Genomic DNA, 56,290 nt, shown 5'->3' with positions numbered 1-56,290 from the left:
TGACGCCATCACCGAGGTCGACGCCTCGGACATCGGCGACCACCTGCAGGCCGTCGCGGAGGGCGACCGTCTCGTCACCCACTATTTCGAGTGCCGGCTCGCCGGCTACCGGGGCTGGCGGTGGGCCGTCACCGTCACCCGGGTGCCCCGCAGCCGGCACGTCACCGTCTGCGAGACGGTGCTGCTTCCCGGCGCGGACGCGATGCTCGCGCCCGGCTGGCTGCCCTGGCAGGAGCGGCTCAAGCCGGGTGACCTCGGTCCCGGTGACCTGCTGCCCACCCCGGCGGACGACGAGCGGCTCCAGCCCGGCTACGTGCTCTCCGACGACCCGGCGGTCGAGGAGACCGCCTGGGAGCTGGGGCTCGGCCGGGCCCGGGTGCTCTCCCGGGAGGGGCGCAGCGAGGCCGCCCAGCGCTGGTACGACGGCGACCACGGCCCCTCCGCCGCGATCTCGGTCGCCGCTCCCGCCGCCGCCCGCTGCGGGACCTGCGGCTTCTACCTGCCGCTCGCCGGCGCCCTGCGGCAGTCCTTCGGCGCCTGCGGCAACTTCTACGCCCCCGACGACGGCCGGGTGGTCAGCGCCGACCACGGCTGCGGCGCGCACTCGGAGACCCTGATCGAGGCCGCCGACACCCCGGTCGACGAGATGCCGACGGTCTACGACGACAGCGCGGTGGAGCCCGTGTCGGTCAGCCGGGCGCCGGGCTCGGTGGAGGCCGCGGAGCCGGCGGAGCCGTACGGCCACCCCTGACGGGCCGGCTGCGGCGTCGGGCCGGCGGATCGACGTCGGCGCAGGTCAGTGGCCGGCGCGGCGGCGGCGTCGGTTGGCGTCGTGTCGCATCATCACGGCGAGACCGGGGAAACCCCACAGGAAACCGGCCAGGCAGATCCACAACCAGTCCTGGTGACCGTGCGCGGTCAGCCAGTCGCGAAAGACGAGTAACGCCAACCCGGCGAGCGCCCAGGCCGCTATCCCGGCGAGGGCGAACGGCACCATCGGCGGGTCGAGCGGCTCGGGTCGCGGCGGCTGCTCCTTCGGCACGCGGCAAGCGTACGCGATCAACTTTCGCTGCTGGCCCGTGATCTGCGACGATGCGGCGCGACAACGGAAGATCACCTGCGAGGACCTGATGGCAGTAGCCCCACCCGACAACGGCACACCACCCGATCCGGCTCATCCGCGTAACGGTTTCGACCGGTTCTTCGAGATCTCCGCCCGTGGCTCGACGATGAGCCGCGAGGTACGCGGTGGCCTGGCGACCTTCTTCACGATGGCGTACATCGTGGTGCTCAACCCGCTCATCATCGGTGGTGCCGTCGACGGCGACGGCCAGAAGCTCCCCATTCCCGCCCTCGCGGCGGCCACCGCCCTGGTCGCCGGCCTGATGACGATCCTGATGGGCGTCGTCGGCCGGTTCCCGATCGCGCTCGCCGCCGGTCTCGGCGTCAACGCGCTGGTCGCGTACGAGATCGCCCCGGAGATGACCTGGGCGGACGCGATGGGCCTCGTGGTGATCGAGGGTGTGATCATCGCGGTGCTGGTGCTGACCGGCCTGCGCACGGCGGTGTTCCGCTCGGTGCCGACGCAGATGAAGACGGCGATCGGCGTCGGCATCGGCCTCTTCCTGACCATCATCGGGCTGGTCGACGCCGGCTTCGTCCGCCGCGTGCCGGACTCGGCGAACACCACCGTCCCCGTCGGCCTGGGCTTCGACGGCACCCTCGGCAGCTGGCCGATGCTGGTCTTCGTGGTGGGCCTGCTGTTGACCGTGGTGCTGCTGGTGCGCCGGGTCAAGGGCGCGATCCTGATCGGCATCCTCGGCTCCACCGTGCTGGCGGTCGTCGTCGAGGCGGTGGCGAACATCGGGCCGTCCTTCGTCGACGGCAAGCCGAACCCGAAGGGCTGGGCGCTGAACGTCCCCGAGCTGCCGAAGACCTGGCTGGACGTGCCGGACCTGTCGCTGCTCGGCAACTTCAACGTGTTCGACTCGTGGAGCCGGGCCGGCTGGCTCGTCGTCCTCATGTTCGTGTTCACCCTGCTGATCACGGACTTCTTCGACACGATGGGCACGATGGTCGCGGTCGGGCAGGAGGGGAGCATGCTCGACGAGCGGGGCACCCCGCCGCGGGCCAAGGAGATCCTGCTGGTCGACTCGATCGCGGCGGCGGCCGGCGGTGCGGCGAGCACGTCGAGCAACACGTCGTACATCGAGAGCGCCGCCGGTGTGGCGGAGGGCGCCCGCACCGGCGTGGCCAACCTGGTCACCGGCGGCCTGTTCCTGCTGGCGATGTTCCTGGCGCCGCTGGTCGTGGTGGTGCCGTTCGAGGCGGCCTCCACCGCGCTGGTGGTGGTCGGCTTCCTGATGATGACCGCGGTGCGGACGATCGACTGGTCCGACTACGAGATCGCCATCCCGGCGTTCCTCACGATCGTCCTGATGCCCTTCACGTACTCGATCTCCAACGGCATCGGCGCCGGCCTGATCACGTACGTGGTGGTGAAGCTCGCCAAGGGCAAGGCCCGGGAGATCCATCCCCTGCTGTACGGGGTGGCCGCCCTCTTCGTGCTGTACTTCCTGCGCGGGCCGATCGAGTCCCTGGTGCTCTGACCACCCTCCGCTCCGGGCCGGTGACCGAATCGGGTAGCCGGCCCGGAGCAGGGCAAACTTCTCGTGAGCATGGTCATATCGCAGCTCATTAGCCAGGCTCATTAGTTAAGCTAACTATCGTGACGGAGCGGACGGTGACGGCGAAACGCGTGCCACCGGCGCAGCTCGCACCACAGCTGCGTGATGCGATCACCCGACTCAACCGACGGGTCCGCCAGGCCCGGCCGGTCGGCGACCTCACGGTCACCCAGCTCTCCGCGCTCACCAGCCTTCAGCTGGCGGGCGCGCTGACGCCCCGGGAACTGGCCGACGTCGAACGGGTGCAGCCGCCGACGATGACCAAGATCGTCGCGAAGTTGGAGGAGCGCGGCCTCGTGCAGCGCACCCCCCACCCGACCGACGGCCGGCAGGTCATCCTCGCGGCGACAGAGGGGGGACGGGCGGTGCTCGACCAGTTCGAGCGCGTCCGCGACGAGTGGCTGGCCCGCCGGCTGGCCGAGCTGACCGAAGCAGAACGGGACACCCTGCGGCAAGCCGCCGAGATCCTTCAGCAGCTCGCCCGCGCCTGACCCGCGCGCCTCGCACCACCGCGCCGTCCGCCGTCGATGACGCGTACGACCGCGAGGAGGCGCACAAAGAGTGCAGGCGAAGCTGAGCACGATGTTCCAGTCCCTACAGGTCCGCAACTACCGGCTCTTCGCATCCGGGCAACTGATCAAGCTGATCGGTGTCTGGATGATGTTCATCGCCCAGGACTGGCTGGTCCTCGAGCTCTCCGACAACTCCGCCACCGCGCTCGGCGTGGTCACCGCCCTCCAGTTCGCTCCCGTCCTGCTGCTCACCCTGCTCTCCGGGCGGCTCGCCGACCGCTACGACAAGCGGATGCTGCTCTTCGTCGCCAACGCGTTCTGGACCGTGCTGGCGCTCGCGATGAGCCTGCTGGTGATCACCGGTCTCGTGCAGCTCTGGCACGTCTTCGCGTTCGCGGCCCTGCTCGGCGTCGCCAACGCCGTGGAGACCCCCGTCCGGCAGGCGTTCGTCTCGGAGCTGGTCGGCACGTCGCTGCTGCCGAACGCGCTCTCGCTGAACGCGGCCGTGTTCAACTCCGCCCGGATCGTCGGGCCGGCCGTCGCCGGCCTGGCCATCGCCGCGTTCGACGTGGGGCCGGTCTTCCTGTTCACCGCGCTCAGCTCGATCGCCCCGCTGGTCAACGTCGTCCGGATGCGCGCGGCCGAGCTGCACCGTGAGGCGCTGCCGCCGCGCGACGAGCGGGCGTCGGCCAAGGTCGTCGACGGCCTGCGCTACGTCTGGCGCCGCCCCGACCTGCTGCTGCCGATGGCGGTGATGTCGGTGATCGGCATGTCGCTGTTCAACTTCCAGCTCACCCTGGCCGCGCTCGCCAAGACCGTGTTCCAGACCGGGGCGGCCTCGTTCGGGCTGTTCAGCACCGCGCTGGCGGTCGGCGCGCTGGTCGGGGCGCTGGCCGGCACCGGGCGGCGCAGCCGCCCGTCGGTCTGGCTGGTGCTCGGCGCCGCGGTCGGCTGCGCCAGCTTCGGCACCCTGGTCGGGCTCGCCTCGGCGTACTGGATGGTGGTGGCGCTGCTGCTGCCCACCGGGTTCTTCATGGTTTTCTTCGCCCAGGCCGCCAACCAGCGGGTCCAGCTCGGCACGGACGCCGCCTTCCGGGGCCGGGTGATGGCCCTGTGGGTGCTGGTGTTCCTCGGCACCAACCCGGTCGGCGCGCCGCTGATCGGCTGGGTGGCGGAGACCTACGGCGCGGGCGCCAGCATCTGGATCGGCGGGCTCATCTCGCTGGCCACCGCCCTGATCGCGCTCACCTGGCAGCTCCGCCGCGCCGGCGCCCGGCTGCGCTTCCGCATCCTGCCGATGCCGCGCTTCTACGTCACCTCCACCGACTGCTGACCGCCCTCGCCGCCCGGGGTGGGACGATCCGTCCCATCCGGCGGATGGCGTGGATGCGGCCAATCCGGTGGCGGACCGCCGGGCTGGGGCTTAGCGTCGATGCGTGGAGGTCGGACGCGGGTTGCTGCTGGTCCTTGCCTTCGTGGGCGTGGCCAGCCTGCCGGCGGTGATCGCCCTGTTCTTCTGCGCCGACGAGATCATCGACCGGGTCGCCTGCGGCTGGGCCGAGTGGCGTGAGCGCCAGCGGGAGCGGCGCACCATCGCCCGGCTGGACCGGGCCGTCGAGGCCGACGCGCTGACCCGCGACATCGACCTCACCGACTTCGACCGGCCCGACCGGCGCCCGCTGGAGCGGCTCGCCGCCGACCTGCGGCGCCTGCGCGGCCAGGGTGCCAGCACCGACGGCCGGCAGCCGGTCTGGCACCGCACGGTGCTCCGGGCGTACGACGACCGGCTCCGGCTGGCCTGCCGGGCGCTCGGCATCACCGAGCACCTGACCGAGCTGGAGGGCGTCGACCTGGAGCTGGAGCGGGTCCGGGTGGAGGGCGTCCTGCACGCCGCCGGGCTGACCCTGCCCGCTGCCCGGGCCGGTCACCGGCAGCGCCACCACTGAGCGGCGGGCCGACGTGAGGCTCTTCGTCGCGGTCTACCCGCCGCCGGAGGCGATCGCGCACCTCGGCGCACAGGTCGCCCGGTTGCGGGTCGGCGCGGCGGCCGCCTCCGGGATCAACGTCCGGCTCGCCGACCCGGCCACCGCCCACGTCACCCTCGCCTTCCTCGGCGATGTCGAGGCGGACCGGCTGGTCGACGTGGCGAGCGCACTGGGGCTGGCCGCCGAGTGGTCCCGGGAGGGCCGTTCCGCCGCGCCCCGGCTCCGGTTCGCCGGCGGCGGGCGCTTCGGGCAGGGCCGGTTCACGGTGCTCTGGGCCGACCTGCGGGGCGAGGTGGAGCAGCTCCAGATGCTGGCCCGGCTGATCCGCTCCCGGCTGTGGCACGCCCGCCTGCCGCACGACGAGAAGCCGTTCCGCCCGCACCTGACGGTCGCCCGACCCGGTGACCGGGTGCCCGACGTCGACGTGGCGGCGGACGTGGCGACCCTGGACGGCTACGAGGGCCCGGCGTGGCCGGCCGCCGAGATGGTGCTGATGCGCAGCCACCCCGGCCCCCGCCCCACCTACGACCGCCTGGCCGCCTGGCCCATCTGACCGCCCGGCGACGCCAGCCAATGGCCGGTGCGTGGCCCATCTGACCCCGGCCACGCCAGCCATTGGCCGCCGGTGCTTAGGTGACCGCCCGGCCAAGCCAGCCCGGGTGGACGTCGCCGCCGGCCGCGGCGGCGGCGCCCACCCGTGGAGCCGGCGGTCGCCTGCCGCCGGTTCCGCCGTGGGCGTGGCTACCAGGCCCAGGCCTCCGGGCCGGGGCCGCCGTTGCCGACGGGCGGGAAGAGCTGGTCGAGCCGGGCGAGGGTGTCCTCGTCGAGGGTGACCGTCAGGGCGCCCAGGGAGCGGTCGAGCTGGTCGGCGGTGCGCGGCCCGATGATCGGGGCGGTCACCCCCGGCCGGGACAGCAGCCAGCCGAGCGCCACGTCCGCCGGGTCGTGCCCCAGCTCGCCGCAGAGCTTCTCGTACGCCTCGATGGTCGGCCGGTGCTCGGCGAGCGCGTCGGCCGAGCGGCCGCTGGCGCCGCGCGCGGCCCCGCCCTCGGCCATCTTGCGCAGCACCCCGGCGAGCAGCCCGCCGTGCAGCGGCGACCACGGGATGATGCCGAGCCCGTGGTGCTGCGCGGCGGGCACCACCTCCAGCTCGACGTGCCGGGTGAGCAGGTTGTAGATGCACTGCTCCGAGACGAGGCCGAGGAAGTGACGCTTCGTCGCCGCCTCCTGCGCCACCGAGATGTGCCACCCGGCGAAGTTGGACGACCCGACGTAGAGCACCTTGCCCTGGGCGACCAGGGTCTCCATGGCCTGCCAGATCTCCTCCCACGGCGTGGCCCGGGAGACGTGGTGCATCTGGTAGAGGTCGATGGTGTCGGTCTGCAACCGGCGCAGCGAGTCCTCGCAGGCCCGGACGATGTGCCGGGCGGACAGGCCCTGCTCGTTGGGCCACTCGCCCATCTTGCCGTAGACCTTGGTGGCCAGGACGACCTTGTCCCGCCGGCCGCCGCCCTGGGCGAGCCAGCGGCCGATGATCTGCTCGGTGATCCCCTCGCCGGTCTGCCAGCCGTAGACGTTGGCGGTGTCGAAGAAGTTGATGCCCTGTTCGAGGGCCCGATCCATGATCGCGAAGCTGTCCGGCTCGGTCGTCTGCGGCCCGAAGTTCATCGTGCCGAGGCAGAGACGGCTGACCGACAGGCCGGTGCGGCCCAGGTTCGTGTACTCCATACGGCCACCCTGCCACGGCGGCACTTCGAGTGCCTCGCGTCGACTCCGGCGAATGCTCGCCGCGGGAGTCGACGCGTCAGGAGGACTCGCGGGCCGCGGGCCCGCTGCCGAAGAGGACGTCGTCCCAGCTCGGCAGGCGCTTGCGGGGCTTACCCCCGGCCTCGGCCGACTCGGCGGCAGCGGCCGCCGGCGCGCCCGTGCGGCGGGGCCGGAGCACCGCCAGGGACGGCACGGCCGGCACCTCCTTGGGCGCGTCCGAGTCGTCGTCGAACGCGGAACCCTGCCCGCCGCCGAGCAGCGCCGCCGCGCCGCCGCCGACCGGCCGCTGCCGGGGCGCGTCCTGCCCCGCCAGGGCGGCCGGGGAGCGTGGGTCGAGCCCGCGGCCCGAGGTCGAGCCGAGCGGACGGTCGAGGGAGGCGAGCAGGGCGTCCCGCCCGGCCCGGATCGGGTCGCGGCCAGGCCGGCTGTGCTCGGCCGGCGCCGGCAGGCCGTGCCCGCCCCGGCTCGGCTCGGCCCGCGACGGGCCGGGCAGCGCGTGACCGCCCCGCTCCGGCGCCGGCTCCTGACCGAGGATCGGGGTGGGCCGCTCGGCGCACAGGTATTGCGCCATGTCGTCGTGCGGGGTGACCGCCTGCCGGGTCTTGTCGAGATCCCAGACCGCCTGCGCGGTCGCCTTGCCCGACGGCCAGGTCGCGACGATCCGCCAGGTGCCGTCGTCGCGGCGCCACGCGTCCCAGGAGATCTTCTCGGTGTCGATCCCGTGCTGGGCCAGCCGGCCGTTGACGACCTCGGCGAGCGGGGTCGGCTTCTCCGCGCCCTTGAGCCGGGTGCGCCGGGCGTGCTGGGCGAGCATGGCCCGCTCCTGGAGCACCGGGCCGGCGTAGCGCAGCACCCGGTCGACCGGCACGCCGGCGATCCGGGCGACGTCCTCGGCGGACTCGCCGGAGCGGATCCGGGCCTGGATGTCGCGTGGGGACAGTGAGGGCACCGGGTCGGCGGCGGTCGGGGCCACCGCGAGCGGCGGGGCGCCGGGCTCGGCGTGCAGCGCGCCGGCGATGCGCTCGTCGATGGGCAGGGCGAGCAGTCGCCCGACCTCGTCGGCGAGCACCAGGGCCTGGCCGTCCTCGGAGAGGGCGACGAAGCGTACTGGGCGCATAGCGTTGCCTCCGTCCCGCTTCGCTGGCCGTCACGCCACGAGCCGGCCACCCGGGCGTCTCGCACCACCGTACGCGCATCTTCCCCGAGGTGGGGGATGCGACACCCGCATGTCGCGACTGAGCTGCGGCGATGATCACGTTCGGTGGCCGCCGTACGGGCTGGCGGCCACCGAACGTGATGGCGACCTAGAGTCGCTCGACCACGTAGTCGATGGACGCGGTCAGCGCCTCGACGTCGGCCGGCTCGACGGCCGGGAAGAGCGCGACCCGCAGCTGGTTGCGGCCCAGCTTCCGGTAGGGCTCGGTGTCCACGATGCCGTTGGCGCGCAGCGCCTTGGCGATCGCGGTGGCGTCGACCCCGTCGGCGAAGTCGATGGTGGCGACCACGTTGGACCGCAGCGCCGGGTCGGCGACGAACGGCGTCGCCACGTCGGAGCGCTCCGCCCAGCCGTAGACGATCGCGGCGCTCTCGGCCGTGCGCTTGGCCGCCCAGGCCAGCCCGCCCTGCGCGTTCATCCAGTCGGTCTGCTCGGCGGCCAGGAAGATGGTGGCCAGGGCCGGGGTGTTGTAGGTCTGCTCCAGCCGCGAGTTGTCGATCGCGGTGACCAGGTCGAGGAAGGCCGGGACGTAGCGGCCGGACGCCTTGATCTCACCGGCCCGCTCCAGGGCGGCCGGGGACATCAGGGCCAGCCAGAGACCCCCGTCGGAGCCGAAGCACTTCTGCGGGGCGAAGTAGTAGACGTCGGTCTCGCCGACGTTGACGTCGAGCCCACCGGCGCCGGAGGTGGCGTCGACCAGCAGCAGCGAGCCCGGGTCGGCGCCGGCCACCCGGCTGATCGGCACCGCGACGCCGGTCGAGGTCTCGTTGTGCGGGGTGGCGTAGACGTCGACCCCCGCCTCGGCCACCAGGCTCGGGGCGGTGCCGGCCTCCGACTTGCGGATGGTGGGCTCGCCGAGGAAGGGGGCGTCCTTGACGGACTTGGCGAACTTCGCGCCGAACTCGCCGAAGCTGGCGAACTGCGCCCGGTCCCGGACCAGGCCGAACGTCGCGACCTCCCAGAACGCGGTGGTGCCGCCGTTGCCGAGCACCACCTCGTAGCCCTCGGGCAGGGAGAAGAACTCGGCGATGCCCCGGCGCAGCCGGGCGACCTGGTCGCGGACGGTCTTCTGCCGGTGGGAGGTGCCCAGGTAGCTGGTCGCCACGTCGGCGAGGGCGGAGACCGCCGCCGGACGGACCTTGGACGGCCCGCAGCCGAACCTTCCGTCGGCGGGCTTGAGGTCGTCGGGAATCCGGATGGTCGGTGCGTCAGCCACGGTTGTCGAGATCCTTCCGAATGGGCGAGGCGGGCCCGGTCTGCAAGCGGGCGCGGATCGACGGCGGACGCGCGCGGGCGCGCGGGGCGGCCGGGATCCGGGCCCGGTCCGGCGACACTGCCGGCCTTCATCCTCCCATCCGATCCGGCCGATCCGGCTGCTGGTCCCATACCCGGGCGTGAGTCATCCGCCACAAATGTGCGGGGCATGCGCGAGGGGCCCCGTCCGCGGACGGGGCCCCTCGGAGGTACGCGGTCAGACGCCGTGCGGGATGGCGTCCCAGCCCTCGACGTCGCTGGGCTTGCGGCTGCCCGGGCCGACGTAGCGGGCCGACGGGCGGACCAGCCGCTGGAGCTTCTTCTGCTCCAGGATGTGCGCGCTCCAGCCGCCCATCCGGGCGCAGGTGAACATCGAGGTGAACATGTGCGCCGGCACCTCGGCGAAGTCGAGCACCACGGCCGACCAGAACTCGACGTTGGTGGCGAGCACCCGGTCCGGGCGGCGGGCCTGCAGCTCGGCCAGCGCGGCCTTCTCCAGCGCCTCGGCGATCTCGAAGCGCGGCGCGCCCAGCTCCTTGGCGGTGCGGCGGAGCACCCGGGCGCGCGGGTCCTCGGCCCGGTAGACCCGGTGGCCGAAGCCCATCAGCCGCTCGCCCCGGTCGAGGACGCCCTTCACGTAGCCCTCGGCGTCGCCGCTGCGCTCGACTGCCTCCAGCATGCTGAGCACGCGGGAGGGGGCGCCGCCGTGCAGCGGGCCGGAGAGGGCGCCGATGCCGGAGGAGATGCAGGCCGCGGCGTCGGCGCCGGTGGAGGCGACGATCCGGGCGGTGAAGGTGGAGGCGTTCAGGCCGTGCTCGGCGGCCGAGATGAAGTAGGCGTCGACCGCCTTGACGTGCCGCGGGTCCGGCTCGCCGCGCCAGCGCTTCATGAACCGCTCGACGATGGTGGACGCCTTGTCGATCTCCTTCTGCGGCACCGCCGGCAGGCCGAGGCCGCGGGCGGACTGGGCGACGAAGGACAGCGCGGTGACCGACACCCGGGCGAGGTCCTCGCGGGCCTGCTCGTCGGAGATGTCGAGGAGCTGGTCGAGGCCCCAGTAGGGGGCGAGCATCGCGACCGCGGACTGCACGTCCACCCGGATGTCGCCGGAGTGCACCGGCACCGGGAACGGCTCCGCCGGCGGCAGGCCCGGGCCGAACCGCCCGTCGACCAGCAGCGCCCACACGTTGCCGAAGGAGACCTGGCCGATCAGATCCTCGATGTCGACCCCGCGATAGCGCAGCGCGCCGCCTTCGCGGTCGGGTTCGGCGATCTCGGTCTCGAAGGCTACGACGCCCTCCAGCCCGGGTTTGAAATCGGCCATGTCATCTCTCCTGGGTCTGCTCGGTGCGCCCGGCCAGCCCTCACCGGCCAGCCGGCCGAGCGCCCCAGGCGACCCTCATCAGGGATGTGTTCGTGACATCTTGCCTGCTGGGTACCGGATCCGCGACCCGCTGCGACTGTGCTGCACGCGACATCCCCCGCCCCGGGCTCGCCCGGCCGCGTCGGCGACACTGGGCGGTACCGCTTGGCCTGCGGGCCGGGTCGACGGGAGGAGCAAAGACGTGACGGGCGACACACCGCCCCCGGCTGGCATGCGTAACGAGTACGCCGCGGACCTGGGCCTTTCCGAGGTGGACCTGGCCGCCGACTGGCACACCCAGTTCGACCGCTGGTTCGCCGACGCGGTCGCCGCCGGGCTGCCCGAACCGAACGCGATGGTGGTCGGCACCGCCGACGCCGCCGGCCGGCCGAGCGCGCGGACGGTGCTGCTCAAGGGGTACGACCCGGAGGGCTTCGTCTTCTTCACCAACTACGGCTCCCGCAAGGGCGCAGAGGCGGCCGCCAACCCGTACGCGAGTCTGGTGTTCCCGTGGTTCCCGATGCAGCGGCAGGTGGTGGTCGCCGGCCGGGTGGAGCGGGTCGACCGGGCGGAGACCGAGGCGTACTTCGCCAGCCGGCCGCGCGGCTCCCAGCTCGGTGCCTGGGCCAGCACGCAGTCCCGCGTGGTCCCCGACCGGGCGGCGCTGGACGCGGCGTACCGGGCGGCGGCGGAGCGGTTCGCCGAGGTCGAGCCGATCCCGGCGCCGCCGCACTGGGGCGGGCTGCGGGTGCGGCCGGAGTCCGTGGAGTTCTGGCAGGGCCGGGCCAGCCGGCTGCACGACCGGCTGCGGTTCCGGCGTGCCGAGGCCGGGGAGTGGGCCGTCGAGCGGCTGGCTCCGTGACCCAGCTCAAGGAACCCCGGCCGCGCGGGCTGCGCCGGCTCGCGATCGACCTGCGCCCGCTGGCCGTGCCGGCGTACCGGCGGATGTGGCTCGGCAACGGCATCGCGATGTTCGGCATGCAGTTCACCGCGGTGGCCGTGCCGGTGGAGATGTACGCGCTGACCGAGGACTCGCTCTGGGTCGGGCTGATCGGCATCGCGGCGTTCGTACCGCTGCTGGTCTTCGGGCTCTGGGGCGGCGCGGTGGCCGACGCCCGCGACCGGCGCGCGGTGCTGCTGGCCACCTCGGCGGTGCTGTGGGCGTCGACGCTCGGCCTGCTGGCACAGGCGCTGCTCGGGGTCGGCAGCCCGCCGCTGCTGCTGGCGCTGGTGGCGGTGCAGTCGATCGCCTTCGCGATCAGCTCGCCCACCCGCAACGCGATCCTGCCCCGGCTGGTGCCGCTGGACCTGGTGCCGGCGGCGAGCACGCTGAACTTCACCACCTACACCGCGGCGGCGGTCTTCGGGCCGCTGGCCGCGGGCCTGATCTTCGCCCGCTGGGACACCGAGGTCGGCCTGCCGATCGCGTACGCGCTCGACGCCGTGCTGTTCACCGTCGCCGTCTGGGCCACCTTCCGGCTGCCGGCGATGCCGCCGGAGCCGGACCCGGACGGGGGCGACGCCCCCCGGCGGGCCGGGCTGGCCAGCATCGTCGACGGGCTGCGCTACCTGTCCACCACGCCGGTGCTGCTGCTCTCCTTCGCCATCGACCTGATCGCGATGGTGCTGGCCATGCCCCGCGCGCTCTTCCCCGAGGTCGCCGAGGAGCGGTTCGGCGGCGGGGCGGCCGTCGGCTGGCTCTACAGCGCGATCGCGCTCGGCGCGATGCTCGGCGGGCTCAGCTCCGGCTGGATCGGCCGGCTGCGCCGGCAGGGCCTGGCGCTGGTGGCGGCCGTGGTCGCCTGGGGCCTCGCCGTGGCGGCGGCCGGGCTCGCCGGCCAGCTCTGGCTGATGGTGCTGCTGCTCGCGGTGGCCGGGGCGGCCGACCTGGTCAGCGCGGTGCTGCGGCAGTCGATGCTGCTGGTCTACGCGCCGGACCGGATGCGCGGCCGGCTCATGGGCGTCAACACGGTGGTCATCGCGGGCGGTCCGCGCCTGGGCGACCTGCGGGCCGGGGCGGTCGCGGCCGGGTTCGGCGGTGGGGTCGCCTGGGTCAGCGGCGGGCTGATCTCGGCGGCGCTGGCGGTGCTGCTCGCGGTGGCGTTCCCGGCGTTGCTGCGCTACCGGGCGGCCTCCGCCTCCGGTGCCGGGCGGGGCTGACCGGCCGGGTCGGGGCGAGCGACCGCACGGCGCGAACCGCTAGGGTCGCCGGCATGGGCATCCCCGACCAGCGGTCGCCTTCGGGCGCACAGTGGGCCATTTCCGCCGCCGGCCACGAGGCCGTCATCGTGGAGGTGGGCGGCGGGGTGCGGACATACCGGCACGACGGGGTCGACCACCTCGACGGGTACGACGCCGACGAGATGTGCCCCGGCTGCGCCGGGCAGGTGCTGGCCCCGTGGCCGAACCGGATCCGCGACGGTCGCTACACCTTCGGCGACCGGCTGTTGCAGCTCACGCTCAGCGAGCCGGACCGGGGTGTGGCCATCCACGGGCTGGTCAGTTGGGTGCCGTGGCGGCTGCTGGACCGGTCGCCCGACGCGGTGACCGTCGGCTACGACCTGCCGCCGCAGCCCGGCTACCCGTGGCCGCTGCGGCTGCGCACCCGGTGGAGCGTCGGCCCGGACGGGCTGCGCGCGGAGCACGAGGCGAACAACCTCGGTGCCGAGCCCGCGCCGTTCGGCTTCGCCGTGCACCCGTACCTGCGCGTGCCCGGGGTGGCGGTGGACGACCTGTCGATGCGGCTGCCCGCCCGGCGGCGGTTGCAGGTGGACTCCCGGCTGCTGCCGATCGGCGCCAGCGAGGTCGCCGGCACCGAGTACGACTGGACCAGCCCCCGACGGATCGGCCGCGCCCGGCTGGACCTCACCTTCGGCGACCTGATCCGCGACGACGACGGCGGCTCGGCGGTCAGCCTGTCCGCCCCGGACGGCTCGGCGGGCGTGCGGATCTGGGCGGACCGGGAGTTCGGCTGGTGGCAGGTGTTCACCGGCGACGCGCTTCCCGGGCAGCGGTGCCGCCGTTCCGTCGCGGTGGAGCCGATGACCTGCCCGCCGGACGCGTTCCGCTCCGGCCGGGACGTGATCACCCTGAAGCCGGGCGCGACGTGGCGGGGTGTCTGGGGCGTACGGCCCGGGGTCTGAGCGGGGGAACGCATGGAGTTCAGCGATGTGGTCCGGCGGCGCCGGATGGTCCGCAACTACGACCCGGACCGTCCCGTGCCGCCCGACGTGGTGGAGCGGCTGCTCGACCACGCGGTCCACGCGCCGTCGGCCGGCTTCGCCCAGGGGTGGGGGTTCCTGGTGCTGGAGGAGCCGGCGGACCGGGACCGGTTCTGGGCGGCGGCCACCCCCGGCGGGGGCGGCCGGGAGCGCTGGCTGGCCGGCATGCGCCGGGCCCCGCTGGTCGTCGTGCCGCACGCGAGCCGCTCGGCCTATTTGGAGCGGTACGCGGAGCCGGACAAGGGCTGGGCGGACCGCTCGGCGGAGCGCTGGCCGGTGCCCTACTGGTACGTCGACACCGGCTTCGCCGCCCTGCTGATGCTGCTGACCGCCGTGGACGAGGGGTTGGGGGCGTGCTTCTTCGGTATCCCGCCGCAGCGCCTCGGCGCCTACCGCGAGGCGTTCGGCGTGCCGGACGAGTACGAGCCGATCGGGGCGGTCACCGTGGGTTACCGGGCGCCGGACCACCGGTCACCGTCGCTGCGCCGGGGGCGGCGTCCGGTGGACGAGGTGATCCGTCGCGGGCGGTGGAGCTGACCGGCTCCGGGCGTTTCGCCCGGTTGGGAACCGGACGGTGGGTAGTGAAACTGACATCAGGGAGCAGAACGCGGGGTGCCGCAGCCCGCTACGCTGGCACGGTCATCGGCACCGCAGGTCGCGGTGCCACGCCGCGATCCGGCCCCCGCGTCGTGGGGCGGCCGGGCCTAGGGGGAGGGGAGCGTGCCGTCGTGATCTTCAGAGCGGTCCGGGACGGGCGTCCCTACCCGGAGCACAACCTGACGCTCAAGCAGTGGGCGGAGATCCCGCCGCGGCCCCTGCGCCTGGACCAGTTGATCACCACCAAGCGCGAGCTGGCGCTGGACAAGCTCCTCGCCGAGGACTCGACCTTCTACGGCGACCTCTTTCCGCACGTGGTGCAGTGGAACGGCGGGCTCTACCTGGAGGACGGGCTGCACCGCGCGCTGCGGGCGGCGCTCCAGCAGCGCAACCAGATCCACGCCCGGGTGCTCGTCCTCTCCGAGCCGATCGAATGACGGGGGCTCGCGTCGCGGGCGCCGGGTCCGACGCCCACGCCTCGTGACGTCCGCGCCTCGTCCGACGCCCGGGCCTGAGGTTTCGTTAAGGTGGCTGCCATGAGCCGTACCGACCTGCTCGACCTGGACTCCTCGCTCACCGAGGAGGAGCGGCAGATCCGCGCCGTCGTTCGCCAGCTCGTCGACGACCGGGTCCGCCCGCACGTCGCCGGCTGGTACGAGGAGGGCCGGGCGCCCGCCCGGGAGCTGGCCGTCGAGTTCGGCAAGCTCGGCCTGCTCGGCATGCACCTGACGGGCTACGGCTGCGCCGGCGCGTCGGCCGTCGCGTACGGGCTGGCCTGCCTGGAGCTGGAGGCCGGTGACTCCGGCGTCCGCTCCCTGGTCTCGGTGCAGGGCTCGCTGGCCATGTACGCCATCTGGCGCTACGGCAGCGAGGAGCAGAAGCAGCGCTGGCTGCCGTCGATGGCGACCGGCGAGGCGATCGGCTGCTTCGGCCTGACCGAGCCCGACCACGGCTCCGACCCGGCGTCGATGACCACCCGGGCCCGCCGCGACGGCGACGACTGGGTGCTGACCGGCGCCAAGATGTGGATCACCAACGCGCCGATCGCCGACGTCGCGGTGATCTGGGCGCGCACCGACGACGGCGTGCGCGGCTTTGCCGTACCGATGGACACGCCCGGGGTGACGGCGCGGGAGATCCGGCACAAGATGTCGCTGCGCGCCTCCGTCACCGGGGAGGTCGTGCTCGACGACGTGCGGCTCCCGGCGGACGCCCGGCTGCCCGAGGCGGTCGGGCTCAAGGCGCCGCTGAGCTGCCTGACCGAGGCCCGGCACGGCATCGTCTGGGGCGCCCTCGGCGCGGCCCGCGACTGCCTGGAGACCGCCCTGGGGTACGCCACCACGCGCACCCAGTTCGGTCGGCCGCTGGCCGGCTTCCAGCTCACCCAGGCCAAGCTCGCCGACATGGCCGTCGAGCTGAACAAGGGCGCGCTGCTGGCGCTGCACCTGGGTCGGCTCGCCGACGCCGGGCGGCTGCGCCCCGAGCAGGTGAGCGTGGGCAAGCTCAACAACGTCCGGGAGGCGCTGGCCATCGCCCGGCAGTGCCGCACCATCCTCGGCGCGAACGGCGTCTCGGGGGAGTACCCGGTCATGCGGCACGCCAACAACCTGGAGAGCGTGCTCACCTACGAGGGCACGTCGGAGATCCACCAACTGGTCATCGGGCAGCGGCTGACCGGGCTGTCGGCCTTCGCCTGACCTGCGGTTTCCGCCCGCCCGACCGGTGTCCACGCCGGCTGCCGCGAGGCGCAGGCACCCGGTCGCGCCGCTCGGCGAGCGCCTGTCGTACCAGGGCCTTACCGTCATGACAGACGACGTGTCTGACGAGGACGGTGAGGGCCATGGCCCGCGACGGTGACATCAACGAGCCCACCAGGGAGTTCCCGGGCTACCCGACCGGCGAGGAGCTCAAGGCCCGGACGGACGTCGCACCCGAGCCCGCGCCGGGCGCGCCGACGCCGGCCGGCGGGCCGGCCCGCGGCCTGCTCTGGGTGCTCGGCGCGGCGGCCCTGGCGGTGGTGGTGCTGCTCGGCGTGCAGGCCACGGGCATCCTGCCGGACTTCCGCAACCCGTTCGCCAAGGAGCAGACCGACCGCAGTCAGCCGCCGCTGCTCAAGTCGATCCAGGATCTCAGCCGCTACGTCGCCGCCGAGGGCAACTTCCAGGTGGTCGTGGACCTCCAGAACGACCGGCGCAACGTGCCCGACTGGCTGCTCAACCAGCGCACCCTCTTCGTGGGCGCGGGCAGCGTCGAGGCGTATGTGGACTTTGCCAAGATCTCCGAGGGCGCGGTGGTCGAGTCGGCCGACGGCAAGTCGGTGGAGATCAAGCTGCCGGCGCCGCAGCTCGGCAAGACCAACCTCGACCTGGAGAAGAGCTACGTCTTCGCCGAGGAGCGCGGGCTGCTCAACCGGATCGGCGAGCTGGTGGACGGCGATCCCAACCGCCAGCAGCAGGTCTACCAGCTCGCCGAGGAGCGGATCACCACCGCCGCCCGGGACAGTGGCCTCACCCAGCGGGCCGAGGAGAACACCCGCAAGATGCTGGAGGGTCTGCTCCGTTCCCTCGGCTACGCGAAGGTGACGGTCACCTACACCGCCCCGTGACCGTCAGTGGAGTCTTTCCCGTCCGAGTCGCGGGAGCGGGGCCTGGCGCGTACGTGCATGCGTTCCCCCTGGCGGCCGAACAGGTTGAGGACCTCCACCGGTGACTCGCCCGTGGTGCCGAACCAGTGCGGCAGGCGGGTGTCGAATTCGGCCGCCTCACCCGGCCCCATGACCAGGTCGTGGTTGGCGACGATGAGCCGCAGGCGCCCGGACAGGACGTACAGCCACTCGTAGCCGTCGTGCGTGCACAGCTCGGGCCGGTTCTGCTCCGCCGGAATGACCGACTTCCAGGCTTGCAGGGGCCCCGGCTGGGTGGTCAGGGGGACCACCGTGCGGCCGTTGCGGACGCGGGGCGTGTGACGGATCCGTGGGTCGCCGACCTCCGGCGCTCCGACCAGCTCGTCCAGTGGCACCTGATGGGCCTGCGAGATGGGCAGTAGCAGCTCCAGGCTCGGGCGGCGCTGGCCCGACTCGAGCCGCGACAGAGTGCTCTTGGAGATGCCGGTGGCCTCGGCCAGCGCGGACAGGGTCACGTTGCGGTGGGTGCGGATGCGTTTGAGGCGAGAGCCGACCTGGGCCAGCGCCGCGGCGACCGGGGAGTCCTTGTCCATGCCCCCATTCCATCTCGCGCGTTCCAGAAATGGCAACAGAAGTTGTCAGTTCCGGGCCGGATGCGCACCATCGAGCCCGGAGGTGATCATCATGATCAAGGTAAGGAACGAGCAGTTCAGCGAGCAGCATGCCGCCGCCGACGGGGTCTATGACGTGGTGGTTGTCGGCGGCGCGGCGGCCGGCCTGAACGCGGCCCTGCTTCTCGGGCGCGCCCGCCGCGAGGTCGCGGTGATCGACGCCGGTGAGCCGCGCAACGCCCCCGCCTCGCACATGCACGGCTTCCTGTCCCGCGACGGCCTGCCCCCTGCGGCCCTGCTGGAACTCGGCCGCGCCGAGATCGCCCGGTACGGCGTCCGGCTCATCCAGGGGCGGGTGGATCAGATCGACCACGGCTACCACGTCCGCATGGTGGGCGGGCCGGTGCTCAAAGCCCGCCGCGTCCTGGTCGCGACGGGGCTGCGGGACGAGTTGCCCGACATTCCCGGCCTGCGCGAGCGGTGGGGCAAGGATCTGCTGCACTGCCCGTACTGCCACGCCTACGAAGTGCGCGACCAGCCCCTCGCCGTCCTTGGCACCCACCCGGGGGCAGTGCACCAGGCCCTGCTGGTGCGGCAGTGGAGCGACGATGTCGTCTTCTTCCCGCACACGCTGGACGTGACGCCTCAGGACCGGGAACGGCTGGAGGCGCGCGGCCTGCGCATGGTCGAGGGCGAGATCAAGCAGCTCGTCGTCGACGGGGACCGGCTGCACGGCATAGAAACCACCGACGGCCTCGTCGTCCCCCGCGCCGCCGCCTTCGTCTTTCCCCGCATGGTCCCACGCGACGAGCTGCTGACCCGACTGGGCTGCGCCAAGGACGACGACGGCCGGGTCGCCACCGACCGTACCGGCCGTACCAGCGTCCCCGGAGTCTGGGCCGCCGGCAACGTCATCGACCCGCGCGCGCAGGTCATCGCCGCCGCGGGCATGGGTTCGACCGCTGCGTTCGCCATCAACACCGACCTGCTGGACGAGGACGTCGACCGTGCCGTCGAAGAGCGCCTCCGCCGTGCCGGACAGCCTGGCGAAGTCACCACCGTCGCGGGACGGCGGTGATGACGGTGAGCGTCGAAGCCGCACGACAGGTGCCGGTCTCTCGCGGGAGGCTGCCGCTTGGCGTCTACCTGCTCGCGATCAGCATGTTCGCGATGGGTAGCGCTGAGTTCCTGCTCGCTGGGGTCCTGCCAGCGATCGCGGACGACCTTTCGATCACGCTGTCCTCGGCCGGTGCGTTGATCTCAGCGTTCGCCATCGGTGTCGTCATCGGCGGCCCTCCCTTGGCGATCATTACCCTTCGCTGGCCGCGACGGGCCACGCTGGTGACCACCCAGGCCCTCTTCGCCGCCTCCGTCGTGGTCGGCCTTCTCACCCAGAGTTACCCCGTCCTGCTGGCCACCCGCTTCATCTGCGGCCTCGCCTACGCGGGGTTCTGGGCGGTCGCAGCGGTCACCGCGATCAGCCTCGTCACACCCGACCGCACCGCACGCGCCTCCGGAGTAGTCGTCAGCGGGCTCAGCCTCGCGATGGTCGCCGGCGGCCCGGCCGGGGCCATGCTGAGCTACTTCACGGGATGGCGGGGCGGATTCTGGGGCGTGGCCGCCCTCACCGTAGCCGGGGCGATCGTGACTCTCCTCGCGTTGCCCGGGACGAGCGCGAACGTGAAGCCCAGCGTGAGGCGTGAGCTTCGCACCATGCGGCAACCACAACTGTGGGTCGTCTACGCCGTCACCATCCTGAGCACCGCCGCCTACATGATCTCGTTCAACTACCTCGCGGCATTCCTGACCGACATCACCGGCATCCCGCGGGTCTGGATTCCCGCGATCCTCACGTTGTTCGGCGCCGGCGCCTTCATCGGTCTGTCCATCGGCGGCAGGATCGCCGACCGGAGGCCGTCCCATGCGCTCCTGATCGGGGCGATCGGAATTCTGACCAGTTCCGTCCTGCTCGCGGGCCTCGCCCAGCATGCGCTGGCCGTCGTCCCCCTCGTCCTGCTTCTCGGAGTCGCCGGATTCGTGCTCAACCCTGCCATCTACGGCCGCGTGTTCACCATCGCGTCGCAGGCACCAACCCTCGCCGGGGCCACCACCGTGTCCGCGTTCCAACTCGGCATCAGCCTCGTCCCCGCACTCGCCGGAGTCGCGTTCAACGCCGGGGCAAGCATCACCTCCGTCACCTGGATCGGCGCCGCCCTGGCAGCCGTCACGGTGCCGGTCATCCTCCTCGACCGGGCAATCTCACGTCACCAGTTGCGGCAGGACTCCCATCAACGTGAAAGGGGCGAAGAAGACGTCCCTCAGTCGGATGGGAATGGCTGTCAAGAGCAGTCATTGACGTTCTCCTCGCACTAAAGGACGGGGATTCGCGGCGCCGGCTTTCCAGATGCCGGCGATCGGGGCGACGCGCCGGGCAGCCGGTGAGCTGGGCGGGTAGGCTCGCCGGTCGGGCACCCGCACCTCCGGGCGCCGACGGCCGCCCGGTCCGGGCCGGCCACGACCGGGCCGGACCCCGCGAGGGGTACGACGGCGAGGAAGTGCAGCATGATCAGCGTTTTCGACATCTTCAGCGTCGGCATCGGGCCGTCCAGCTCGCACACGGTGGGGCCGATGCGGGCCGCCCGTACGTTCGTCGCCGGGCTGAAGGCCGACGGGCTGCTGACCGGCACCGCCCGGGTGCAGGCGGAACTCTTCGGCTCGCTCGGCGCCACCGGTCACGGCCACGGCAGCGACCGCGCGGTGCTGCTCGGGCTGGCCGGCGAGGCGCCGGAGACGGTCGACACCGACACCGTCGACGCGCGGATCGGCCGGATCAGGGCGGAGCGCCGGCTGAGCCTGCTCGACGCACACGGGATCGGCTTCGACCCGGACCGGGACCTGGTGCTGCACCGGCGCCGGTCGCTGCCGTACCACCCGAACGGGATGACCTTCGTCGCGTACGACGACCGGGGCGCGGAGCTGCGCGTGCGGACGTACTACTCGGTCGGCGGCGGGTTCGTGGTCGACGAGGCGGCGGCCGGGGCGGACCGGATCAAGCCGGATGCGACGCGCGTGCGGCACCCGTTCCTCACCGGCGCGCAACTGCTCGACGTGACCGCGTCGACCGGGCTGTCGATCAGCGAGGTGATGCTCGCGAACGAGCTGTCCTGGCGCAGCGAGGGCGAGGTGCGCGCCGGCCTGCTGGAGATCTGGCGGGTGATGCGGGAGTGCGTCGAGCGGGGCTGCTCGCGGGACGGGGTGCTGCCCGGTGGGCTGAAGGTCCGCCGCCGCGCCGCCGAGCTGCGCCGCAGCCTGGCGACGGAGTCCGACCCCACCGACCCGCTGCGGGCGATGGACTGGGTGACCCTTTTCGCCCTCGCCGTCAACGAGGAGAACGCGGCCGGCGGCCGGGTCGTCACCGCGCCGACCAACGGGGCGGCCGGGATCATCCCGGCGGTGCTGCACTACTACACCCGGTTCGTGCCGGGCGCCTCCGACGAGGGGGTGGTCCGGTTCCTGCTGGCGGCGGGCGCGATCGGCGTGCTGTTCAAGGAGAACGCGTCGATCTCCGGCGCGGAGGTGGGCTGCCAGGGCGAGGTGGGCTCGGCCTGCTCGATGGCCGCCGCCGGGCTGGCCGAGGCGCTCGGCGGCACCCCGGAGCAGGTGGAGAACGCCGCCGAGATCGGCATGGAGCACAACCTCGGGCTGACCTGCGACCCGGTTGGTGGCCTGGTGCAGATCCCCTGCATCGAGCGGAACGCGGTGGCTAGCATCAAGGCGATCACTGCCGCCCGGCTGGCGCTGCGCGGCGACGGGGTGCACCACGTATCGCTCGACAAGGTCATCAAGACCATGCGCGAGACCGGCGCGGACATGAAGGTGAAGTACAAGGAGACGGCGCGCGGCGGCCTGGCCGTCAACGTGATCGAGTGCTGAGGGGCGCTCGTTCATCGACTGCTAACCTGTCGTCCGTCCGGTGAGGCGGGAGGCGACGGTGACCTCTGGCGTCGCGGCGTTGTGGTCGCACCGCAACTCCCTGCGCATCCTCGTCCGGCGCGACCTGGCGGTGAAGTACCAGCAGTCCGTGCTCGGCTACCTCTGGTCGCTGATCGAGCCCCTCGGCATGGGGGCGATCTACTGGTTCGTCTTCGGCGTCCTCTACTCCCGGGACACCACCCGGCACCTCGGTGACGCGGCCGACTCGTACCCGCTGTTCCTGATCACCGGGATCTTCGCCTGGATGTGGACCAGCTCGGCGCTGAGCGAGGCGACCAACGCGCTGACCGGCCAGTCGCGGCTGATCACGACGATGAACGTGCCCCGGCAGGTCTTCCCGATCGGCCGGGTCACCGGCCGCTTCGCCGAGTACGCCGCCGGCCTGCCGATCCTGGTCGCCGTCGCCGTCGGGTACGCCGCGTCCGGCCGGATCGACCTGGGCTGGTCGCTGCTCGCCCTGCCGCTGGCGGTGGCGGTGCAGGCCGTCCTGCTGGTCGGGCTGGCGCTGCTGCTCTCGGCGGTCAACGTGCTGATGCGCGACGTCGAGCGGCTGATGCGGCTGGTCATCCGGGTGCTCTTCTACGCGACACCGATCATCTACCCGCTGAGCCTCGTGCGGGACGCCGACCTGCCGGGCTGGCTGAAGGTCGCGTACGAGCTGAACCCGCTGGTCGGCATCTTCCAGCTGCACCACGCGGTCTGGTACCCGGACGAGTTCCCGGACGCCCGGCTGCTCGCCACCACCGTCGGCGTCAGCCTGCTGGTGCTGGCCGCCGGCTGGTGGTCGTTCCGCCGGCTCGAACCCGCCGTGCTCAAGGAACTGTGACGATGGCCGACCCGATCATCGAGGCGGAGGGGCTCGGCATCCGGTTCGTCCGCAACCGGCGGCGGCAGCTGCGGCTGCGCGAGCTGTTCATCCACCGGGGCGCGCGCGGCGCGTCCGCCGGCCAGTTCTGGCCGCTGCGGGACGTGTCGTTCTCGGTGGCGGCCGGCGAGACCGTCGGCGTGATCGGCCGCAACGGCACCGGCAAGAGCACCCTGCTGCGGCTGATCGCCGGGGTGCTGATCCCCGACGAGGGGCGGATCCGGGTGCGCGGGGACGTGGCGCCGCTGCTGGAGCTCTCCGCCGGCTTCTCCAACGACCTGACCGGGCGGGAGAACCTCTACCTGGTCGGCGGCCTGCACGGGCTGTCGTCCGGCTACCTGAGGCGGCACTTCGACGACATCGTCTCGTTCGCCGGCGAGCAGGTGGAGCGGGCCATCGACACCTCGGTGCGGCACTACTCGTCCGGCATGAAGGTTCGGCTCGGCTTCGCGATCATCTCGCACCTGCCGCACCCGATCCTGCTCATGGACGAGGTGACCGCCGTCGGGGACGCGGAGTTCCGGAAGAAGTGTTATGCGACGATCGACCGTCTGCTCGGGGAGGGGCGCACTCTGGTGCTGGTGTCACACAACGAAAAGGACCTGACCCGGTTCTGCCGTCGGGGGCTCTACCTCGACGGGGGCCGGCTGAGCATCGACGGCACGATCGCCGAGGCGCTCGACGCATACCACACCGCGGTCCCGCGGTGACCCTCGCGATCGTGCTCGCCGCCGACGCCCCGGCCGCGAGCCTCCCCATCCGCGCGGGCGAACCCCTCGCCGACCGGCTCGCCGCCCAGCTCCGCGCCGCCGGGGCGGAAGAGGTGCGCCGCGCCGCCGACCTGGACGAGCTGGCCGCCCTCGTGGACGCGGCCACCGGCCCGGTGCTGGTCACCGGCGCCGACCTGGTCGCGCACACCGCCGTCCTGCGGCACCTGGCGACCAGCCCGATCGGGCCGACGGTGGCGCTGGTGCTCACCGACCCGCCCGGCGACGGGCGCACCGCCGTGCGGGAGGAGCGCGGCCAGGTCGTCGAGGCCGGGCCGCCGGAGGCGCTGAACGGCGACGCGACCGGGATCTTCGGCGGCGCGCTGCGGGTCGGCGTCGTCGACCTGCCGTCGCTCGCCGCCGCCGCGCGCGCGGCCGCCGCCGGGGTGCTGCCGGCCGGCGCGCCGTCGGCCGCCGCGCCGCCGCCGGCCGGGCCCGCCGTGGACCGGCTCTTCGCCGGCCTCACCGGGCTCGGCGTGCTGACCTTCGCCCATCGCGTACGCCTGCTCGTCGCGCACCGGGTGAGCGACCCGGCGGGGCTGGCCGCCGCGGCAGCGGCCGTGGCCGCCGTCGACGAGGACCGGGCGGAGTTGCGGCTCTCGGTGAAGGAGCGGGACGACTTCTTCACCACCTTCTTCGTCAGCACCTGGTCCCCGTACGTCACGAAGGCGTCCGCCCGCCTCGGGCTCGGCCCGACGGCCGTCACGATGATCTCGGTGGCCTTCGCGGTGGCCGCCGCCGTGCTGTTCGGCGTCGGCGGCCGGCCGGCGCTGGTCGCCGGGGCGGTGCTGCTCTACCTCGGCTTCGTGCTCGACTGCGTGGACGGCCAGCTCGCCCGCTACACGCGGCACTTCAGCGCCTGGGGCGGCTGGCTGGACACGATGGCCGACCGCGCGAAGGAGTACGTGGTCTACGCCGGCCTCGGCTACGGCGCCACCCAGGCCGGGTTCCGGTACGGCTGGGCGCTGGCGATCGCCGCGATAACGCTGCAGACCGTCCGGCACATGACGGACACGTGGTACGGAGTGCTGCACGACGAGGCGGCGCGCCGCCCGAAGGCCGTCGGCACCTCCGGCGGCGGCATCGGCGACAAGCTGAACGCCGCCTCGAACCGGGTGCAGGCCGACACGGGGTCGGTGTCGTACTGGCTCAAGCGGACGGTGGTCTTCCCGATCGGGGAGCGGTGGGCGCTGATCGCGCTGACCGTGGCGCTGTTCGGCCCGCTGGTCAGCCTGTACGCGGTGCTGGCGTGGGGGGTGCTGGCGTTCGCGTACACCGGGGCGCTGCGCACCCTGCGCGCGCGCTGGATGTGGGTGCCGGTGCTGGACACGGTCGACGCCACCCTGCACCGCGACGACGGCCCGCTGGCCCGTCGGTTGCCGGTGGTCCGCCCGATGGGCCCGCTGACGCTGGCGGTCGTCGCGGCGCTGGGGCCGGCGGCGCTGCTGGTGGCGGCCCTGCTCACCCGGGACGGCACCAGGGCGGCGGGCCTGGGCTGGGCGGTGCCGGTGGCGCTGCTGGTGCTCCTGGTCGGCGGCCTGGGGGCGGGCGCGGCGCACAACGGGCCGCTGGACTGGCTGGTGCCGGCCGCGCTGCGGGCGGGGGAGTACCTCTTCGCCATCGCGGTCGGGGTGGTCGGCGACGTGCCGCCGTGGCTGGTCTTCGGGTACGTCTTCGTGCTGACCCTGCACCACTACGACCTGACCGCCCGGCTGGAGAAGCGGCAGTCCGCGCCGCCGCTGCACGGACTCACGCTCGGCTGGGAGGGGCGGTCCGTGCTGCTGGCCCTGGCGGCGATCGTCGGAATTGCGGGTATCGGGATGGCTACACTCGGTACGTACCTTCTCATGGTTTTCGTGGGGAGTGTCGTCCTCGCCTGGGTCGTCCTGCCCGCCCGCGCCGCGCGGGCGTCGGTGGGCCTGGCCGGTGCGGGAGGCCGCTCGCCGGGCTGACGGAGGGGCCGGCCGGATGACACTGATCAGTTTCGTCGTGCCGGCCTTCCGGGTGCAGGCCTACCTGCGCGAATGCCTGGACTCCATCCTCGACCAGCCCGTCGCCGACATCGAGGTGATCGGCGTCGACGACTGCTCGCCGGACGACAGCGGCGAGATCCTCGCCGAGTACGCCGCCCGCGACCGGCGGATGCACGCCGTCCGGCTGACGGAGAACGTCGGGCTCGGTCCGGCCCGCAACATCGGGCTGGACCGGGCCGTCGGCGAGTACGTCTGGTTCGTCGACGGCGACGACTGGCTCGCCCCGGAGTGCCTGGTGGAGGTGGCCGAGCGCCTCCGCGCCACCCGCCCCGACGTGCTCCTGGTCGACCACGTCCGGACGCACTGGAACAACGCCGTCACCCGCAGCGCCATGGCGGACGTGTTCCCCGAGCCACCCGGCGAGGACACCTTCCGGCTGCGGGACCGGCCCGAGACGCTGCGGGTGCTGCACACCGCCTGGAACCGGCTGGTCCGCCGGCAGTTCCTGCGCGACCTGGGGCTGCGCTTCGCCCCCGGCTGGTACGAGGACGTCTCGTTCAGCTACCCGGTGCTGATGGCCGCCGAGCGGATCGGCGTGCTGGACCGGGTCTGCGTCAACTACCGCCAGCGGCGGGCCGGCGCGATCACCAGGACGCGGGGCGACCGGCACTTCGAGGTCTTCCACCAGTGGCACCGGGTGTTCCGGCTGATGGACTCCTGGGGGTCGGCGGTCGACGACCTGCGCCCGGCGGTCTTCGAACGGATGATCTGGCACTACCTGACCGTGCTCGGCAACGGGCAGCGGATCGCGCCGGAGCTGCGACCCGCCTTCTTCGCCCAGATCACCGCCGACCACGCACGCTGGCTGCCGCCCGGCGGCTACCCGGCCCCCGGGGGCGCGGAGGGCCTCAAGCACCGGTTGGTGGCCGCCGGCCACTGGCGCACGTTCAGCGCTCTGCGCACCGCCTACCGGGCGCGGGACACCGCCCGGCGTACCGCCCGGACGACGAGGCGGCGGGTCGCGCCCCGGGCCCGGCGGGCCGCCCGGCTGGCCCGGGACACGCTGCTGCGCGAGTACTACCGGGCCGAACTGCGCCGACCCGTCGACCCGACGCTGGCCGTGTACGCGGCCTACTGGTACCGCGGCTACGCGGACAACCCGGCCGCGCTCCACGAGGCGGCGCGGCGGCTGGCGCCGCAGGTCCGGGGGGTGTGGATCGTCCGGCGGGACCGGGTGCACACCATGCCCGAGGGCGTCGAGTACGTGGTGGCCGGCACCCCCGCGTACTACCGCGCGCTGGCGCGGGCGCGCTGGCTGGTCAACAACGTGAACTTCCCGGACTACGTCCGCAAGCGGCCCGGGTCGGTGCACGTGCAGACCCACCACGGCACGCCGGTGAAGGTGATGGGGCTCGACCAGCAGCGGTACCCGATCGGCGCGGTGGGGATGGACTTCGCCGGGCTGCTGCGCCGGGTGGACCGGTGGGACTTCAGCATCAGCGCGAACAGCTTCTCCACCCAGATGTGGGAGCGGGCCTATCCGGCGACGTACACCACCCTGGAGGTGGGCTACCCGCGCAACGACCGGCTGGTCAACGCCACCGCCGAGGAGGTGCTCCGGCTGCGCGCGGAGTTCGGCCTCGGCCTCGGCGAGCGGGTCGTCCTGTACGCCCCGACGCACCGGGAACACCTGCCCGGCTACCGGCCGCCGTTCGACCCGGGGCGGCTGCTCGACGTGCTCGGCCCGGCCGGCCGGCTGCTGATGCGCAGCCACTACTTCCACGACCGGGAGCGGCGGGCCCGGCGCCCGGTGGACCGGGACCGGGTGCGCGACGTCAGCGGCCACCCGCGCGTCGAGGACCTCTACCTCGTGGCGGACGTGCTGGTCACGGACTACTCGTCGGCGATGTTCGACTACGCCGTGCTGGACCGGCCGATCGTGGTCTACGCCCCGGACTGGGAGGCGTACCGGCTGGCCCGCGGCGTCTACTTCGACCTGCTCGCGGAGCCGCCCGGCGCGGTGGCCACCAGCTTCGCCGACCTGCTCGACCTGTTCCGCGCCGGCGGGGTCGACTCGGCGGAGGCGACGAGGGTCCGGCAGCGGTTCCGGGCCCGGTTCTGCGCGCTCGAGGACGGCCACGCCGCCGAACGGGTGGTCCGCCGCGTCTTCCTCGGCGAGCAGTCGCAGCCCCGCTGCCGCTGACCGCGACCGCCCGCGCCCCCGGGTTCGCCCGCCCGTCCCAACCGGATGGGGCAACAGGAACGTCACGAGTCGAACATGGCACGTTTACCCGATATCCGGATTGAATGATCCTCGTCACAGTCATTCGGGGTTCGGTCGACGAACTGGGGGGAGGGACGGTGACCACCGTCGCGCTCAAGGATGTCACGAAGGTTTTCAGGGACGGCACCCTCGCCGTCGATAGCGTCAACCTGGACGTCAACGACGGCGAGTTCATGGTGCTGCTCGGCCCGTCGGGCTGCGGGAAGTCCACGGTGCTGCGGATGGTCGCCGGGCTGGAGAACCCGACGTCGGGTGCGGTGCTGCTCGACGGCGAGCTGGCCAACGACCTGTCGCCGCAGGAGCGGAAGATCGCCATGGTCTTCCAGGACTTCGCGCTCTACCCACACATGACCGTCGGCGACAACATCGCCTTCCCGCTCCGGCTGGCCGGTCTGGAGCCCGAGTCGCGCGGCGAGCGGGTCACCGACGTGGCCAGCGCGCTCGGCATCGGCGACGTCCTCGGCCGCAGGCCCAACCAGCTCTCCGGTGGGCAGCGCCAGCGGGTCGCGATGGGCCGGGCGATCGTCCGCCGCCCCGGCCTGTTCCTGATGGACGAGCCGCTGTCCAACCTCGACAGCGGGCTCCGGGCCGAGCTGCGCGCCGAGATCTCCGGGCTCACCCGCGAGCTGGGCGTCACCACCATCTACGTCACCCACGACCAGGCCGAGGCGCTGACCATGGCCGACCGGGTCGCCATCATGCGCAGGGGCGTCCTCCAGGACGTGGGGACCCCGACCCAGGTCTACGGCCGCCCCGCCACGCTCTACGTGGCCGCGTTCCTCGGCAGCCCACGGATGAACCTGCTGGAGGCGTCGGTCTACGTCCACCTGGACCGCCACGTCACCCTCACCCTCGGCGAGCAGGCGCTGCGCCTGCCCTGGGACGACATCCGCAGCCGGGCGGTCGCGCACTACCACGGCGAGCGGATCGTGGTCGGGATGCGGGCCGAGGCCCTCACCCCGGTCGCCCCGGACACGCCGGGCGACGTGCTCCACGGCCGGATCCGCTACCTGGAGCACCACGGTCACGAGTCGCTCGCGTTCGTCGACATCCGGGCCACCGCGATCCTGGTGGACGAGATGGGCACCCCCGTCGACGCCCCGGTCGACCAGCGTGGTCTGCGTCGCTTCGGCCAGGTGATGCAGCGGCTGACCGGGCGCGCGGCGGAGGGCGAGCGCGCCCCGGCCCCCGGCGCCCGGACCAGCGTGCTGAACGACCCGGGCCGGCACCACCGCCGCCCGGCCGAGCTGGCGGTCCGGCTCGCGCCGTACCCCGCAGTCTCCGCCGGTCACCCCCTGGCCGTCTCCGTGCGCATGGACGCGCTGCACTTCTTCGACGAGCGGGGCGACCGCATCGACGTCGGCTGGCGCTGACCGGGTGGCCCTTGCCGGTGAAGTTACCGACTAGTAGCGTCGGGGCATGACCATCGACTCGCGCCAGGTGGCGGCCGGCATGCTCGAGGCCGTGCCGTTCGCGCGTACGCTCGGCATCGAATTCGTCGAGGTGGCCCCCGAGGCGGAGGGCGCGGTGCGGGCGGTCGTCCGCCTGCCCGACTCGCCGGCCACCCACAACCACGTCGGCGGGCCGCACGCCGGGGCCATGTTCACCCTCGGCGAGACCGCCTCCGGTGCGGTCGTGCTGGCCGCGTTCGGGCAGCTGCTCGACCGGGCCACGCCGCTGGCGGTGCGGGCCGAGATCGCGTACCGGAAGCTCGCCATGGGCCCGGTGCTGGCGACGGCGCGACTCGGCCGGCCCCCCGCCGAGGTGGTCGCCGAGCTGGAGGCCGGCCGGCGGCCGGAGTTCCCGGTGCAGGTGGAGATCGCCACCGAGGAGGGGAATGCCACCGGCGCGATGACGGTCGTCTGGACGCTGCGCCCGCACTGAGCCGTCCCGGGAAACCGGGCCGAAACCGGTTTGCCGGCGCAAAGGTCTGGATAGATTCGTACCGTGCTGGGCCTTCCTGCTCACGTGACCGCCTGTCTCTTCGATCTGGACGGGGTGCTGACGCAGACCGCCAGGGTGCACAACGCCGCGTGGACCGAGACGTTCGACGGCTTCCTGCGCCAGCGTGCCGCCGCCACCGGCGAGCCGTTCCGCCCCTTCGACCCGGGGCCGGACTACAACCGGTACGTCGACGGCCGGCCCCGCGCCGACGGGGTGCGCGGCTTCCTCGCCTCGCGGGGGATCGTGCTGCCCGAGGGCGCGCCCGACGACCCCCCGGACGCCGACACGGTCAACGGGGTCGGCAACCGGAAGAACGTGCTGCTGCTGGACCGGCTGCGCACCCGCGGCGTGGACGTCTATCCCGGCTCGGTCGCCTACCTGAAGGCCGCGGCCGCCGCCGGCCTGCGCCGCGCGGTCGTCACGGCCAGCGCGAACGGCCGGGAGGTGGTCGCCGCCGCCGGCCTGGAACCGCTGCTGGAGGCGCGGGTCGACGGGCTGGTCGCCCGCGCCGAGGGGCTGCGCGGCAAGCCGCACCCCGACACCTTCCTGGCCGGGGCCGGGCTGCTCGGGGTCGACCCGGCCCACGCCGCCGTCTTCGAGGACGCGCTGGCCGGGGTGGCCGCCGGCCGGGCCGGCGGGTTCGGCTACGTGGTCGGGGTCGACCGCGTCGGCCAGGCGGCCGAGCTGCGCGCCCACGGCGCCGACGTCGTGGTCACCGACCTCGCCGACCTGCTCGACACCGGGCGGCCCGCGTGATCAGGGAACGGGCCTATCCCGTCGAGCCGTGGCACATCCGGGAGATCCGGCTGGACATGGACGTCCTGGCCCAGTCCGAGTCGGTGTTCGCGCTCTCCAACGGGCACGTCGGGCTGCGCGGCAACCTGGACGAGGGCGAGCCGCACGGCCTGCCCGGCACGTACCTCAACTCCTTCTACGAGCTGCGCCCGCTGCCGTACGCGGAGGCCGGTTTCGGGTTCCCGGAATCCGGCCAGACCATCGTCAACGTCACCAACGGCAAGCTGATCCGGCTGCTGGTCGACGACGAGCCGCTCGACGTCCGGTACGGCGAACTCCTCTCCCACGAGCGGGTCCTCGACCTGCGCGCCGGCACCCTGCACCGCGAGCTGCACTGGCGGTCGCCGGCCGGCCGCGAGGTCAAGGTCCGCAGCACCCGGCTGGTCTCCTTCACCCAGCGCTCCGTCGCGGCGATCAACTACGAGGTGGAGGCGGTCGACGGCCCGCTGCGGCTGATCATCCAGTCGGAACTCGTCGCGAACGAGACGCTGCCCGCGCAGAGCCGGGACCCCCGGGTCGCGGCCGTGCTGGAGTCGCCGTTGCAGGCCGAGGAGGAACTCACCACCGACGACGGCGGACTGCTGATCCACCGGACCAAGCTCTCCGGACTGCGGGTCGCCGCCGCGATGGAGCACGAGGTGTACGCCCCGGCGCGCAAGACCATCGAGTCCGAGGGGTACGAGGACTGGGTGCGTACCACGATCGGGTGCGTGCTCAAGCCGGGCGAGACGCTGCGGGTGGTCAAGTACCTCACCTACGGCTGGTCGAGCCGCCGCTCGCTGCCGGCCCTCCGGGACCAGGTCGGCGCGGCCCTGGCCGGGGCGCGGCTGGACGGCTGGGACGGGCTCCACCGGGAGCAGCGGGAGTACCTCGACGAGTTCTGGGAGGCCGCCGACGTGGTGGTGGAGGGCGACCCGGAGGTCCAGCAGGCCGTCCGGTTCGGCCTGTTCCACGTCCTCCAGGCGGGCACCCGGGCGGAGCAGCGGCCGATCGCCGCGAAGGGCCTGACCGGCCCCGGGTACGACGGGCACGCGTTCTGGGACACCGAGATGTTCGTCCTGCCGGTGCTCACCTACACCCACCCGGCCGCCGTGCGGGACGCGCTGCACTGGCGGCACCGCACGCTGGCCGCCGCGCACGAGCGGGCCCGGATGCTCAACCTGGAGGGCGCGGCGTTCCCCTGGCGCACCATCGAGGGACCGGAGTCGTCGGCGTACTGGCCGGCGGGCACTGCGGCCTTCCACATCGCGGCCGACGTCGCCGACGCGCTACGGCGCTACGTGCAGGTCACCGAGGACACCGAGCTGGAGCGCGAGATCGGGCTGGAGCTGCTGGTGGAGACCGCCCGGTTGTGGCGGTCGCTGGGCCACCACGACCGGCACGGCCAGTTCCACATCGACGGGGTGACCGGCCCCGACGAGTACACGGCGGTGAAGAACGACAACATCTACACCAACCTGATGGCGCAGCGGAACCTGATCACCGCCGCCGACGCGGTGATGCGCTACCGAGACGAAGCGTTCCACCTCGGCGTGACCGACGAGGAGGCGGCCGCCTGGCGGGACGCGGCGGCCTCCATGCACATTCCGTACGACGAGGAGGTCGACGTCCACGAGCAGGTGGAGGGCTTCACCCGGCTCCAGGAGTGGGACTTCGGGCACACGCCGCCGGAGAAGTACCCGCTGCTGCTGCACTACCCGTACTTCGACCTCTACCGAAAGCAGGTGGTCAAGCAGGCGGACCTGGTCCTCGCCATGCACTGGCGGGGCGACGCGTTCACCCCGGAGGAAAAACTGCGCAACTTCCTCTACTACGAGCGCCGGACGGTGCGGGACTCGTCGCTGTCGGCGTGCACCCAGGCGGTACTGGCGGCCGAGGTGGGCCACCCGGAGCTGGCGCACACCTACCTGCGCGAGGCCGCGCTGATGGACCTGCACGACCTCAACGAGAACACCCGCGACGGCGTGCACATGGCGTCGCTCGCGGGGGCGTGGATCGCGTTGGTGGCCGGGTTCGGCGGGCTCCGCGACCACGACGGCACGCTGTCGTTCGCGCCACGCCTGTCCAGCCGGCTCGGGCGGCTGGAGTTCTCGCTCCAGTGGCGCGGGATGCTGCTGCGGGTGGACGTCCGGCCGCACGAGACGACGTACGCGCTGCGCCACGGTGACCCGGAGGACGTGCTGGAGTTGCGGCACCACGGCGAGACGGTCCGGGTCACCTGCGACGAGCCCGTCACCGTGCCGATCCCGCCGCTGGAGGTCTCCGGACCGGCCCCGGAGCAGGCGCCGGGCCGGGCCCCGCTGCTCCGCCTGCCCGAGAACGAGCCGTGACCCGCCGCCGGCCCGCGCTGGCGGGCCGGCGGCGTCGGTCAGAGCGGCCTGCCCTGTGAGGGGCGGCCGGCCGCGTCGCGGGGCGTCATCGCCCGCGGGTCGTCGGCCGTGCGTGCCTGGGCCGCGTCGTCCGCCCAGTCCCGGCCGCGTTCGGCGTCCTGTTCGCGCCGTTCCCGGTCGGTGGTCTGCTGGCGGGACTTTCGCTGCTGCGCCATGGCGATCCTCGCGATCCGTCGGGGGCGCGGTCTTGCGCCGGTACGGTCTGCGGTCGCCTGCCGCCTACCCGACGCCCCCGGTGGCAAACACGGGGGCGGCCGGCCCGCTTGCCGGCCGTGCGGGCGGGTATGCGAGCGGCCGGGGAGGAGGGCCGTGGTCCGGTGAGCCGGACGACCGGTCCGGCCGACGACGTACGGGACGGAGGCGGAGATGGACGTGCGCAGCAGCGAGGTGACGATCCCGGCGGGGGACGCGGAACTCCCGGCCGACCTGCTGGTCCCGGCCGAGCCGGCCGGCGTGGTGCTCTTCGCCCACGGCAGCGGCAGTTCCCGGCACAGCCCGCGCAACACCGCCGTGGCGCACGTGCTCAACCGCGACGCCTTCGGCACCGTGCAGGTCGACCTGCTGACCCCGGCCGAGGACCGGGTGGACGCCCGGACCGCCGAGCTGCGCTTCGACATCCCACTGCTCGCCGGCCGGCTCGCGGCGGTCGTGGACTGGCTGGCGGCGGAGCGGCCCTTCGGCCGGGTGCCGATCGGCCTGTTCGGGGCCAGCACCGGGGCCGCCGCCGCGCTGGTGGCGGCGGCCGCCAGACCGGACCTCGTCGGCGCGGTCGTCTCGCGGGGCGGCCGGCCCGACCTGGCCGGCCCGGCCCTCGGGCAGGTGCGCGCGCCCACGCTGCTGCTGGTGGGCGGCCTGGACGAGCAGGTGATCGCCCTCAACGAGCAGGCGCAGGAGGCGCTGCCGGAGAGCGCCGAGCTGACGGTGATCCCCGGCGCCACGCACCTCTTCGAGGAACCCGGCAAGCTGGAGCAGGTCGCCCACTGCGCCGCCGACTGGTTCACCGCCCACCTCGCCGTGCCCCGCCCGGCCTGAGCACCGGCCCGGTGGACGGCCGGTTCGGGCGGGCGTCGGCCCCGTGGACGGCTCCGCCGGCAGGCACCGCCCTCCTGGCCGGCCCCGCTCAGGTGGGGGCCGGCGGCGTGGTCCTGGCGTCCGGGGTGGGGCGTTCGCGGTGCTGCTGGACGGTGTCGATGACGCGCCAGACGACGGCGGTGATCGGCACCGAGACGAAGGCGCCGGCGATGCCGGCGATCAGGGTGCCGGCGGTGACCGCCACCAGGATCACCGCCGGGTGCAGCCGCACCTGCCGCTTCATGATGAGCGGCTCCAGCAGGTTGCCCTCGATCTGCTGGACGGCGATCACGGCGGCCAGGGCCAGCAGCGCGGTGACCGGCCCCTTCGCCGCGAGCGCGACGAGCACCGCGACCGCGCCGGCCACGGTCGCGCCGATGATCGGGACGAAGCCGCCGAAGAACGTGATCAGCGCCAGCGGAAAGGCCAGCGGCACCCGGAGCAGCACCAGGGCCAGGCCGATGCCGGTCGCGTCGATCGCGGCGATCATCATCGTGCCCCGGCTGTACGCGCCCAGCGTCCGCCAGCCCACCCGGCCCGCCTCGGCGGTCACCGACCGGTTCGGGCCGGTCATCCGGACCAGCACCCAGTGCCACATCGACCGGCCGTCCTTGAGCAGGAAGAACAGCAGCACGAGCGCGAGCAGCGCCGAGCCGAGCACCTCGGCGGCCGTCCGAGCCCCCGACACCGGGTCGACCGAGCCCTGCCCGAGGCCCTGCCGGGCCTGGTCGAGCAGCCGGTCGAGCTGCTGGTCGCTGACCGGCAGCGTGGAGGTCACGAACTCCCGGGTCCGTCGCAGGCCCTGGCTCAGCTCCTGGCTCAGCTCGCTGAACTGGCTGGCGGTCAGGTTCCACACCAGCGCGCCGACCCCGAACAGCACGCCGAGCAGCAGCAGCACGGTGAGCAGGGCGGCCAGCAACGCGGGCAGCCGGAGGCGGCGCAGCGCGAGCTGCACCGGGTCGAGCAGCGCGGTGAGGAAGACGGTGGCGGCCAGCGCGATGGCCAGTGGCGCGAGCAGCACCGCGATCTTTCCCAGCAGGTACAGCCCGGCGACGACCACCACCAGGCAGGCGCTCCACACCACGGCCGAGCGGACCGGCCAGGGCAGCGCCGCCCAGGCCTGTCGGGGCCCCGCGGCCCGGTCCGTCGTCCCCTCGGGCGTCCGCCCGGCACCGTCTGCGACCACGTCGGCCCTCCTCGATCTCCCGCGAGTCGGTACCCGGCGAGCGTCCCTTCGACACCCGTGCCCCCTTTCAACCTAGATGCCGCACCCGGCCCGGTAGGGCGAGTCGGCGGCCGAGCGGTGTCCCGTGGCGATCCCGCCGGCCTGTCCGCTCCACGGCCTCCTGTGGCGCTCCACGGCGGCCCGTCCGGTCGGCGAGGGCCTGCCCGGTCGCGTTTGTGCCCGGGGCACCAGGGAAGGCAGAGATCGAATCCGACCCGAGGAGGACCCGATGAGCGACTTCGTGGACAAGGCCAAGGACTTCGCCGACAAGCACGACAAGCAGGTCGACCAGGGCTTGGAGAAGGGCGGCGACATGGCTGACCAGCGCACCGGCGGGAAGCACGACGAGCAGATCGACAAGGGCGTCGACCAGGCCCAGGCCCGTACGGGCGAGGGCGACCAGGTCCGCTGACCTTCTCGGCCGCTCCCGGGTCGCCGCGCGGTCGGCCCGGGAGCGTCGTTTCCGGCGGATCGACGTTCACCGCTAGCCAAGCATCGACCACTCTAGCTACCATCCGCAGTCGGAGCGTGACTCACCGTCGAGTCACCCCGGCCGGACCGGTGTCCCTTGCGGACGCCGCGACGAGAGGAGGTCAGCCGGTGACCGAGGCACCCGAGACGACCGTCCCCCGCTATCCGTTCAGCGAACCCGACCGGCTCAACCTCGACCCGCGCTACGCCCGGCTGCGCCGGGACGAACCGCTCACCCGGATCCGGATGCCCTTCGGGGAGCCGGCCTGGCTGGCCACCCGGCACGCCGACGTGCGTACGGTGCTCGGCGACCCCCGGTTCAGCCGGGCCGCCTCGGTGGGCCGGGACGAGCCCCGCAACTCGCCACGGCAGCAGGACACCGGGATCCTGGCCATGGACCCGCCGGAGCACACCCGGCTGCGCCGGTTGGTGGCGAAGGCCTTCACCGCCCGCCGGGTGGACGAGTTGCGCCCGCGCACCAGGAGGGTCGCCGACGAACTGGTCGACGGCATGCTCGCCGCCGGTCCCCCGGCCGACCTGGTGGAGCACCTGGCCACCCCGCTGCCGATCCGGGTCATCTGCGACCTGCTCGGCGTGCCCGTGGCCGACCAGGACCGCTTCCACACCTGGTCCGAGGCGATCGTGTCGACCACCTCGCTGAGCCCGGAACAGGCCCAGCAGTACATCGACAACCTGTTGGCGTACATGGGCGAGCTGATCGCGCGCCGGCACCGCGAACCCACCGACGACCTGCTCGGCGCGATGGTCCGGGCCCGGGACGCCGACGACCGGCTCGCGGCGGACGAGGTCGTGCGGCTGGCCGCCGGGCTGCTCGCCGCCGGGCACGAGACGACCGTGACCCAGATTCCCAACTTCGTGTACGTGCTGCTCACCCACCCGGCCGAGTGGGCACGGCTGCGGGCCGAGCCGGCGCTGGTGCCGGGCGCCGTGGAGGAGCTGATGCGATTCGTCCCGCTCGGCGCGTCGTCGGCCTTCGCCCGCTACGCCCTGGAGGACGTCGAGCTCGGCGGCGTACTGGTGCGGGCCGGCGAGCCGGTCGTGGTGTCGATCCCGTCGGCCAACCGGGACGAGACGGTCTTCGCCGAGCCCGACCGGCTCGACCTGGCCCGGCAGGCCAACCCCCACCTCGGCTTCGGGCACGGGGTGCACCACTGCGTCGGCGCGCAACTCGCCCGGATGGAGCTCCAGGTCGTCCTGGAGACCCTGATCGCCCGCACCCCCGGCCTGCGCCTGGCCGTGCCCGAGTCGGAGCTGACCTGGAAGAGCGGCCTGCTGGTGCGGGGCCTGGTGGCCATGCCGGTGAGCTGGTGACGCGGTGAGCGGGCCGGACGAGCAGTGGCGCGTGCACGTGGACCGGGCCCGGTGCATCGGGTCGGGGATCTGCGCGGGCACCGCGCCGGGGCACTTCGTGCTGGTGGACGGGCTGTCCCGCCCGCTGGCCGAGCGGGTGGCGCCCGACGACGCGCTGGTGGACGCCGCAGACTCGTGCCCCATGGAGGCGGTCATCGTGTCCGAGGTGGACAGCCTGCGCCGGATCGCACCGGAGCCGTGAGCCACATGCGCGTGCCGGAGCCGTGAACCCGGCGGGCGTGCCGGCGGGACGAGCCGCCGGCACGCCCGCGGTCAGTAGCCGGGGTGGCGGACCCCGTTGATGTTGACGCGCAGCGCGTAGAGCGAGCTGGACGCGCAGACGAAGAGGTGGTTGCGCTTCGGCCCGCCGAACGTGAAGTTGGCGACCACCTCGGGCAGGCGCAGCTTGCCCAGCAGCGTGCCGTCCGGGTCGAAGCAGTGCAGCCCGTCGTACGCGGCAGCCCAGATCCGGCCGGCCGCGTCGAGGCGTACCCCGTCGAAGGTGCCCGCGTCGCACTCGGCGAAGACCTCACCCCCGTGCAGGCTGCCGTCCGCGCCGACGCCGAAGCGTCGCAGGTGCCGGTGCCGGGTGTCCGCCACGTAGAGCGTCGACTCGTCGGCGTCGAACGCGAGCCCGTTCGGCTGGCCGAAGTCGTCGGCGACCAGGCGCACCTCGCCGTCGTGCGGGTCGACCCGGTAGACGTGGTTGCCGCCGATCTCGCTCTCGGCCCGGTGGCCCTCGTAGTCGCTGTCGATGCCGAAGCTCGGGTCCGTGAACCAGATCGAGCCGTCGGAGTGCTCGACCACGTCGTTGGGGCTGTTCAGCCGCTGCCCCCGATAGCGTTCCGCGAGGACGGTGTCGGTGCCGTCCGCCTCCGTCCGGGTGACGCGCCGGTTGCCCTGCTCGCAGCTCACCAGCCGCCCGCGCCGGTCGACGGTGTGCCCGTTGGCGTAGCCCGCCGGCTGCCGGAACACGCCGACCGCCCCGGTGGTCTCGTCCCAGCGCAGCAGCCGGTCGTTGGGGATGTCGCTGAACACCAGGTAGCGCCCGGCGGGGAAGTATGCCGGCCCCTCCAGCCAACGGCCCCCGGTGTGGAGCCGCTCGACCCACTCGTCGCCGTTGACCCGGCGGAACCGTTCGTCGAGGACCTCGAAGTGAACTTTCACCCGGTCGACCATGAGACACCCTCCTGATTCCTGTTCGGCTGTACGCTAACACCACCGAATGACAGTCGGGGAATGACGTGAATCGCCGAACAAGCATCGGAGGGGCGTGTGGACGACATCGACCGGAGGCTGCTGGCGGAGCTGCAACGGGACGCGGCCCAGCCGTATTCGGCCCTCGCCGCCGCCGTCGGACTGTCGACCGGGGCCGTCCACGAGCGGGTGCGGAAGTTGCGCGAGCAGGGGGTGATCCGACGCACCACAGTGGACGTCGATCCCGTCTCCGTGGGTCGCGGCGTGCTCGCCTTCGTGATGATCGAGGCGAACGCCTGGATGGGGGACCGACCCACCCACGAGGCGCTCGCCGCGCTGCCGGAGGTCGAGGAGGCCCACGTGGTGGCCGGCCCGGCCTCGCTGCTGGTGAAGATCAGGGCGGGGTCACCGGAACAGCTCCAGGCCAGCCTGCGGCGACTGTTCCAGATCGAGGGCGTCACCGGCACGCAGACCATCGTGGTGCTGGAGACGTTCTTCGACCGCCCGCCGGATCCGCTCGGCCGCTGAGACGCCCGTGGCCGCGCCCCGGGAGCGGGGCGCGGCCACCATCGGCGGGGCGGGGGCAGTGCTGCTTCTCGCGCAGCTCCGCCATAGACGTGGGCCGGCCGCTGAGTGCGCCCCGCAGCCGGTCCACCAACCCACGTCCAGGGCCGCTCCCACGCCTCAGCCGAGGACCGCGTCCAGGGTGCGGCGGGCGGTGTCGGCCATCACCGGGTTGGTGTCGACGTAGTAGGGAAGGGCGCCGATGGCCTGGACGATCGCCCAGCCCCGCCCGCGCGCCCAGGTGGCGTCATCGGCCCCCAGCGCCCGGCGGTAGGTCTCCCGGGCGACGGGCGGCAACAGGTTCCACGCCGGCATGAGGTCGACCGCCGGGTCGCCGACGCAGACCGCCCCGAGGTCGATGACCGCGGCGAGCCGGCCGTCGCGGACCAGCAGGTTGCCCGGCATCAGGTCGGCGTGGATCCACACGTCCGGCCCGTCGTGTGCGGGCGCGTCGCGGCACTCCGCCCAGACCCGGGCGACCCGGGCGGTGTCGGTCAGGTGGGTGCTCTCGGCCAGGCAGCTACGGACGTACTCGTCCCGGGCGGGCAGCGGGCCGCCCCGGGTGCGTCCGTTCCATGCCCGGCCGCCGGTGTCCACCTCGTGCAGCGCACGGACGAACCCGGCGAGGTCGCGGGCGAACTCGACCGGATCGCCGATGCTCCGGTCGCCGGCGGTCTCCCCGGGGATCCAGCGGTACGCCGTCCACGGGCCCGGGTAGCCCTCGCCCTGCTCGCCGAGGGCCACCGGCTCGGGAACCGGCAGCGGTACGTGCGGGGCGAGGCGGCGCGCGTCCTCCTGCTCGCGCCGCAGGTCGTCGCGGAACTCCGGGTCGGTCCCGGGTTGCAGCGGGAAGCGCAGCACGATGTCCTCGCCGAGTCGGAACAGCGCGTTCACGGTGCCGCACGAGGTGATCGGGCGCACCGGAAGCCCGCGCCAGCGGGGGAACTGATCGGCGACGAGGGCGGTGACGACGTCCGCGGTGACGTCGACCTGGTCGGCATGCATCCTCACCGGGCCGATCCTGCCGCCGGCCCCGGGGACAGGGCGACCGGTTTTCACCGGGCGGGCCAGGGGCCGGCACCCGGGTGCCCACCGGACCGGGCGTGGGCCCGGCGCGAGGCACCGCAGGAACGCCCGCAAGCGCCGGTGGGGACGGGCAAGGGTCGGGTGGTACGCGCGAGGGCCGGTCCCCCCGTGCGGGGAGACCGGCCCTCGCCGGTGCGTCGGATCAGGACGAGTAACCGCGCTCGGCGATCCAGTTGGCGACCTTCTCCAGGGTCATCCAGTACTCGCCCTCGGGAGAGGCCGGGTCGGCGATCCGGATGAGGTCACCGCCGTCCCGGTAGCCCACCAGGGTCAGGTAGTGCCCGCCCTCGTACGACTGCGGGTGGCCGTCGGTGTCGACCGCGGTGCCCTTGACGTTGGCCACCACCGGCCGGCCCTCGTCCAGGGCGGCGACCACGTCGGCCCGCAGCTTGTCGACCTGCTCCGGCTTGGCCACCGGGCCCGGAATCTCCGTGGTCCGGTACCGGCCGCCGGTCAGCTCGTTGAGCACTCGCGTGGTGTCCAGGGCCGAGTCGGTCCCGGCCTCCGTGGTGCCCAGCAGCTTCGCGACCTCGTCCTGCGAGAGGATTTTGCCCTGCGCGGACAGGGCCATCCGCGTCGCGGCCGGGCCGCAGTAGTAGAAGTTGGGCTGCGCCTGGTACTCGATGCCCACCGTGCGCTCGGCCCGCTTGTCGGGGCGGCCGTTCTTGTCGGCCTTGTCGGCCCGCCCGCCCTTGTCGGTGTGCACCGAGGCGACCGGGGCGGTGGCCACCGGCGCGGCCTGGGCGGCCATCGCGGGTCCGGCGATGCAACCGCCCGCCACCAGCAGGCCGGCGACGGAGAGACCGCTCTTGTGGATGATCGGCTTCATGGTCGGGCTCCAATCGGGGGTTGACGCCTCCGGGAGCCGGAGGCGCAAGCACCGGGACAGGCGCTCGCCTGGAGGGATTCGACGGCCCGGAGCGCGTCCGTGGCCGGGCGTACCAGGGACCCAACGGCCCTGATCCACGGGGCATTCCGGGGCAGGGGCCGGGGGTCCGGCGGCACGATGGGATGCAACGGCGCCAGGGGCAGCAGGATTCCGGCGTACGGATGCGGCTCGTCACACCCGCGACGTGCGACGGGCTCCTCGGGCTCGTGCCGGCGGTGCCCCGGACAGCGGTGGTCGGCTGTCTAAGGAGGCCGACGTCGGCAGGCCGGGCGAGCCGGGCGGCGAACCGGTCAGACCGTCACAGGCTTCCCAACAGGCGCGTCACGGTGATCTCGATGACGACCCGGTCGGGATTGGGGCGCGGTGTCCGGTACCGCTCGGCGTACCGGCGCTCGGCTTCGGCCACGGTGGCCCGGTCGGAGCGGACGACCGCCCGCCCCTCGATGGTGAGCCACCGTCGCCCGTCGACGTGGCAGACGGCCACCGGGGCGCCCACGGGGCCGGCGGCGGCGACGTGTCGGGCCTTGCGGGACGTGCCGCTGGTGATCACCCGGGCCAGGCCCGCCGCGGCGTCGACGGTGACGCCCACCGGCACGACGTGCGGGGTGCCGTCGGCCCGCAGGGTGGTCAACGTCGCCAGGTGCCGTTCCCGGCAGAACGCGGCGACCCGCTCGTCCTGCGGTGCCAACCGGTGGTCGGGCATGTCCGTCCCCTGTCTCGCGGTGGGCGTGCCGGGTCAGGGAACGCGGCGGCGGTTCCGGTCCGGTTTCGGCCCGGTGACCGGTCGGCCGGGCAGCGGGGGACTGCCGGCGCGTCGGTGCCGGACCAGTCGACCGAGGTAGATCAGCGCGCCGGTCAGCACGGCCATGTCGTCGAGGTAGATCGGGTCGGGCAGCACGTCGATCGGGAGCACGGTGTAGAGCAGCGCCCCGTAGAAGGCGACCTTGCCCTTCACCCCGAGCGTGCCGAGCAGCCGGCGGGTGCGGATCACGCGAACGGCCAGCAGCACCGCGCCGACCAGCGTGACGAGCGCCACGACACCGACGAGGACCCACGCCTCCCTGGACATACGGCCACGCTAGCCCAGCCGGGCCAACTCCGCCCGGATCCGTCGGCCGGCCGGTCGGTACGCGGCCACGGCCACCCGGTCGTGCCGGTCAGGACGCGGCGACGGCCACCCCGATCGCGCCGGTCAGTACGCGGCGACGGCCGCCCGACCCCGGGCCACCGGCGGAACCTCCCGACCGGACACCGCCGGAAGTTCCCGGGTCTGCTCCACCGTCCCCTCGATCAGCGGCAGCAGCGACGGCGACTCCTCGGGCTGGTGGTTGACCGCGGCGAACGCCTCGTCCCGCAGGCTGCGCGCCGATTCGGCGGCGAGTTCGGCGGCGCGCCAGGCGGCCTGCTCCCGCTCCCGGGCGGCCTGCTGCCGGGCGAACAGGTTGTCCCGTACCGCCCGGTGCAGCACCAACTCCTGCTCGACCGGGTGCAGCCGCGGGTCCCATCCGTTGCGGTGCGCGAAGACGTCGCTGAGCTGCTCCACCGACAGCTCCTTGCGCCAGTAGGCGTCCAGCGCGGCCCGGTGCAGGAAGCGCTCACGCTCGGCGTACTCGGCGGGGGTACGGCCGGTACGCGGCAGGGGCATCGCCTCGGCGTTCGCCAGCCGTCGGACGTCCGCCTCGGCGGCCTCGTACGCCTGCCAGGCCGTCTCGACCGCCTCCTGCGCGGTCAGCCACTCTGCCCGCAGGCGGGCGGCGGTGGTGGCGGCCCGCTCCGCGGCCACCGCGACCTCCTCCGCGTACCGGGACCGTTCGCGCTGCTCCTCGGCCCGTTCCAGCTCGCTCGGCATCGCCGCGCGGCGGATCAGGCCTCCCGCGTCGAAGCGGAGCCGGCCCGGTCGCAGCAACAGCCCGGCGACGGTGACGGCGACGACGCCGAGCAGGCTCAGCCAGATCACGGCGGCCCGTGGCACATCGAGCAGGACGGAGGAGAGCACGGTCTGCATGGTCAGCACCTCGCGGTCGATCGAGCGGAATCGACGTGTGGTCGTGCCCGTCGGACGGGCGGTTGGGCATCGTGGACGCTTGGCGTACGTCGGCGGTGGTCGTTCCGGCGGGCGTGCGGGAACGGTCGGACGGGCCGGTGCCGAGGCGGGGCGGCCGGAAGCGGCGTGCCGGTCCACCCGGTGGCGGACCGGGGCGCCGAGGCGGCCGGGATGTCGGGAGGCGGCCCGGCCGGACGGGCCTCGCGCGGCGCGAGGGCGGTCCGCAGTGGGGCCGATGCCTCGGAGAGGCCGGTGGCCGACGGGTCAGGCGGTGGGTGGACCGCGCCGGGCGGGCACCCCCCGGCCGGGGTCGCGGGCCGGCACGTCCCGGCGGACGATCGCCTCGGCCCCGGTCTCGGCCGGGATGACGGCCCGGCGGACGGCCGGCGGGGTGGCCGCGTCGACCACGCGCTCGGCGGCCGGGGCGCGGCCCGGAAGCGGCTGCTCGACCGGGACGCCCACGGCGGCGGGGGCGCTCGCGGCGGCCGGGCCGAGGACGGGGGCGGGGGGTGCCGGTGCGGCGGTCACGCCGCCGAGGCCGACGGCGAGCACCAGCGCGGCGGCCGCCAGCCGGGTCAGCTCGCGCAGGGAGCGCAGCGTGACCGACCAGAACGGGATGGCGGGCGCTACGAACGGCACCACTCCAACCTATCCCCCTGCAGCGGCCGGCGCAGCGCGGCGGCCACGCCGGTTCGGTGACCGACGCCACGCCCTCCTCTGTGGAGGTGCTGGTCGAAGCCGTGGGCGGTGTCGTCCGGGCCGGCGGTAGGTGAGTGCTGGCCGCCGGACGTGCGACGGCCCACCCGGGGGAAGTCTCCCGCCGGATGGGCCGTCGTCGTGCTGTCAGCCGTCGGTGCCGAGCACCGGCGGGGCGGCGTCCGCGCCGTCCCGCCAGACCATGTCGTCCTCGGTCAGCCAGGTCAGCCGGCCGTCGGCGGTGTCCTCGTCGTGCTGCCCCTGGCGGGCACCCAGGATGCCGGGCCGGTTCGCGGCACGGCCCGCGCCCGGCCGTCCCGCCCCGGTGGCTGCCTGGTTGCCGGCACCGGCCGTGCCCTGACGTGCGGCGTCGAAGCGCCGCCCCATCCCGGTGGCCGCTCGGTTTTCCGCCACGGGGGTGCCGCCCACTGGCCGGGCCGTCGTGCTCGGCGCGGTGCCCGACCCGGCGAGGGCGCCGGTGCCGACCAGACCGCCGGCCGGCGTGCCGCCCTGAGGGCCGAAGTTCAGGCCCGGGTTGGCCGAGGCCGTCCCGGTGCCGCCCGGCCCGGTCAGGCCGGTCGTGCCGGCGGTCGCGCCGGTCAGCAGCGCGGCCCCGGCGAGGGAGGTGCCGGCACCCACGCCGCCCGGCACGCCGCCGGTCGTGCCGGTGCCCGGCTGCCCGCTGCCGCCCGAATCCGGGGCGTCCTTGCCGGAGCCCGTCTCCGGCCCGGAGGACGGCCGGTCGGGGGCCGCGATGGTGGCACCGCCCGGCTGCCCCGCGAGACCGCTGCTGGTCGGCGCGGCCGTCGGCGTGGTGGAATCCGGGCCGAGGCGCGGCACCGTGACCGAGTTGTTGCGGGTGGTGCCGGGGATGTCCGGGTCCGGCGGCGGCGGCGGGACGATCCGGCCGTACGCCGACAGGTCGTAGCCGGCGGCCAGCTCGGCCACCACCTTGACCATGCGCTGGTGCGCCTTCTCCTGCTCGGCCTTGTCCTGCTGGTGGCCGAGCAGCCCGCCGACCAGGACGCCCGGCACGCCGAAGACCGCGCCCTTGGCCGCGCCGGAGAGCGCCTTGTCGTGGTCGTCGGTCTCGTCCGGGCTCTCCGCCTGCTCGCGGGCGGTGCGCAGGTCGGCGGCCATCAGCGTCAGCCCCCGGCTGACGTCGGCCATGCCCTCACCGAGCTTGTCGGCGTAGTCGCTGACCAGGGCGAGCCGGCGCTGGAACTCCTGCGAGGCCGAACCCGTCCACGTGTTGGCCAGCTTGTCGAGGTCGCCGTCGAGATCCTTGACGAGCCCGTCGAGGATGCCCTTGAGGGACGTCCACTGGGCGGCGATGCCGTCGATCTGGCCCGGCTGGCCGGCCATCACGCCGTCGTAGAGCTGCTGGTGGCTGACGTGCTGGTAGCGCTGGGTGTACTCAGACACGCGGCTCCCCCTCCCGCTTCAGCGCGTCGTCGACCCCGGCCAGCGCGGCCTTGATGTCGGCGGCGTTGGCCGCGTTGCGCTCCTCGGTGGTGCGGTAGTTGGACAGGATCGTCGCGGTCGCGCTCTGGGACGCCTTCACCGCCTCGCGTAGCCGCTCGACCTGGTCCACATAGGATTGGTGGATTTCGGAATAGCGACGGGCGTTCTCGGTCGCGTCGGCGAACGAGCCCAGCGCCGGCGGCCGGCACTGCATCTCGGTGCGCAGCTTCCGCAACGCCTTCTCCGCTTCGGTCAGCCGGTCGGCCAACTTCTGCTGGAAGTCCTCCAGGGACATCAGGTCGACTGTCGTGCGCCCCGTCATGGCAGCATCCCCGTACGTCATCGTCGATAAACCGTTGGCACGCACAGGTTAGTCGACCGGCGCGAGTCGGGCGACCCGCCGGGCGTACCGATCCGTCGCGTCCGGGCTCAGTTGCCCGCGCCGGGCGAGGAAGCGGCCGGGTCGGGCGAGGCCGGCGCCCCCGACGACGGCCCGCCGGACGGCCTCGTGGACCCGCCCGACGACGGGCCTCCGGACGGCTCCGCCGACCCGCCCGACGGGCTCGACGTCGGGCTGTCCGACGGCTTCGCCGCCCCGCCCGAGGAGGGCGCGGGCCTGGCCGACGGCGCGGTGCCGGGCGAGAAGTGGGCGAGCGCGTCGTCCCGCGACAGGGTCGGCCCGGTGGGCACGAGGGCCAACAGCGACGCGGGTACGGCCAGCGGCTTGACCCCCTCGTAGCCGAGCGCGCTCATGGCGCCGATGCCGAGCGGGTAGCGGACCCCCTGGGCGCTGATCAGGTAGACGGTGGCGCCGGCGGCGGCCGTGCCGCTCTCGCCGGACCCGGGAGCGGCCTGCACGAGCACGCCCTTGCCGCCGGGCAGCAGCACGGCCTCGGCGGTACGCACGCCGTCGCGCCCGGTCTGCCGCACCGGGACGGCGCCGGCCGCGACCAGCTCCTGCGGTGCGCGGTCGAAGACCTCCAGCGTGGTGGTGGGCGGACCGCCGTCGGCCCCCTCCCGGTAGGTCGCGCAGATCGCCGTCCGGCCCACACTGACCTGGTGCAGCGCGGGCAGGGCCTGCGGCATCCCCGCCTCCTCCACCCGCTGGTCGGTCAGCAGCTTGCCGGCCTGCGCGGGGGTGATGTCGGTGACCTCGCCGCCGTCGCGCAGCAGCAGCAGCGCGCTGAGCTCGCCGATCGCGCTGAGGCCCTCCCGGGTGAGCACGTAGTGCTGCCCCGCCGCACGGAACACCTGGCCCACCTTGGCCGGGCGCTCGGTCCGGGTGCTGGCCTCGTCCGCGCCCGCGATGGCGGGCTTGCGCAGGATCGGCCCGGCCGGCACGGCGTTGAGCAGTTGCTGGCCCACGGGGAGGCGGGGCGCGTTGGCCATCCGCAGCGCGGCGAGCGCGGAGTCGCCGCCCGTCACCTGCAACCGGGCGTTCCCGGTGAGCAGGTGCCGCTGGCCGTCGACCTCCACCAGGACCGCGCGGTCGCCGAGCGGCACCCCGCCCGGGAGCGGACGGTTGATCACGACCTGGGTGCCGGAGCGGCGGGGGTCGGCCGGGTCGGGCACGTCGCACACGGACCAGGGCAGGTCGGTCAGCGACTTCCGGTCCGGCAGCGCGTCCGGGGCGCCGACGATGCCGACCGTACGCCCGCGGGGCCGCTCGCGGATCGACGCCTGGGACATCGTGCGTACCTGCGGGGCCGGCTCGTTGATGATCAGGCGGGCCGAGGCGTAGTTGAGCGTGGGGTGCAGTTGCCCGTCCACGAACACGTACGTCGCCCCGGTCTCCCGCTCGATCACCAGGGTGTTCGGCTCCAGCGGCGCCGTGTTGCCGGTGAACTGCCCGTACGCGCCGACGCCGCCGAGCACCACCGCCGCGGCGATCACGCTGCCGAAGACCGCCATGCCGAGCCGCCGCATCGGCAGGTTGCTGGTCTCCGGGTCGCCCGACAAAAGCGCCGAGACGATCCGGCGGGTGACGAAGCGGTACGCCTGCACCTGATCGCGGCGGGTCCGCATGACTTACCTCCGGCGGGGGTGGGTCCGCGACGAGCAGGTCCGAGTCGTTGTCGCGGGCTTCCCTACGATAAGGGGCCGTCGACGGGTCACCGGGACCAGCGCCCGACCCGAACCGGCGGACGCTCCGCCGTCCAGAGAGGACTGTCAGCGATGACGCAGGTTCAGGCGCCACCCGGTCGTCCGGCACCACAGCCGTCCGGCGTCGCCCAGCGGCCGGTGATCCCGGCCGACCGGCGCGGCCGCGGTCGCATCGGGCCGGTGGCCGTGGGCCAACTCGTGCTGCTGGAACTCTGCGCCCTGGCCGTCTGGGCGGCGCTGGGCGGGCCGCCCTGGCTCGCCGGCACCGTGGCGTTGCTGTCGGTGGTGGTCGTGATCGCGGCCTTCGCCCGCCGGGGTGGCCGCTGGTGGTACGAGGACCTGCTGCTGCGCCGGCGGCTGGGCCGGCGCCGGGAGGCCGCCAGGAGCACGGTCACGGCCGGCCGCGCGGCGGATCCACGGCTGGCGGCGCTGGCCCCCGAGCTGAATGTGATCGAACTCACAGATCGGGGCACCCGGCTCGGCATCGGACAGGACGCGCAGGGCTGGTTCGCCGCGGTGGCGGTGCAGGGCCGCGCGGGGGCCCCCGCCGGCTCGGTCGAGGCGGGTGTCGTGGACCGGGCGCTGCGCGTGCTCACCGACTTCACCGGCCCGGTCACCCGGGCCCAGGTGGTCTCGCACACCCTGGTCTGGTACCCGGCGCCGGGGGCGCCGCCGGCGGCCCACCGGACGGTCTGGGTGGCGCTGCGGCTCTCCGTGCGGGACGCCCGCGTCGAGACGGTCACCCGGGGCGGCGGGATGCCCGGGGTGCACCGCACGCTGGCCGCCGGGATCGGGCGGCTGGGCAAGGCGCTGACCGCGGCCGGGCTCGTCCACCGGCCGCTCGGCCGCGACGAGCTGCGCGCGGCGGTCGTCTCGGGAGCCGGGCTGGACCTGGCACCCACCCCGCAGGCGGAGACCTGGACCGGGCTGCGCGGCGGCGGCTGGACGCAACGCTGCCTGGCGCTGCGGCCGCGGGGCGACGCACCGTTCGGCCCACTGGTGGACGCGGTGACGGCGACGTCCGCCCCGTCGCACACGCTGGCCGCCGTGGTGCTGCCGGGCGGGCGGGTCGCCCCGCCCCTGCTTCGCGTGGCGGCGCTGGACAACCACGTGGAGGCGCTGGTCAAGGCGGTGCGAGAGGTGGCGCGCCGCGCCGGCGCGCCGAACCGCCCGGTGGACGGCCAGCACGGCCCCGGGGTCTACGCCACCGCCCCGGTCGCCACCGTCGTCACCACCCTCGACCCGGCCGCCTGACCCGCCCGGCCACCCCGTCCGGTCCCGCCTGCCCAACCACGCCTGCCTAACCACGTCTGCCTAACCACGTCTGCCTAACCACGCCTGCCTAACCACGCCTGCCCAACCACGCCTGCCCAACCACGCCTGCACGGCCTCGCCCGCCCGCCCCAGCCCCCACCCGCCCCAGCCCCCACCCGGCATCGCCTGCCCGGCGCTCGTCAACGGGCCGGTGAGCCGGCCCGGCGGGCCAGGGACGAGGCCGGGCCGGGTCGGGCCAGGGTCGGGCCAGGGCGAATGGTCGGGGCCGTCGACAAGGAGGTCGGCTCCGCGGGCGTCGCAGGGGGTCAGGGGCGGAGGTTGACGATCCAGCCGTAGAGGCCGACGACCCAGACCGCCAGCGGCACCAGCGCGATGATCAGCAGGATCTCCACGATGTCGAGCAGCCGGCCCCAGACCGGGGAGATCCGCTTGCCGGCCACCGTGAGCCCGTAGATGAGGCTCACCACGGCCGCGAGCACCAGCCCGCCGAGGACCAGGCCGAGGCGTACGCCCGTCGAGCCGTTGCCGAACGTGGCCGCGGCGGTCAGGCCGAGGCCCGCGGTGCCGGCGAACAGCACCGGGGTGCGCTGGGCACGGCCGAGGAACGGCCGCGCGCGCAGCAGCGACAGCAGGGCCAGCACGAGGCAGAGCAGCACCGCGGCGAGCCGCCCGTCGAACGCGAGGATTACCTGGGCGCCGAGCACCAGCAGCGACACCGTCCAGAGCAGGCCGGTGAGGAACTCGTCGGCCCGCTCGCTGAGCTGGAGCACCCGCCGGCCGTCCACCGACTCGGTGTCGGACTTCAGGTCGTCGGGGCCGGTCGGGATGGACGGGACGGGCAGCCGGGCCAGCCGGTAGGCCGCCATCGGCAGGGCCGGCACCGCGCCGAACGCGATCGCCGCGACGACCGCGGCGGCTTCCGGCGCGTCCATGCTGTCGAACGCGAGGCTGAGCAGCGCGCCGACGCCCGTGGCGGCGCCGACCCCGACCGCGCCGAAGAACAGCGGGAGCCGGTCGCCGACGGCCAGCGCGGCCACCGCGGCGCAGAGCACCACCGCCGTGGCGGCGAGGAGCACGTGCGGGGCGGCCAGTTCCGTCAACGGGCGGTCGCCGGCGAGCAGCAGCAGGCCGCCGACGCCCGCGTACGCCAGGCCGACGACCCCGAGCACCGACCCGGTGGCGCTGTCGGCGGCGGCCCGGGACAGCACGGCGGCGGTGACCACCAGGGCGACCGCGACGACCAACGCGGCCAGCGCGCCCGGGAGGTGCGGCGGCCCGGTGAAGAGCGCCGCCACCGCGCCCGCGCCGAGCGCCGCCGCGGCGAACAGCACCGCGAAGGACCGGGTGGTGCCGACCTGCCACGCGCCCGGGCGCTGGTTGGTGGCGGTGGCCACCGCGTCGACGACGTCGTCGAAGACGATCTCCGGTGCGGAGGCGGACCGCGGGTTGAAGTAGAGCACCTCGCCGTCGCGGATGCCGAGCTGGGCCGGGGTGCGACCGCTGTCCAGCGGCTGCCCGCCGAGCCGGGCCAGGCTCCAGCCGCCGTGCCGGACGCCCTCGTCGGCCAGGTCCTCACCCGCGTAGCGCAGCAGGGTGGGCAGCAGGTCGGCGAGCGGTACGTCCGACGGTAGGGCGAGGTCCATCCGGGTACGGGGCGCCACGATGGTGATCCGGCTCAGGCCGCCGGTCGCCGTCTTCGTCGCCACATGGCCTCCTCGCGCTCTTCTACGATCGCCCCTGGCCGGCGGTACCGACGCATGGGTTCCTGACGCCCACGGGAGATTACCTACGATGGCGGGCACGTACGATGCCCACCCGACGACTCCGGTCCCGCACAAAACTTCATCAGGGCCGCTTCTGGGGAGGAGACAGCCGTGAGCACGGTGGTGTTCCGCCGGCTCCCGCGTCAGCCGGGGCCTGCGCTGCCGCGAGGCGAGGTGGTGCTGGAATCGCCTCCGGAGCTGCCCGAACCGACCCCACGCGGGATGGGGCAGCTGCTGATGATCCTGCCCATGGTCTGCGGTGTGGGCGCGATGGCGTTCCTCTACGCGGGCCGGGGCGGCGGCACGATGACGTACATCGCCGGCGGCCTCTTCGGCGTCTCGATGCTGGGCATGGCGATCGGGTCGCTCAGCCACGGCAACGACGACAAGGCCGAGCTGAACGCCGAGCGGCGCGACTACATGCGCTACCTGGCGCAGATGCGCAAGCGCACCCGGCGCGCGGCCGAGCAGCAGCGGGCGGCGATGGCCTGGCGGCACCCGGAGCCGGACGCGCTCTGGTCGATCGCCGCCTCCCGCCGCCTGTGGGAGCGCCGGATCACCGAGGACGACTTCGGCGAGACCCGGATCGCCACCGGCCCGCAGCGCCTCGCCGTGGAGATCGTCCCGCCGGAGACCAAGCCGGTCGAGGACCTGGAGCCGATGAGCGCCATCGCGCTGCGCCGCTTCGTCCGCGCCCACTCGACCGTGCCGGACCTGCCGACCGCGCTCTCGGTGCGGGCGTTCAGCCGGGTGGTGCTGCGCGGCGACCGGGTGCCGGTGCTCGACCTGACCCGGGCCGCCCTGGGCCAGTTGGCCACCTTCCACGCCCCGGACGACCTGGTCATCGCGATCGTGGCCGCCCCGGACCGGCAGCCGTCCTGGGACTGGGTCAAGTGGCTGCCGCACAACCACCACAGCGCCCGGACGGACGCGGCGGGCGCCCGGCGGATGGTCTTCGCCAGCCTCGCCGAGGCCGAGGAGGCGCTCGCCGGCGACCTGGCCGGCCGGCCCCGGTTCGCCCCCGAGGCGAAGCCGCTGACCACCGCGGCGCACCTCGTGGTGGTGATCGACGGCGGTGAGGTCTCGGCGACCTGCCAGCTCATGGGGCCGGGCCTGCTCGGCGCGACCGTGATCGACCTCTCCGGCACCGTGCCCCGGGACGCGGGCCGCTGGCTGCTCTGCCTCGACGTGGGCGACGGCACCTCCCTCGACCTGGTGCGCGGCACGTCCTCGTCCCGCCTCGGCACGCCGGACCGGCTCGGCGAGGCCGCCGCCGAGGGCCTGGCCCGGCAGATCGCTCCGTACCGGCTCTCGCAGCAGCAGACCACGTCGGACGAGCCGCTGGCGCGCAGCATGGAGCTGCCCGACCTGCTCGGTGTCGGCGACGCCGCCGCGGTCGACGTGCAGCAGACCTGGCGTCCGCGCAGCCAACGGGACCGGCTGCGGATCCCGCTGGGCGTCGGGCCCGACGGCAACGTGGTCGAGCTGGACTTCAAGGAGTCCGCGCACGAGGGCATGGGCCCGCACGGCCTGGTGATCGGCGCGACCGGTTCCGGCAAGAGCGAGCTGCTGCGGACGATCGTCGGCGCGCTGGCCGTGACGCACTCCTCCGAGGAACTGAACTTCGTCCTGGTGGACTTCAAGGGTGGTGCCACCTTCGCCTCGCTGGAGGCGCTGCCGCACACCAGCGCGGTGATCACCAACCTGGCGGACGAGCTGCCGCTGGTCGACCGGATGCGGGACGCGCTGGCCGGCGAGATGAACCGCCGCCAGGAGGTGCTGCGGGCCGCCGGCAACTACGTCTCCCGCTACGACTACGAGAAGGCCCGGGCGGCCGGCGAACCGCTGGATCCGATGCCCAGCCTGCTGATCATCTGCGACGAGTTCAGCGAGATGCTCGCCGCCAAGCCCGACTTCATCGACCTCTTCGTGATGATCGGCCGGCTCGGCCGGTCGCTCGGCGTGCACCTGCTGCTGGCCAGCCAGCGGCTGGAGGAGGGCAAGCTGCGCGGCCTGGACACCCACCTGTCGTACCGGATCGGTCTGCGGACCTTCTCGGCCGTGGAGAGCCGGATCGTGCTCGGCGTGCCCGACGCGTACGAGCTGCCCAGCGCGCCCGGCCACGGCTACCTGAAGACCGACACCAGCACCATGCTGCGGTTCCGGGCCGCGTACGTGTCCGGGCCGTACCGGGCGCCGGGGCAGGCCGCCGCGTCGTCGCGGGCGATGGTGCAGCGCCGGATCGTCCGGTACGGGGTCGACTTCGTGCCGGTGCAGAATCCGACCCTGCCGGTGCCGGCCGCGCCCGAGCCGGAGCAGGCCGCCGAGGGCAAGGCCGTGGCGATGCTGGACGTGCTGATCGACCGGCTCAAGGGGCGGGGTCGTCCCGCGCACCAGGTCTGGCTGCCGCCGCTGGCCGAGCCGCCGGGGCTGGGCGAGCTGCTTCCGCCGCTGACCGCCGACCCGAAGCTCGGTCTCTGCACCGCCTCGTGGCGCGGCCGTGGGCAGCTCGCCGCCCCGATCGGCATCGTGGACCGGCCGTACGAGCAGCGCCGCGACCCGATGCTGGTCAACCTGTCCGGCGCGGGCGGCAACGTGGTGATCGTTGGCGCCTCGCTGAGCGGCAAGAGCACCATGCTGCGGTCGATGCTCGCCTCGCTCGCGCTCACCCACACCCCGCGCGAGGTGCAGTTCTTCTGCCTCGATTTCGGTGGTGGCGCGCTGCGCAGCCTGGACGGGCTGCCGCACATGGCCGGCGTGGCCGGGCGGCGGGACACCGAGGCGGTGCGCCGCACGGTCGCCGAGGTGGTCGCCGTCCTCGACGAGCGCGAGAACCGGTTCGCCCAGCACGGCATCGACTCGGTGGCGAGCTACCGCCGGCGCCGGGCGGCCGGTGAGTTCGCCGACGACCCGTTCGGTGACGTCTTCCTCGTCGTGGACGGCTGGAACACGCTGCGCCAGGAGTACGAGGAGCTGGAGCAGACCATCACGACCCTGGCCAACCGGGGACTGGGCTTCGGCGTGCACGTGGTGCTGACGGCCGTGCGGTGGGCGGAGATCCGGATCAACATGCGGGACCTGCTCGGCACGAAGCTGGAGCTGCGCCTCGGCGACCCGAACGAGTCCGAGATCGACCGGCGGGCGGCGGCGAACGTCCCGACCGGGTCGCCCGGACGCGGCCTGACCCGCGACAAGCTGCACTTCCTCACCGCCATCTCCCGGATCGACGGCCGTCGCGACATCGACGACCTGACCGAGGCGTCCGTCGCCCTGTCCAAGCAGGTCGCGTCGGCCTGGCCCGGACGGCCGGCCCCGAGGGTGCGGCTGCTGCCGCGCAAGCTGCCCGTCAGCGAGCTGGCCCGGGTCGTCGACCGGTCGGCGCCGGGCCTGCCGATCGGCGTCAACGAGTCGGCGCTCGCCCCGGTCTACCTCGACCTCGTCAACGAGCCGCACCTGACGGTCTTCGGCGACGCCGAGTGCGGCAAGACCAACCTGCTGCGGCTGATCGCGCGGGGCATCACCGAGCGGTACACGCCGGCACAGGCCCGGCTGGTCATCGCCGACTACCGGCGCGGCCTGCTCGGCGCCGTCGAGGGGGACCACCTGCTCGACTACGCGCCGTCGAACCAGGTGTTCGCGCAGGGGCTCGCCTCGATCCGCAGCGCGCTGTCGAACCGGCTGCCCGGCCCGGACGTCACCACCGCGCAGCTGCGCGACCGGAGCTGGTGGAAGGGGCCGGACCTCTACATCCTGGTCGACGACTACGACCTGGTCGCCTCGGGCGGGAACAACCCGCTCAGCGCCCTGCACGAACTGCTGCCCCAGGCCCGCGACATCGGTCTCCACCTGATCATCACCCGCCGGGCGGGTGGCGTGGCTCGGGCACTGTACGAGCCGGTCCTGCAACGCCTGCGCGAGCTGGACCAGCCCGGCCTGCTGATGTCCGGCAACCGGGAGGAGGGCGCGGTCTTCGGCACGTTGCGGCCGAGCCCGCAGCCGCCGGGCCGGGGCACCCTGGTGCGCCGGCGGGACGGCCAGCAGCTCATCCAGACCGCCTGGTCGGAGCCCATCTGACGAGCCGGCCGGCTGAGGGGTCGGCCGGGGGTGATCGCATCCGGTAGCCTGCGGCACGAGCGTCGCAGCCGACGAGAGGACCGTGTTGAGTACATCGTGGATGCCCGGCGGCGCGGGAGCGGCCGGTCTCGAGGGGCTCCTGCGGCAGGCACAGGAGCAGCAGCGTCGGCTGGCGGACTTCCAGCGGCAGCGCGCCGAGCTGCGGGTCACCGGGGAGAGCCCGGACGGCCTGGTCCAGGTCACCGTCGACGGTGACATGAAGGTCGGCGACATCCAGCTCAACCCCCGCGCCATGCGGCTGGACAGCTTCACCCTGGTCGAGTCGCTCCAGGCCGCGATCGACGCCGCGTACGCCGCGCACGCCGAGCGGCAGCGCGAGCTGGTGGAGGAGATGGTCGGCGGCGCGGACCTGGTCCGGCGGGCCGAGGCGGGGAAGGTGACCCCGGAGGATTGGTTCCGCCACTTCGGCGTCGACATCAACGACCCGTTGCGCCGGCTGCGCGGCTGACGAGGAAGGGGGAGGACAGTGGCGAACACGGTCGATGTTGGCGCGATCAAGGGTGCCGCGAAGAAGCTCGCTGCCGAGGACGGCCCGAAGGCGTTCCTGCGGAACGCGAAGGAGAAGCTGGACGAGGTCAGGCTTTCCAGCTGGTCCATGACCTTCCTGGGCCTCGGCGCCGTGAGTAGGCACAACGCGGTGATCGACGAGCACGTCGACAACCTGAGCAAGGGCGTCGAGCACCTCCAGAAGGCCGCCGACAACCTCGAGAAGACCGCAAGCAACTGGGAGAAGTCGGACCAGCCCTGGGTGGTCAAGTGATCGCGCGGGCACAGGACGCAGGGAGGCTCTGATGCCGGAGATCCTGATCGCCAATTCCTCGGGCTCGGTGGTGGGGACGCACAGTGTCGCGGCGCAGACCGCGCCGGTGCGTACGCTGGCCGGCGCGGCCCGCGCCAACTGGGCCTGGCTGGCCGGCGCCGGCTTGCTCATCGTCGCCATCGCCTACCTCGAGTCCTTCGACAACGACGAGATCTCCAAGGCCGTCAAGAACTGGGGCGACGCGGCCACCTATCTCGGCGGGGACCAGTTCGGCAAGGCGATGGAGAGTGTGCCGCCGTCCGCCGAGGAGTGGAACTTCGAGGACCGCGAGGCGTTCGACAAGTTCGTGCAGCAGCTCAACATGGAGGTCGCGGCCATCGCCGACGCGCTCAACGCGAACAAGGACGCGTTGCAGGGCCTCCAGGACCACTACAACGCCGTGATCGACGCGCTGGTCACCGTGTTGACGACGATCCTGATCGCGGTGATCGCGGCTGTGGCGCTGCAGGCGTTTCCGGCGACCATCCCGCTGGCGAACGCAATCGGCGTGGCCGGCCTCACCGCCAGCATGGCGGTCGTCGCGCTCGTCTTCCAGGACATCGGGTCGCTGTTCTCCACCGTCGCGAGTTCGTACCGGGGGGCCGACGTGCACCAGTTCACCGCCGAGTCCAAGCCGGGCTTCGCCTCGGGGCCCGATCCCGACATCAAGGACATCAAGATTGACTGGGTGCAGGATTCGGGGTTCTACGCGGCCTGAGCGGCCGAACGGAAGGTGGGCGGCATCGTGGCGTGGCAGGCAGTCTTGTTCGTGTACGCACTCTTCACCATGCCGGTCTTCGTTGTGCTCGGGCTGGTCGCGCAGGTGACCGGCTCGCGTCTGGCCCGGCGGTGGATGGAGATCGTTCTCCTCAGTGGCTTGGCCGCGTTCGCGGTGGCTCTCGGCTCCGTCGCGGACGACGGACTGCAGCGGACCATGGCAGTGATGCTGGCCGTCATGTTCGTGGGGGGTTTGGTGATGCACGTCCGCTCGTACACCCGTTCCTCGTAAGGCGGGACGGGTTCCGGGCGGTCGTCGGCATCGCCCGGGGGAGGGCTGCGCGGACTGGACAGTGTCCGCTACGGTCTTCGCAGGAGTGTCCGTCGGTGGGGTGATTTGCCTTGCCGCGGGGGAGGGGCGCGGCACTTGCGCCGCCACAAGATGACGGAAGGGTGTGAAGCATGGCGTTCGAGGTCGAAGCAGCGACTCTACATACCGCCGCGAGTGACGTGCGGTCCACGCGCAGCGAGGTCGACGGCGAGCTGAAGAAGCTGTGGAACGTGGTCGACGACC

Annotated in this window: 55 protein-coding genes (2 of these 55 only partly in view); 36 read left to right on the top strand and 19 right to left on the bottom strand. The window is 73.6% G+C overall.

Annotated elements, in window-relative coordinates; genetic code table 11:
* On the top strand, positions 1-751 hold the 3' portion of the coding sequence (locus ACGF5C_RS07655; RefSeq protein ID WP_393257820.1) for a DUF3027 domain-containing protein. It extends 89 nt beyond the left edge of the window; 751 of the gene's 840 nt are visible here — the last part of the coding sequence; its start codon lies beyond the left edge, outside the window; the stop codon is at positions 749-751.
* A gap of 45 nt (positions 752-796) precedes the next feature.
* Here ACGF5C_RS07655 and ACGF5C_RS07650 read toward each other — a convergent pair whose 3' ends face one another.
* Positions 797-1,042, bottom strand: a complete 246-nt coding sequence (locus ACGF5C_RS07650; RefSeq protein ID WP_393297917.1) for a DUF2530 domain-containing protein — start codon at positions 1,040-1,042, stop codon at positions 797-799.
* Between the two features lie 88 nt (positions 1,043-1,130).
* Here ACGF5C_RS07650 and ACGF5C_RS07645 point away from each other — a divergent pair, with 88 nt between their 5' ends.
* The 5 genes from ACGF5C_RS07645 (at position 1,131) to thpR (ending at position 5,737) form a co-directional block, all read left to right on the top strand.
* Positions 1,131-2,609 (top strand): NCS2 family permease, encoded by a 1,479-nt coding sequence (locus tag ACGF5C_RS07645; protein WP_357702397.1) that lies wholly within the window; start codon positions 1,131-1,133, stop codon positions 2,607-2,609.
* Between the two features lie 119 nt (positions 2,610-2,728).
* Positions 2,729-3,178, top strand: coding sequence for a MarR family winged helix-turn-helix transcriptional regulator (locus ACGF5C_RS07640; protein ID WP_393297914.1), 450 nt, complete (start codon positions 2,729-2,731; stop codon positions 3,176-3,178).
* A gap of 70 nt (positions 3,179-3,248) precedes the next feature.
* Positions 3,249-4,532: an MFS transporter gene (locus tag ACGF5C_RS07635; protein WP_393297911.1), complete on the top strand. Its 1,284-nt coding sequence runs from the start codon at positions 3,249-3,251 to the stop codon at positions 4,530-4,532.
* A gap of 103 nt (positions 4,533-4,635) precedes the next feature.
* Entirely contained in the window at positions 4,636-5,145 is a 510-nt protein-coding gene (locus ACGF5C_RS07630) for a hypothetical protein (protein ID WP_393297908.1), read from the top strand.
* A 13-nt stretch (positions 5,146-5,158) separates the two neighbouring features.
* Positions 5,159-5,737 carry an RNA 2',3'-cyclic phosphodiesterase gene (gene thpR / locus ACGF5C_RS07625; RefSeq protein ID WP_393297905.1) on the top strand — a complete coding sequence of 193 codons (579 nt, stop codon included), beginning with the start codon at positions 5,159-5,161 and terminating at the stop codon, positions 5,735-5,737.
* A gap of 188 nt (positions 5,738-5,925) precedes the next feature.
* Here thpR and ACGF5C_RS07620 read toward each other — a convergent pair whose 3' ends face one another.
* The 4 genes from ACGF5C_RS07620 to ACGF5C_RS07605 form a co-directional block, all read right to left on the bottom strand.
* Positions 5,926-6,912: an aldo/keto reductase gene (locus tag ACGF5C_RS07620; RefSeq protein ID WP_393297902.1), complete on the bottom strand. Its 987-nt coding sequence runs from the start codon at positions 6,910-6,912 to the stop codon at positions 5,926-5,928.
* A 76-nt stretch (positions 6,913-6,988) separates the two neighbouring features.
* Complete coding sequence (gene sepH / locus ACGF5C_RS07615) at positions 6,989-8,068, bottom strand: septation protein SepH (protein ID WP_393297899.1); 1,080 nt, start codon at positions 8,066-8,068, stop codon at positions 6,989-6,991.
* 187 nt (positions 8,069-8,255) lie between these two features.
* Positions 8,256-9,383: a phosphoserine transaminase gene (serC, locus tag ACGF5C_RS07610; protein WP_393297896.1), complete on the bottom strand. Its 1,128-nt coding sequence runs from the start codon at positions 9,381-9,383 to the stop codon at positions 8,256-8,258.
* A 255-nt stretch (positions 9,384-9,638) separates the two neighbouring features.
* Positions 9,639-10,745 (bottom strand): citrate synthase 2, encoded by a 1,107-nt coding sequence (locus tag ACGF5C_RS07605; RefSeq protein ID WP_350685273.1) that lies wholly within the window; start codon positions 10,743-10,745, stop codon positions 9,639-9,641.
* Between the two features lie 271 nt (positions 10,746-11,016).
* Here ACGF5C_RS07605 and pdxH point away from each other — a divergent pair, with 271 nt between their 5' ends.
* From pdxH to ACGF5C_RS07570, 7 genes are all read left to right on the top strand, one after another.
* Positions 11,017-11,646, top strand: coding sequence for a pyridoxamine 5'-phosphate oxidase (pdxH, locus tag ACGF5C_RS07600; protein WP_393298395.1), 630 nt, complete (start codon positions 11,017-11,019; stop codon positions 11,644-11,646).
* The gene (locus ACGF5C_RS07595; RefSeq protein ID WP_393297893.1) at positions 11,643-12,944 is read left to right on the top strand and encodes an MFS transporter; all 1,302 of its coding nucleotides are present in this window, start codon (positions 11,643-11,645) and stop codon (positions 12,942-12,944) included. Before pdxH ends, ACGF5C_RS07595 begins: the two co-directional genes overlap by 4 nt.
* Before the next feature lie 53 nt (positions 12,945-12,997).
* Complete coding sequence (locus ACGF5C_RS07590) at positions 12,998-13,927, top strand: aldose 1-epimerase family protein (protein ID WP_393297890.1); 930 nt, start codon at positions 12,998-13,000, stop codon at positions 13,925-13,927.
* Between the two features lie 12 nt (positions 13,928-13,939).
* Positions 13,940-14,542 carry a nitroreductase family protein gene (locus tag ACGF5C_RS07585; RefSeq protein ID WP_393297887.1) on the top strand — a complete coding sequence of 201 codons (603 nt, stop codon included), beginning with the start codon at positions 13,940-13,942 and terminating at the stop codon, positions 14,540-14,542.
* Positions 14,543-14,733: 191 nt separating this feature from the next.
* A complete protein-coding gene (locus tag ACGF5C_RS07580; protein WP_007454850.1) occupies positions 14,734-15,039 on the top strand; it encodes a type II toxin-antitoxin system VapB family antitoxin in 306 nt (101 codons plus the stop codon).
* A 99-nt stretch (positions 15,040-15,138) separates the two neighbouring features.
* Positions 15,139-16,299 carry an acyl-CoA dehydrogenase family protein gene (locus ACGF5C_RS07575; protein WP_393297884.1) on the top strand — a complete coding sequence of 387 codons (1,161 nt, stop codon included), beginning with the start codon at positions 15,139-15,141 and terminating at the stop codon, positions 16,297-16,299.
* A 143-nt stretch (positions 16,300-16,442) separates the two neighbouring features.
* Complete coding sequence (locus tag ACGF5C_RS07570; protein ID WP_393297880.1) at positions 16,443-17,207, top strand: DUF4230 domain-containing protein; 765 nt, start codon at positions 16,443-16,445, stop codon at positions 17,205-17,207.
* On the opposite strand, the gene ACGF5C_RS07565 is transcribed toward ACGF5C_RS07570, so the two are convergent.
* A complete protein-coding gene (locus ACGF5C_RS07565; RefSeq protein ID WP_393297877.1) occupies positions 17,192-17,818 on the bottom strand; it encodes a helix-turn-helix domain-containing protein in 627 nt (208 codons plus the stop codon). The genes ACGF5C_RS07570 and ACGF5C_RS07565 overlap by 16 nt on opposite strands.
* 91 nt (positions 17,819-17,909) lie before the next feature.
* On the opposite strand from ACGF5C_RS07565, the gene ACGF5C_RS07560 reads away from it, so the two are divergent.
* From ACGF5C_RS07560 to ACGF5C_RS07510, 11 genes are all read left to right on the top strand, one after another.
* The gene (locus ACGF5C_RS07560) at positions 17,910-18,914 is read left to right on the top strand and encodes an NAD(P)/FAD-dependent oxidoreductase (protein WP_393297874.1); all 1,005 of its coding nucleotides are present in this window, start codon (positions 17,910-17,912) and stop codon (positions 18,912-18,914) included.
* 5 nt (positions 18,915-18,919) lie between these two features.
* A complete protein-coding gene (locus tag ACGF5C_RS07555; RefSeq protein ID WP_393297871.1) occupies positions 18,920-20,209 on the top strand; it encodes a Cmx/CmrA family chloramphenicol efflux MFS transporter in 1,290 nt (429 codons plus the stop codon).
* A gap of 189 nt (positions 20,210-20,398) precedes the next feature.
* On the top strand, positions 20,399-21,769 hold the full coding sequence (locus tag ACGF5C_RS07550; RefSeq protein ID WP_393297868.1) for an L-serine ammonia-lyase: 1,371 nt from the start codon (positions 20,399-20,401) through the stop codon (positions 21,767-21,769).
* Between the two features lie 58 nt (positions 21,770-21,827).
* Complete coding sequence (locus ACGF5C_RS07545; RefSeq protein WP_393297865.1) at positions 21,828-22,655, top strand: ABC transporter permease; 828 nt, start codon at positions 21,828-21,830, stop codon at positions 22,653-22,655.
* A gap of 2 nt (positions 22,656-22,657) precedes the next feature.
* Positions 22,658-23,404: an ABC transporter ATP-binding protein gene (locus tag ACGF5C_RS07540; RefSeq protein WP_393297862.1), complete on the top strand. Its 747-nt coding sequence runs from the start codon at positions 22,658-22,660 to the stop codon at positions 23,402-23,404.
* Positions 23,401-25,413 (top strand): DUF5941 domain-containing protein, encoded by a 2,013-nt coding sequence (locus ACGF5C_RS07535; protein WP_393297859.1) that lies wholly within the window; start codon positions 23,401-23,403, stop codon positions 25,411-25,413. The genes ACGF5C_RS07540 and ACGF5C_RS07535 overlap by 4 nt, the downstream gene beginning before the upstream one ends.
* A 16-nt stretch (positions 25,414-25,429) precedes the next feature.
* The gene (locus ACGF5C_RS07530; RefSeq protein ID WP_393297857.1) at positions 25,430-27,637 is read left to right on the top strand and encodes a CDP-glycerol glycerophosphotransferase family protein; all 2,208 of its coding nucleotides are present in this window, start codon (positions 25,430-25,432) and stop codon (positions 27,635-27,637) included.
* Positions 27,638-27,795: 158 nt separating this feature from the next.
* On the top strand, positions 27,796-29,091 hold the full coding sequence (locus tag ACGF5C_RS07525; RefSeq protein WP_393297854.1) for an ABC transporter ATP-binding protein: 1,296 nt from the start codon (positions 27,796-27,798) through the stop codon (positions 29,089-29,091).
* A 46-nt stretch (positions 29,092-29,137) separates the two neighbouring features.
* On the top strand, positions 29,138-29,602 hold the full coding sequence (locus tag ACGF5C_RS07520) for a DUF4442 domain-containing protein (RefSeq protein ID WP_393297851.1): 465 nt from the start codon (positions 29,138-29,140) through the stop codon (positions 29,600-29,602).
* 63 nt (positions 29,603-29,665) lie between these two features.
* Positions 29,666-30,418, top strand: coding sequence for an HAD-IA family hydrolase (locus tag ACGF5C_RS07515; RefSeq protein ID WP_393297848.1), 753 nt, complete (start codon positions 29,666-29,668; stop codon positions 30,416-30,418).
* Entirely contained in the window at positions 30,415-32,787 is a 2,373-nt protein-coding gene (locus ACGF5C_RS07510) for a glycoside hydrolase family 65 protein (RefSeq protein ID WP_393297845.1), read from the top strand. The genes ACGF5C_RS07515 and ACGF5C_RS07510 overlap by 4 nt, the downstream gene beginning before the upstream one ends.
* 38 nt (positions 32,788-32,825) lie before the next feature.
* Here the strand turns inward: ACGF5C_RS07510 and ACGF5C_RS07505 are convergent, their stop codons facing one another.
* Entirely contained in the window at positions 32,826-33,002 is a 177-nt protein-coding gene (locus ACGF5C_RS07505) for a hypothetical protein (protein ID WP_393297842.1), read from the bottom strand.
* 211 nt (positions 33,003-33,213) lie between these two features.
* On the opposite strand from ACGF5C_RS07505, the gene ACGF5C_RS07500 reads away from it, so the two are divergent.
* Positions 33,214-33,879, top strand: a complete 666-nt coding sequence (locus ACGF5C_RS07500; protein ID WP_393257884.1) for a dienelactone hydrolase family protein — start codon at positions 33,214-33,216, stop codon at positions 33,877-33,879.
* A gap of 88 nt (positions 33,880-33,967) precedes the next feature.
* Here ACGF5C_RS07500 and ACGF5C_RS07495 read toward each other — a convergent pair whose 3' ends face one another.
* The gene (locus ACGF5C_RS07495; protein ID WP_393297839.1) at positions 33,968-35,104 is read right to left on the bottom strand and encodes an AI-2E family transporter; all 1,137 of its coding nucleotides are present in this window, start codon (positions 35,102-35,104) and stop codon (positions 33,968-33,970) included.
* A 268-nt stretch (positions 35,105-35,372) separates the two neighbouring features.
* Between ACGF5C_RS07495 and ACGF5C_RS07490 the strand changes: the two genes are divergently transcribed.
* The 3 genes from ACGF5C_RS07490 (at position 35,373) to ACGF5C_RS07480 (ending at position 37,187) form a co-directional block, all read left to right on the top strand.
* Positions 35,373-35,555 carry an antitoxin gene (locus ACGF5C_RS07490; RefSeq protein ID WP_393297836.1) on the top strand — a complete coding sequence of 61 codons (183 nt, stop codon included), beginning with the start codon at positions 35,373-35,375 and terminating at the stop codon, positions 35,553-35,555.
* Positions 35,556-35,743: 188 nt separating this feature from the next.
* A complete protein-coding gene (locus tag ACGF5C_RS07485) occupies positions 35,744-36,946 on the top strand; it encodes a cytochrome P450 (RefSeq protein WP_393297833.1) in 1,203 nt (400 codons plus the stop codon).
* A gap of 4 nt (positions 36,947-36,950) precedes the next feature.
* Complete coding sequence (locus tag ACGF5C_RS07480; RefSeq protein WP_393297829.1) at positions 36,951-37,187, top strand: ferredoxin; 237 nt, start codon at positions 36,951-36,953, stop codon at positions 37,185-37,187.
* A gap of 71 nt (positions 37,188-37,258) precedes the next feature.
* Here ACGF5C_RS07480 and ACGF5C_RS07475 read toward each other — a convergent pair whose 3' ends face one another.
* Positions 37,259-38,164, bottom strand: a complete 906-nt coding sequence (locus ACGF5C_RS07475; RefSeq protein ID WP_393297827.1) for an SMP-30/gluconolactonase/LRE family protein — start codon at positions 38,162-38,164, stop codon at positions 37,259-37,261.
* A gap of 96 nt (positions 38,165-38,260) precedes the next feature.
* Here ACGF5C_RS07475 and ACGF5C_RS07470 point away from each other — a divergent pair, with 96 nt between their 5' ends.
* On the top strand, positions 38,261-38,710 hold the full coding sequence (locus ACGF5C_RS07470) for an Lrp/AsnC family transcriptional regulator (RefSeq protein WP_393297824.1): 450 nt from the start codon (positions 38,261-38,263) through the stop codon (positions 38,708-38,710).
* Positions 38,711-38,866: 156 nt separating this feature from the next.
* Here the strand turns inward: ACGF5C_RS07470 and ACGF5C_RS07465 are convergent, their stop codons facing one another.
* From ACGF5C_RS07465 to eccB, 9 genes are all read right to left on the bottom strand, one after another.
* Positions 38,867-39,751 (bottom strand): aminoglycoside phosphotransferase family protein, encoded by an 885-nt coding sequence (locus ACGF5C_RS07465; RefSeq protein WP_393298392.1) that lies wholly within the window; start codon positions 39,749-39,751, stop codon positions 38,867-38,869.
* Between the two features lie 223 nt (positions 39,752-39,974).
* Positions 39,975-40,661: a C39 family peptidase gene (locus ACGF5C_RS07460; protein ID WP_393297821.1), complete on the bottom strand. Its 687-nt coding sequence runs from the start codon at positions 40,659-40,661 to the stop codon at positions 39,975-39,977.
* A 358-nt stretch (positions 40,662-41,019) separates the two neighbouring features.
* On the bottom strand, positions 41,020-41,424 hold the full coding sequence (locus ACGF5C_RS07455; protein ID WP_393297818.1) for a pyridoxamine 5'-phosphate oxidase family protein: 405 nt from the start codon (positions 41,422-41,424) through the stop codon (positions 41,020-41,022).
* Positions 41,425-41,457: 33 nt separating this feature from the next.
* Complete coding sequence (locus ACGF5C_RS07450) at positions 41,458-41,790, bottom strand: DUF1232 domain-containing protein (RefSeq protein ID WP_393297815.1); 333 nt, start codon at positions 41,788-41,790, stop codon at positions 41,458-41,460.
* A 123-nt stretch (positions 41,791-41,913) separates the two neighbouring features.
* Positions 41,914-42,726, bottom strand: a complete 813-nt coding sequence (locus ACGF5C_RS07445; RefSeq protein WP_393297812.1) for a hypothetical protein — start codon at positions 42,724-42,726, stop codon at positions 41,914-41,916.
* A 303-nt stretch (positions 42,727-43,029) separates the two neighbouring features.
* Positions 43,030-43,404 carry a hypothetical protein gene (locus ACGF5C_RS07440; protein WP_393297809.1) on the bottom strand — a complete coding sequence of 125 codons (375 nt, stop codon included), beginning with the start codon at positions 43,402-43,404 and terminating at the stop codon, positions 43,030-43,032.
* Between the two features lie 204 nt (positions 43,405-43,608).
* A complete protein-coding gene (locus ACGF5C_RS07435) occupies positions 43,609-44,886 on the bottom strand; it encodes a WXG100 family type VII secretion target (protein WP_393297806.1) in 1,278 nt (425 codons plus the stop codon).
* A complete protein-coding gene (locus ACGF5C_RS07430; RefSeq protein WP_393297803.1) occupies positions 44,879-45,247 on the bottom strand; it encodes a hypothetical protein in 369 nt (122 codons plus the stop codon). Before ACGF5C_RS07430 ends, ACGF5C_RS07435 begins: the two co-directional genes overlap by 8 nt.
* Before the next feature lie 107 nt (positions 45,248-45,354).
* Positions 45,355-46,950: a type VII secretion protein EccB gene (gene eccB / locus ACGF5C_RS07425; RefSeq protein ID WP_393297800.1), complete on the bottom strand. Its 1,596-nt coding sequence runs from the start codon at positions 46,948-46,950 to the stop codon at positions 45,355-45,357.
* 150 nt (positions 46,951-47,100) lie between these two features.
* Here eccB and ACGF5C_RS07420 point away from each other — a divergent pair, with 150 nt between their 5' ends.
* The gene (locus tag ACGF5C_RS07420) at positions 47,101-48,282 is read left to right on the top strand and encodes a type VII secretion protein EccE (protein ID WP_393297797.1); all 1,182 of its coding nucleotides are present in this window, start codon (positions 47,101-47,103) and stop codon (positions 48,280-48,282) included.
* 326 nt (positions 48,283-48,608) lie between these two features.
* Here ACGF5C_RS07420 and eccD read toward each other — a convergent pair whose 3' ends face one another.
* The gene (gene eccD, locus ACGF5C_RS07415) at positions 48,609-50,009 is read right to left on the bottom strand and encodes a type VII secretion integral membrane protein EccD (protein ID WP_393297794.1); all 1,401 of its coding nucleotides are present in this window, start codon (positions 50,007-50,009) and stop codon (positions 48,609-48,611) included.
* Positions 50,010-50,177: 168 nt separating this feature from the next.
* On the opposite strand from eccD, the gene eccCa reads away from it, so the two are divergent.
* The 6 genes from eccCa to ACGF5C_RS07385 all read left to right on the top strand — a co-directional run.
* Complete coding sequence (gene eccCa / locus ACGF5C_RS07410) at positions 50,178-54,140, top strand: type VII secretion protein EccCa (protein WP_393297791.1); 3,963 nt, start codon at positions 50,178-50,180, stop codon at positions 54,138-54,140.
* A gap of 82 nt (positions 54,141-54,222) precedes the next feature.
* Positions 54,223-54,648 (top strand): YbaB/EbfC family nucleoid-associated protein, encoded by a 426-nt coding sequence (locus tag ACGF5C_RS07405; RefSeq protein ID WP_393297788.1) that lies wholly within the window; start codon positions 54,223-54,225, stop codon positions 54,646-54,648.
* A gap of 18 nt (positions 54,649-54,666) precedes the next feature.
* The gene (locus ACGF5C_RS07400) at positions 54,667-54,960 is read left to right on the top strand and encodes a hypothetical protein (RefSeq protein ID WP_393297785.1); all 294 of its coding nucleotides are present in this window, start codon (positions 54,667-54,669) and stop codon (positions 54,958-54,960) included.
* A gap of 31 nt (positions 54,961-54,991) precedes the next feature.
* A complete protein-coding gene (locus ACGF5C_RS07395) occupies positions 54,992-55,717 on the top strand; it encodes a hypothetical protein (RefSeq protein ID WP_393297782.1) in 726 nt (241 codons plus the stop codon).
* Between the two features lie 15 nt (positions 55,718-55,732).
* A complete protein-coding gene (locus tag ACGF5C_RS07390) occupies positions 55,733-56,008 on the top strand; it encodes a hypothetical protein (RefSeq protein WP_393297779.1) in 276 nt (91 codons plus the stop codon).
* Between the two features lie 170 nt (positions 56,009-56,178).
* Positions 56,179-56,290, top strand: the 5' portion of a protein-coding gene (locus tag ACGF5C_RS07385) for a WXG100 family type VII secretion target (protein ID WP_091592956.1). It continues 197 nt past the right edge of the window; only the first 112 of its 309 coding nucleotides appear in the window; its start codon is at positions 56,179-56,181; the stop codon falls past the right edge of the window.

Source organism: Micromonospora sp. NPDC047620, assembly GCF_043205005.1.
In the GTDB taxonomy this organism is placed as follows: domain Bacteria; phylum Actinomycetota; class Actinomycetes; order Mycobacteriales; family Micromonosporaceae; genus Micromonospora.
This window is presented reverse-complemented; position numbering and strand designations above follow the sequence as displayed.

Excerpts from the sequence above, each read along its gene's own strand:
- ACGF5C_RS07645 (WP_357702397.1), top strand. The coding sequence starts at position 1,131 with ATGGCAGTAGCCCCACCCGACAACGGCACACCACCCGATCCGGCTCAT.
- ACGF5C_RS07620 (WP_393297902.1), bottom strand. The coding sequence starts at position 6,912 with ATGGAGTACACGAACCTGGGCCGCACCGGCCTGTCGGTCAGCCGTCTC.
- sepH (WP_393297899.1), bottom strand. The coding sequence starts at position 8,068 with ATGCGCCCAGTACGCTTCGTCGCCCTCTCCGAGGACGGCCAGGCCCTG.
- ACGF5C_RS07605 (WP_350685273.1), bottom strand. The coding sequence starts at position 10,745 with ATGGCCGATTTCAAACCCGGGCTGGAGGGCGTCGTAGCCTTCGAGACC.
- pdxH (WP_393298395.1), top strand. The coding sequence starts at position 11,017 with ATGCGTAACGAGTACGCCGCGGACCTGGGCCTTTCCGAGGTGGACCTG.
- ACGF5C_RS07590 (WP_393297890.1), top strand. The coding sequence starts at position 12,998 with ATGGGCATCCCCGACCAGCGGTCGCCTTCGGGCGCACAGTGGGCCATT.
- ACGF5C_RS07585 (WP_393297887.1), top strand. The coding sequence starts at position 13,940 with ATGGAGTTCAGCGATGTGGTCCGGCGGCGCCGGATGGTCCGCAACTAC.
- ACGF5C_RS07575 (WP_393297884.1), top strand. The coding sequence starts at position 15,139 with ATGAGCCGTACCGACCTGCTCGACCTGGACTCCTCGCTCACCGAGGAG.
- ACGF5C_RS07570 (WP_393297880.1), top strand. The coding sequence starts at position 16,443 with ATGGCCCGCGACGGTGACATCAACGAGCCCACCAGGGAGTTCCCGGGC.
- ACGF5C_RS07565 (WP_393297877.1), bottom strand. The coding sequence starts at position 17,818 with ATGGACAAGGACTCCCCGGTCGCCGCGGCGCTGGCCCAGGTCGGCTCT.
- ACGF5C_RS07560 (WP_393297874.1), top strand. The coding sequence starts at position 17,910 with ATGATCAAGGTAAGGAACGAGCAGTTCAGCGAGCAGCATGCCGCCGCC.
- ACGF5C_RS07550 (WP_393297868.1), top strand. The coding sequence starts at position 20,399 with ATGATCAGCGTTTTCGACATCTTCAGCGTCGGCATCGGGCCGTCCAGC.
- ACGF5C_RS07540 (WP_393297862.1), top strand. The coding sequence starts at position 22,658 with ATGGCCGACCCGATCATCGAGGCGGAGGGGCTCGGCATCCGGTTCGTC.
- ACGF5C_RS07530 (WP_393297857.1), top strand. The coding sequence starts at position 25,430 with ATGACACTGATCAGTTTCGTCGTGCCGGCCTTCCGGGTGCAGGCCTAC.
- ACGF5C_RS07520 (WP_393297851.1), top strand. The coding sequence starts at position 29,138 with ATGACCATCGACTCGCGCCAGGTGGCGGCCGGCATGCTCGAGGCCGTG.
- ACGF5C_RS07505 (WP_393297842.1), bottom strand. The coding sequence starts at position 33,002 with ATGGCGCAGCAGCGAAAGTCCCGCCAGCAGACCACCGACCGGGAACGG.
- ACGF5C_RS07500 (WP_393257884.1), top strand. The coding sequence starts at position 33,214 with ATGGACGTGCGCAGCAGCGAGGTGACGATCCCGGCGGGGGACGCGGAA.
- ACGF5C_RS07490 (WP_393297836.1), top strand. The coding sequence starts at position 35,373 with ATGAGCGACTTCGTGGACAAGGCCAAGGACTTCGCCGACAAGCACGAC.
- ACGF5C_RS07475 (WP_393297827.1), bottom strand. The coding sequence starts at position 38,164 with ATGGTCGACCGGGTGAAAGTTCACTTCGAGGTCCTCGACGAACGGTTC.
- ACGF5C_RS07465 (WP_393298392.1), bottom strand. The coding sequence starts at position 39,751 with ATGCATGCCGACCAGGTCGACGTCACCGCGGACGTCGTCACCGCCCTC.
- ACGF5C_RS07460 (WP_393297821.1), bottom strand. The coding sequence starts at position 40,661 with ATGAAGCCGATCATCCACAAGAGCGGTCTCTCCGTCGCCGGCCTGCTG.
- ACGF5C_RS07455 (WP_393297818.1), bottom strand. The coding sequence starts at position 41,424 with ATGCCCGACCACCGGTTGGCACCGCAGGACGAGCGGGTCGCCGCGTTC.
- ACGF5C_RS07450 (WP_393297815.1), bottom strand. The coding sequence starts at position 41,790 with ATGTCCAGGGAGGCGTGGGTCCTCGTCGGTGTCGTGGCGCTCGTCACG.
- ACGF5C_RS07445 (WP_393297812.1), bottom strand. The coding sequence starts at position 42,726 with ATGCAGACCGTGCTCTCCTCCGTCCTGCTCGATGTGCCACGGGCCGCC.
- ACGF5C_RS07430 (WP_393297803.1), bottom strand. The coding sequence starts at position 45,247 with ATGACGGGGCGCACGACAGTCGACCTGATGTCCCTGGAGGACTTCCAG.
- eccB (WP_393297800.1), bottom strand. The coding sequence starts at position 46,950 with ATGCGGACCCGCCGCGATCAGGTGCAGGCGTACCGCTTCGTCACCCGC.
- ACGF5C_RS07420 (WP_393297797.1), top strand. The coding sequence starts at position 47,101 with ATGACGCAGGTTCAGGCGCCACCCGGTCGTCCGGCACCACAGCCGTCC.
- ACGF5C_RS07395 (WP_393297782.1), top strand. The coding sequence starts at position 54,992 with ATGCCGGAGATCCTGATCGCCAATTCCTCGGGCTCGGTGGTGGGGACG.